52 protein-coding genes, 2 tRNA genes and 1 pseudogene (2 of these 55 cut by a window edge) are annotated in these 55,702 nt (G+C 70.3%); 21 read left to right on the top strand and 34 right to left on the bottom strand.

Going from position 1 to position 55,702, the window contains the following annotated elements:
* Both FJ658_RS06490 and FJ658_RS06485 read left to right on the top strand, forming a co-directional pair.
* Positions 1–29 carry the final stretch of a nucleotidyltransferase domain-containing protein gene (locus FJ658_RS06490; protein WP_141144553.1) on the top strand. It extends 589 nt beyond the left edge of the window, so 29 of the gene's 618 nt are visible here — the last part of the coding sequence; its start codon lies beyond the left edge, outside the window; its stop codon occupies positions 27–29.
* 1 nt (position 30) lies between these two features.
* A complete protein-coding gene (locus tag FJ658_RS06485) occupies positions 31–438 on the top strand; it encodes a hypothetical protein (RefSeq protein ID WP_141144552.1) in 408 nt (135 codons plus the stop codon).
* Positions 439–504: 66 nt separating this feature from the next.
* Here FJ658_RS06485 and FJ658_RS06480 read toward each other — a convergent pair whose 3' ends face one another.
* The 9 genes and pseudogenes from FJ658_RS06480 to FJ658_RS16065 form a co-directional block, all read right to left on the bottom strand.
* Complete coding sequence (locus FJ658_RS06480) at positions 505–2,112, bottom strand: NAD(P)/FAD-dependent oxidoreductase (RefSeq protein ID WP_141144551.1); 1,608 nt, start codon at positions 2,110–2,112, stop codon at positions 505–507.
* A gap of 125 nt (positions 2,113–2,237) precedes the next feature.
* The gene (gene brxL, locus FJ658_RS06475; protein WP_370454767.1) at positions 2,238–4,379 is read right to left on the bottom strand and encodes a BREX system Lon protease-like protein BrxL; all 2,142 of its coding nucleotides are present in this window, start codon (positions 4,377–4,379) and stop codon (positions 2,238–2,240) included.
* Positions 4,380–4,388: 9 nt separating this feature from the next.
* Positions 4,389–5,417, bottom strand: coding sequence for a BREX-1 system phosphatase PglZ type A (pglZ, locus tag FJ658_RS06470; RefSeq protein WP_219995724.1), 1,029 nt, complete (start codon positions 5,415–5,417; stop codon positions 4,389–4,391).
* 211 nt (positions 5,418–5,628) lie between these two features.
* Positions 5,629–6,018: pseudogene (locus tag FJ658_RS16810) on the bottom strand (UvrD-helicase domain-containing protein); the annotation flags it as partial.
* The gene (locus FJ658_RS06460; RefSeq protein ID WP_141144548.1) at positions 6,011–9,055 is read right to left on the bottom strand and encodes a PD-(D/E)XK nuclease family protein; all 3,045 of its coding nucleotides are present in this window, start codon (positions 9,053–9,055) and stop codon (positions 6,011–6,013) included. The pseudogene FJ658_RS16810 and the gene FJ658_RS06460, both read right to left, overlap by 8 nt.
* Entirely contained in the window at positions 9,052–9,873 is an 822-nt protein-coding gene (locus FJ658_RS06455; protein ID WP_141144547.1) for a hypothetical protein, read from the bottom strand. The genes FJ658_RS06460 and FJ658_RS06455 overlap by 4 nt, the downstream gene beginning before the upstream one ends.
* Positions 9,870–11,354: an ADP-ribosylglycohydrolase family protein gene (locus FJ658_RS06450; RefSeq protein WP_141144546.1), complete on the bottom strand. Its 1,485-nt coding sequence runs from the start codon at positions 11,352–11,354 to the stop codon at positions 9,870–9,872. The genes FJ658_RS06455 and FJ658_RS06450 overlap by 4 nt, the downstream gene beginning before the upstream one ends.
* The gene (locus FJ658_RS06445; protein ID WP_141144545.1) at positions 11,351–11,734 is read right to left on the bottom strand and encodes a hypothetical protein; all 384 of its coding nucleotides are present in this window, start codon (positions 11,732–11,734) and stop codon (positions 11,351–11,353) included. Before FJ658_RS06445 ends, FJ658_RS06450 begins: the two co-directional genes overlap by 4 nt.
* Before the next feature lie 2 nt (positions 11,735–11,736).
* Positions 11,737–12,648: an ARPP-1 family domain-containing protein gene (locus FJ658_RS16065; RefSeq protein ID WP_181408346.1), complete on the bottom strand. Its 912-nt coding sequence runs from the start codon at positions 12,646–12,648 to the stop codon at positions 11,737–11,739.
* Positions 12,649–12,814: 166 nt separating this feature from the next.
* Here FJ658_RS16065 and FJ658_RS06440 point away from each other — a divergent pair, with 166 nt between their 5' ends.
* Entirely contained in the window at positions 12,815–13,393 is a 579-nt protein-coding gene (locus FJ658_RS06440; protein ID WP_255447600.1) for an NUDIX domain-containing protein, read from the top strand.
* Positions 13,394–13,439: 46 nt separating this feature from the next.
* On the opposite strand, the gene FJ658_RS06435 is transcribed toward FJ658_RS06440, so the two are convergent.
* Complete coding sequence (locus tag FJ658_RS06435) at positions 13,440–14,798, bottom strand: SIR2 family protein (RefSeq protein ID WP_141144543.1); 1,359 nt, start codon at positions 14,796–14,798, stop codon at positions 13,440–13,442.
* Between the two features lie 305 nt (positions 14,799–15,103).
* Between FJ658_RS06435 and FJ658_RS06430 the strand changes: the two genes are divergently transcribed.
* Entirely contained in the window at positions 15,104–15,766 is a 663-nt protein-coding gene (locus FJ658_RS06430) for a hypothetical protein (protein ID WP_141144542.1), read from the top strand.
* Here the strand turns inward: FJ658_RS06430 and FJ658_RS06425 are convergent.
* The 6 genes from FJ658_RS06425 to FJ658_RS06400 all read right to left on the bottom strand — a co-directional run bounded on the left by FJ658_RS06425 (position 15,757) and on the right by FJ658_RS06400 (position 22,962).
* Positions 15,757–16,596 carry an SDR family NAD(P)-dependent oxidoreductase gene (locus FJ658_RS06425; RefSeq protein WP_141144541.1) on the bottom strand — a complete coding sequence of 280 codons (840 nt, stop codon included), beginning with the start codon at positions 16,594–16,596 and terminating at the stop codon, positions 15,757–15,759. The two genes, FJ658_RS06430 and FJ658_RS06425, sit on opposite strands and share 10 nt — an antisense overlap.
* A gap of 43 nt (positions 16,597–16,639) precedes the next feature.
* Positions 16,640–17,101 (bottom strand): VOC family protein, encoded by a 462-nt coding sequence (locus tag FJ658_RS06420; RefSeq protein WP_141144540.1) that lies wholly within the window; start codon positions 17,099–17,101, stop codon positions 16,640–16,642.
* Positions 17,102–17,357: 256 nt separating this feature from the next.
* On the bottom strand, positions 17,358–19,655 hold the full coding sequence (locus FJ658_RS06415) for a glycoside hydrolase family 3 N-terminal domain-containing protein (RefSeq protein WP_141144866.1): 2,298 nt from the start codon (positions 19,653–19,655) through the stop codon (positions 17,358–17,360).
* A 106-nt stretch (positions 19,656–19,761) separates the two neighbouring features.
* On the bottom strand, positions 19,762–20,628 hold the full coding sequence (locus FJ658_RS06410; protein WP_141144539.1) for a carbohydrate ABC transporter permease: 867 nt from the start codon (positions 20,626–20,628) through the stop codon (positions 19,762–19,764).
* The gene (locus FJ658_RS06405) at positions 20,625–21,611 is read right to left on the bottom strand and encodes a carbohydrate ABC transporter permease (RefSeq protein ID WP_141144865.1); all 987 of its coding nucleotides are present in this window, start codon (positions 21,609–21,611) and stop codon (positions 20,625–20,627) included. Before FJ658_RS06405 ends, FJ658_RS06410 begins: the two co-directional genes overlap by 4 nt.
* 76 nt (positions 21,612–21,687) lie before the next feature.
* Positions 21,688–22,962, bottom strand: coding sequence for an ABC transporter substrate-binding protein (locus FJ658_RS06400; RefSeq protein ID WP_141144538.1), 1,275 nt, complete (start codon positions 22,960–22,962; stop codon positions 21,688–21,690).
* A gap of 237 nt (positions 22,963–23,199) precedes the next feature.
* Between FJ658_RS06400 and FJ658_RS06395 the strand changes: the two genes are divergently transcribed.
* Positions 23,200–24,213, top strand: coding sequence for a LacI family DNA-binding transcriptional regulator (locus FJ658_RS06395; protein WP_141144537.1), 1,014 nt, complete (start codon positions 23,200–23,202; stop codon positions 24,211–24,213).
* Between the two features lie 28 nt (positions 24,214–24,241).
* The gene (locus tag FJ658_RS06390; protein WP_141144536.1) at positions 24,242–25,789 is read left to right on the top strand and encodes a glycoside hydrolase family 43 protein; all 1,548 of its coding nucleotides are present in this window, start codon (positions 24,242–24,244) and stop codon (positions 25,787–25,789) included.
* Between the two features lie 15 nt (positions 25,790–25,804).
* Here FJ658_RS06390 and FJ658_RS06385 read toward each other — a convergent pair.
* From FJ658_RS06385 to FJ658_RS06365, 5 genes are all read right to left on the bottom strand, one after another.
* Positions 25,805–25,876: transfer RNA gene (locus FJ658_RS06385), tRNA-Arg, on the bottom strand.
* Positions 25,877–25,937: 61 nt separating this feature from the next.
* Positions 25,938–26,363 (bottom strand): VOC family protein, encoded by a 426-nt coding sequence (locus FJ658_RS06380; RefSeq protein ID WP_141144535.1) that lies wholly within the window; start codon positions 26,361–26,363, stop codon positions 25,938–25,940.
* A gap of 78 nt (positions 26,364–26,441) precedes the next feature.
* Entirely contained in the window at positions 26,442–27,854 is a 1,413-nt protein-coding gene (locus FJ658_RS06375) for a CHAP domain-containing protein (RefSeq protein WP_141144534.1), read from the bottom strand.
* Positions 27,855–28,114: 260 nt separating this feature from the next.
* Positions 28,115–28,612 carry an HNH endonuclease gene (locus FJ658_RS06370; protein WP_141144533.1) on the bottom strand — a complete coding sequence of 166 codons (498 nt, stop codon included), beginning with the start codon at positions 28,610–28,612 and terminating at the stop codon, positions 28,115–28,117.
* Positions 28,613–28,983: 371 nt separating this feature from the next.
* Positions 28,984–29,676 (bottom strand): metal-dependent transcriptional regulator, encoded by a 693-nt coding sequence (locus FJ658_RS06365; RefSeq protein ID WP_141144532.1) that lies wholly within the window; start codon positions 29,674–29,676, stop codon positions 28,984–28,986.
* Between the two features lie 184 nt (positions 29,677–29,860).
* Between FJ658_RS06365 and serC the strand changes: the two genes are divergently transcribed.
* Together serC and FJ658_RS06355 are read left to right on the top strand one after the other, a co-directional pair.
* On the top strand, positions 29,861–30,988 hold the full coding sequence (gene serC, locus FJ658_RS06360; RefSeq protein ID WP_141144531.1) for a phosphoserine transaminase: 1,128 nt from the start codon (positions 29,861–29,863) through the stop codon (positions 30,986–30,988).
* A 67-nt stretch (positions 30,989–31,055) separates the two neighbouring features.
* Positions 31,056–31,349, top strand: a complete 294-nt coding sequence (locus FJ658_RS06355) for a DUF2530 domain-containing protein (protein ID WP_141144530.1) — start codon at positions 31,056–31,058, stop codon at positions 31,347–31,349.
* Between the two features lie 5 nt (positions 31,350–31,354).
* Here FJ658_RS06355 and FJ658_RS06350 read toward each other — a convergent pair whose 3' ends face one another.
* The 4 genes from FJ658_RS06350 to FJ658_RS06335 form a co-directional block, all read right to left on the bottom strand.
* Positions 31,355–31,693 carry a hypothetical protein gene (locus FJ658_RS06350; protein WP_141144529.1) on the bottom strand — a complete coding sequence of 113 codons (339 nt, stop codon included), beginning with the start codon at positions 31,691–31,693 and terminating at the stop codon, positions 31,355–31,357.
* Positions 31,690–32,148 carry a YebG family protein gene (locus tag FJ658_RS06345; RefSeq protein WP_141144528.1) on the bottom strand — a complete coding sequence of 153 codons (459 nt, stop codon included), beginning with the start codon at positions 32,146–32,148 and terminating at the stop codon, positions 31,690–31,692. The genes FJ658_RS06350 and FJ658_RS06345 overlap by 4 nt, the downstream gene beginning before the upstream one ends.
* A 93-nt stretch (positions 32,149–32,241) precedes the next feature.
* Positions 32,242–32,838: a DUF3027 domain-containing protein gene (locus FJ658_RS06340; protein WP_255447599.1), complete on the bottom strand. Its 597-nt coding sequence runs from the start codon at positions 32,836–32,838 to the stop codon at positions 32,242–32,244.
* Positions 32,831–33,214 carry a cold-shock protein gene (locus tag FJ658_RS06335; RefSeq protein WP_141144526.1) on the bottom strand — a complete coding sequence of 128 codons (384 nt, stop codon included), beginning with the start codon at positions 33,212–33,214 and terminating at the stop codon, positions 32,831–32,833. The genes FJ658_RS06340 and FJ658_RS06335 overlap by 8 nt, the downstream gene beginning before the upstream one ends.
* 58 nt (positions 33,215–33,272) lie before the next feature.
* Here FJ658_RS06335 and FJ658_RS06330 point away from each other — a divergent pair, with 58 nt between their 5' ends.
* The 3 genes from FJ658_RS06330 (at position 33,273) to FJ658_RS06320 (ending at position 37,262) form a co-directional block, all read left to right on the top strand.
* Positions 33,273–33,536, top strand: coding sequence for a hypothetical protein (locus tag FJ658_RS06330; protein ID WP_141144525.1), 264 nt, complete (start codon positions 33,273–33,275; stop codon positions 33,534–33,536).
* Positions 33,523–35,424 carry a helicase-associated domain-containing protein gene (locus FJ658_RS06325; protein ID WP_141144524.1) on the top strand — a complete coding sequence of 634 codons (1,902 nt, stop codon included), beginning with the start codon at positions 33,523–33,525 and terminating at the stop codon, positions 35,422–35,424. Before FJ658_RS06330 ends, FJ658_RS06325 begins: the two co-directional genes overlap by 14 nt.
* A gap of 152 nt (positions 35,425–35,576) precedes the next feature.
* Positions 35,577–37,262 carry a DNA repair helicase XPB gene (locus FJ658_RS06320; protein WP_141144523.1) on the top strand — a complete coding sequence of 562 codons (1,686 nt, stop codon included), beginning with the start codon at positions 35,577–35,579 and terminating at the stop codon, positions 37,260–37,262.
* A gap of 40 nt (positions 37,263–37,302) precedes the next feature.
* Here FJ658_RS06320 and dinB read toward each other — a convergent pair whose 3' ends face one another.
* On the bottom strand, positions 37,303–38,511 hold the full coding sequence (gene dinB / locus FJ658_RS06315) for a DNA polymerase IV (RefSeq protein ID WP_141144522.1): 1,209 nt from the start codon (positions 38,509–38,511) through the stop codon (positions 37,303–37,305).
* A gap of 155 nt (positions 38,512–38,666) precedes the next feature.
* On the opposite strand from dinB, the gene FJ658_RS06310 reads away from it, so the two are divergent.
* The 3 genes from FJ658_RS06310 to FJ658_RS06300 all read left to right on the top strand — a co-directional run bounded on the left by FJ658_RS06310 (position 38,667) and on the right by FJ658_RS06300 (position 41,559).
* Positions 38,667–39,359: a response regulator transcription factor gene (locus tag FJ658_RS06310; protein WP_141144521.1), complete on the top strand. Its 693-nt coding sequence runs from the start codon at positions 38,667–38,669 to the stop codon at positions 39,357–39,359.
* Between the two features lie 175 nt (positions 39,360–39,534).
* Positions 39,535–41,259, top strand: coding sequence for a cell wall metabolism sensor histidine kinase WalK (locus FJ658_RS06305; protein ID WP_141144864.1), 1,725 nt, complete (start codon positions 39,535–39,537; stop codon positions 41,257–41,259).
* 9 nt (positions 41,260–41,268) lie between these two features.
* Entirely contained in the window at positions 41,269–41,559 is a 291-nt protein-coding gene (locus FJ658_RS06300) for a WXG100 family type VII secretion target (protein WP_141144520.1), read from the top strand.
* Between the two features lie 107 nt (positions 41,560–41,666).
* Here FJ658_RS06300 and groL read toward each other — a convergent pair whose 3' ends face one another.
* From groL to FJ658_RS06275, 5 genes are all read right to left on the bottom strand, one after another.
* The gene (gene groL, locus FJ658_RS06295; protein ID WP_141144519.1) at positions 41,667–43,286 is read right to left on the bottom strand and encodes a chaperonin GroEL; all 1,620 of its coding nucleotides are present in this window, start codon (positions 43,284–43,286) and stop codon (positions 41,667–41,669) included.
* Between the two features lie 230 nt (positions 43,287–43,516).
* On the bottom strand, positions 43,517–43,720 hold the full coding sequence (locus FJ658_RS06290; RefSeq protein WP_141144518.1) for a cold-shock protein: 204 nt from the start codon (positions 43,718–43,720) through the stop codon (positions 43,517–43,519).
* 223 nt (positions 43,721–43,943) lie between these two features.
* Positions 43,944–44,558 (bottom strand): LytR C-terminal domain-containing protein, encoded by a 615-nt coding sequence (locus FJ658_RS06285; RefSeq protein WP_141144517.1) that lies wholly within the window; start codon positions 44,556–44,558, stop codon positions 43,944–43,946.
* A 14-nt stretch (positions 44,559–44,572) separates the two neighbouring features.
* Positions 44,573–44,911, bottom strand: coding sequence for a DUF3263 domain-containing protein (locus FJ658_RS06280; RefSeq protein ID WP_141144516.1), 339 nt, complete (start codon positions 44,909–44,911; stop codon positions 44,573–44,575).
* Between the two features lie 74 nt (positions 44,912–44,985).
* Positions 44,986–45,975 (bottom strand): DUF2332 family protein, encoded by a 990-nt coding sequence (locus tag FJ658_RS06275; RefSeq protein ID WP_141144515.1) that lies wholly within the window; start codon positions 45,973–45,975, stop codon positions 44,986–44,988.
* A 143-nt stretch (positions 45,976–46,118) separates the two neighbouring features.
* Here FJ658_RS06275 and msrB point away from each other — a divergent pair, with 143 nt between their 5' ends.
* From msrB to FJ658_RS06250, 5 genes are all read left to right on the top strand, one after another.
* Complete coding sequence (msrB, locus tag FJ658_RS06270) at positions 46,119–46,580, top strand: peptide-methionine (R)-S-oxide reductase MsrB (RefSeq protein WP_141144514.1); 462 nt, start codon at positions 46,119–46,121, stop codon at positions 46,578–46,580.
* Positions 46,577–47,119 carry a nitroreductase gene (locus tag FJ658_RS06265; protein ID WP_141144513.1) on the top strand — a complete coding sequence of 181 codons (543 nt, stop codon included), beginning with the start codon at positions 46,577–46,579 and terminating at the stop codon, positions 47,117–47,119. The genes msrB and FJ658_RS06265 overlap by 4 nt, the downstream gene beginning before the upstream one ends.
* Positions 47,120–47,272: 153 nt before the next feature.
* A complete protein-coding gene (locus FJ658_RS06260; RefSeq protein ID WP_141144512.1) occupies positions 47,273–47,614 on the top strand; it encodes a metal-sensitive transcriptional regulator in 342 nt (113 codons plus the stop codon).
* Positions 47,615–47,702: 88 nt separating this feature from the next.
* A complete protein-coding gene (locus FJ658_RS06255) occupies positions 47,703–47,960 on the top strand; it encodes a heavy-metal-associated domain-containing protein (RefSeq protein WP_141144511.1) in 258 nt (85 codons plus the stop codon).
* Entirely contained in the window at positions 47,957–50,302 is a 2,346-nt protein-coding gene (locus tag FJ658_RS06250) for a cation-translocating P-type ATPase (RefSeq protein ID WP_141144510.1), read from the top strand. Before FJ658_RS06255 ends, FJ658_RS06250 begins: the two co-directional genes overlap by 4 nt.
* A 32-nt stretch (positions 50,303–50,334) precedes the next feature.
* Here FJ658_RS06250 and FJ658_RS06245 read toward each other — a convergent pair.
* Positions 50,335–50,411: transfer RNA gene (locus FJ658_RS06245), tRNA-Thr, on the bottom strand.
* A gap of 108 nt (positions 50,412–50,519) precedes the next feature.
* A complete protein-coding gene (locus tag FJ658_RS06240; RefSeq protein WP_141144509.1) occupies positions 50,520–51,566 on the bottom strand; it encodes a thioredoxin domain-containing protein in 1,047 nt (348 codons plus the stop codon).
* Between the two features lie 292 nt (positions 51,567–51,858).
* Between FJ658_RS06240 and FJ658_RS06235 the strand changes: the two genes are divergently transcribed.
* Both FJ658_RS06235 and FJ658_RS06230 read left to right on the top strand, forming a co-directional pair.
* Entirely contained in the window at positions 51,859–52,968 is a 1,110-nt protein-coding gene (locus FJ658_RS06235; protein ID WP_141144508.1) for an ABC transporter ATP-binding protein, read from the top strand.
* Between the two features lie 93 nt (positions 52,969–53,061).
* Entirely contained in the window at positions 53,062–54,360 is a 1,299-nt protein-coding gene (locus FJ658_RS06230; RefSeq protein WP_141144507.1) for a DUF4032 domain-containing protein, read from the top strand.
* A 22-nt stretch (positions 54,361–54,382) separates the two neighbouring features.
* Here the strand turns inward: FJ658_RS06230 and FJ658_RS06225 are convergent, their stop codons facing one another.
* On the bottom strand, positions 54,383–55,702 hold the final stretch of the coding sequence (locus FJ658_RS06225) for a bifunctional RecB family nuclease/DEAD/DEAH box helicase (protein ID WP_141144506.1). It continues 2,271 nt past the right edge of the window; the window shows 1,320 of its 3,591 coding nt (coding positions 2,272–3,591); its start codon lies off the right edge, out of view — the gene reads right to left on this strand; its stop codon occupies positions 54,383–54,385.

The following is a 55,702-nucleotide window of genomic DNA, read 5'->3' as shown; positions in this document are numbered from 1 at the left end:
CGCTACTCGCGTCTGGCGAGATGGCCTGACATGGCTTCGAAGTCCTCGAGGCGCCCCCTGAGCCGGGCAGACGCACTCGCCCGTCTCGCCGAAGCCGAGGCCTATCTGCAGGGCGCCGAACTTCTGGTCGGCGGATCGACCGGCGCCGAAGCCAAGGCGGCTGCCGGCATCGCCGTGCTGGCGGGTGTCGCCGCCGCTGATGCGATCTGCGGGTTGGTGCTCGGCGAGCACAGCTCCGGCGACGATCACGGGCAGGCGGTGAAGATGGCAGCTGAGGCGACGAGGCCGGCGACCAAGGCGGGCAATAGCCTCCGTCGTTTGCTCTCAGAGAAGACGCCAGTCCAGTACGGCGTCCAGCGACTCTCGAGCGCCGACGCTCTCGAGATGGTGAAGTGGGCGACCGATGTGGTCGAGGAGGCACGGCGCCGCGCCATGTGATCGCGGTGACGCCGCCTCACGGAGCGATCGAGGCGATGCAGCGAGTCCGCACGTCGGCCGCTCGGTTCAGCGCCCCACCTCCTCCAGCACCGCCATCGCCGCGTTGTGCCCGCCGAGCCCGCTGACCGCTCCTCCGCGCCGCGCACCCGAGCCGCAGAGCAGGATCCGCTCGTGCGCCGTCGCGACGCCCCAGCGCCGGGCCGGCGTGTCGAGCAACTCGTCGTCCTCGGCGAAGGGCCACGACAGCGGCCCATGGAAGATGTTGCCGCCGGGCATGCCGAGCGCATCCTCGATGTCGCGGGTGGTCTTCGTCTCGATGCAGGGGTGGCCGTGCGCATCCACCATCAGCAGCGGCTCGATCGGCTCGCCGAGCACCGAGTTCAGGGATGCGAGCACCGCATCCTGCAGCTGCGTGCGCACCGCGTCGTGGGCGGCGGGGTCGTCGAGGTCCCGCACGATCCGGTCGGGCACGTGCAGCCCGAACACCGTGAGGGTATGCGCGCCGCTCTCCGCGAGCGGACGCCCGAGAATCGACGGATCCGCGAGCGTGTGGCAGTAGATCTCGGCCGGCAACGGGTTCGGGATGCGCCCCTCGGCAGCCGCCGCGCGCGCCGCCTCGAGCCGGCTGGCGGTCTCGTTGATGTGGAAGGTTCCGCCGAACGCGGCCTCGGGCGCGACGCCGGCATCCTTCAGGCGCGGCAGCCGCTTCAGCAGCAGGTTGACCTTGACCTGCGCGCCCTCGGGCCGGTCGGCGCCGACCGCCGGCGGGGCGTCCGCCGCACCGAGCAGCCGGTCGAGCACGTGCGGGGCGACCCCGCTCAGGATGCGCGCCGCCGTCACGACATGCTCGGTGTCTCCACGTCGGTAGCGCACCTCGCCGTCGGGGCTGACGCTCACGACCTCGGACCCGGTGCGGATGTCGGCGCCGACCTCGCGCGCGACCCGCTCGAGCTCGCCGGTGACCGCGCCCATGCCGCCGATGGGCACATCCCAGTCGCCGGTTCCGCCGCCGATCACGTGGTAGACGAAGCAGCGGTTCTGGTCGAGGCTCGCGTCGTGCAGGCCGGCGAAGGTGCCGATGAGCGCGTCGGTCGCCACGACGCCGCGCACCAGGTCACTCGAGAATCGCTGCTCGATGAGCTCGCCGATGGGACGCTCGAACACCGCATCCCACAGCGCATCGTCGCCGAGCGCGGCGCGGGCCTCGCTGCGCGTCGGCAGCGGCCCGGTCACGCTCGGCCAGAGCGCCTCGGCGACGCGGGCGAGGTCGTCGCCGAGTGCGGCGTAGGCGTCGCCGTCGGACGCCGCGTCGATGTCGGCGAAGGATGCGCGGGTCACCTCGGCGTCGCGCCGGTCGACGAGCAGTCCCCGCCCCTCGGCGTCGCCCGGAACCGGCGTGTAGGACGAGTACCGCCGCCGCGCCAGCCGGATGCCGAGCCCCAGATCGTCGATGATCGTGCGCGGCAGCAGGCTCACCAGATACGAGTAGCGCGAGAGGCGCGCATCCACCCCGTCGAACGCCCGCGCGCTGACCGCGGCCCCGCCGACGTGCTCGAGCCGCTCGAGCAGCACGACGCCGAGCCCCGCCTTCGCGAGGTACGCGGCGGCGGTCAGGGCGTTGTGCCCGCCGCCGAGGATGACGACGTCGGGCTGGTCTTCGGCCGGGGCGCTCATGCCCTCATCCTTCCGGTAGGTCACGCAGCAAGCCAGCCCAGGCGCAGGGCACTAGGACGCTCTCTGCGCAACGCTTCGACGAGCTCACAGCGCTTGCGCTCGGCTCTGAGCTGCCTCGGCCAAAGTCAGTCTGACAAGTCCCGCATGTAAGTGATCCCGAACGCGCGAACCTGGCGGAACTCCTGGCGGCTCAGGCTGAAGTCGAACCAGCCGCTGTCTGACTTTTGGAAGATGTCGAGCCCGCGACCGAGGTTGATCCGCCATCCGGTATCTGTTCGGATCCATCGATCGTGGCCGCCAGGGTCCTTAGCAATATCGAGCTTGACCCCCTGCTTGGCAGCGCCTTGCACGATATCGCTGAGCATCCGGAGTTGCTTCGCCTCGTACTCCGGATCCTCGTCGAGCACAGTGAAGAGGTTCACACGGACTTCATCTGCAGGGTCCTTCTCCGCCGCGATGAGCGCGAGCAGTTCCACGAGGTTGCGTCCCTGGTGCGCCTGGCGAATATATGGATCGTGCAGGTCGATGTCCGTCGCACCGCGCAGGTACGGCATGAGCAACGTCGAGAACGCAATGCCGCGCTGATTCTCCACATAGTCGCGGTGGCCTTCGAACAGTGGCGGCGGTGACGCATCGACGTCGGGTCCCGTTGACGCGCCGGCCGACGAGGAAGCACTTGCCTCGTCGGCGCGCGGAACCTCGGTCGCAGAGGTCGAGCGCCCGCGCTGGTAGAGCGTCGGGTACTCGTCCTCCTCGAGTGTCGTGACCGCCGACCAGCCACCACTACCAGTTTCGTAGCCGAAGTTCGCTGCCGCCATGGTGGAGTCGATCCGAAGGATCTGGTCCTTCACCCGCTTGCGACCTTCGACAGCGAACCGCAGGATCTCCTCGATCTCCGCTGGAGTCGCCTGCTCGTGTGGGAATAGCAGCTTCATCAGACCGGAAAAGGTCTTGTGGATGCCGTCCCGATCACGAGTGGAGATGTCCGACCCCAAAGTGAAGTGCTGGTGGTAGCGGTCGGAGTAGTCGAGGTTGCGCATCGACTTGAGCACTTCCGCGATGTAGTCGACGACGAATCCGTACCCGGTCGAGAACATCTCATTGCGGATGGTGTCGACCTCCCACCCGGGAATGTAGAAGTGCAAGCGATCGAGATACGCCGGGTCGTGGTAGCTCTCGGGCAGCTCGTCGAACAGGTCGGAATGCTTGAGCATGTAGGGAACGGTGTGCGACGTGTTGCCGACGAAGACCATGGAGGCTTCGGCGCCGAGAGTCTCGACACCCCGGGAGAACGACTTGTTCGCCATGTAGTTCTTCATGATGTCGACGAGCGCTTTGTCGGTTCGCTTCTTCTTCCCCGCGAACTCGTCGAACGCCACAACGTCCCAATAGCCAACGAGGCCAAGACGCCCGTTCGCGTTGTTCACGAACAGCTTCGGCACGGTGACTTCGCCGCCCGAGATGAGCATGCCGTGCGGCGAGAACTCCGAGTAGATGTGCGACTTGCCGGTGCCCTTCGGCCCGAGTTCGACGAGATTGTAGTTGCGCTCCACGAACGGGATCAGGCGCACGAGCTGCAGCAGCTTGGCACGCCGGCCGAACTTGTCGGGGTCGAACCCGATCGATTGGATGAGCAGGTCGATCCACTCGTCGGTCGTGAATTTCGCACGCGCGTCGAGGTATCCCGCATAGTCGAAGTTCGACATCTGGATCGGCTTCAAAGAGCCGAGGATCCACGGCGAGACCCGAGCATCTTCCGTGTGGAAGTACTCCACGTCGCACAGGCACCAGACACCACCCACGAGCAACTTCTGGTGGGCGTTGACGGTGGCAGAGTCGACGACGATGTTGCTGATGCCGAGATTCGCGAAGGTCGCCTGATAGACGTCATCCTTCTCATTCAGGGTCACGCTGACCTTGTCGATGACGCGGTAGCGTCCGCGCTCCTTGATCTTCGACTTGACGAGCTCGGACTCGTTGCGGTGCACGTAGTGCTGGGCGAGGATTTCCCGCACTTTGTCGATGCCCGCCTGGATAGTGGCTTCGTCATCGGATGCTGCGTACTGGCCGAGCAGGTATTCCAGCACGTACGACGGCACGATGGCGTTGCCCTTGACCGCCTTCACGAGATCCTTGCGGACGACCGCACCAGCGAAGTGCTCGTTGATCTTTCGATCCAGGTCGCTCGGCTCGCCGGCTGCGGGTGTACCACCGTCGAAGTCGTCTTCCAGGGATTCAAGTTGGGTGAGGTCGATGCTGTCGCTCAAGAGTGCTCCTTAGAAGTCGAAGTCCGTGGTGAAAGAGCGCTTGAGCGTGTACGGCACGCTCTTGTACTTCTTCCACTCGCCGGTCTCGCCGATGGGCTCCGAGAGTCTGAACTCCACGCTCTGGTTGTTGGCCACATCGGCGTCCTTGCTCAGCAGCAGGCGCACGCTCTGGAACCGGTCGCGCCCCTCTTTGCTCTCCGCGTCGAAGAGCAGTTCAGGCTCGTTGGAGATCGGCTGGTCGCCGAAGTAGAGGCCGGCGCGGAGCTTGCGTGCGACGCGCTGATCGGTGACTTCGGACTGTTGGTAGAGCTTGACCACGATCTGGCCGGTGGTGATCTTGTCGGACTCGGGATGGATGTCGACATTCACGAGATCGACGGTGTCGGAACGCCCCTTGTTGATCGAGATGACCGGCACCGCGATCTCCTGCAGCGACGCTCCGCCGTGGACGAACTGGAATCCCGCACCTGGCTTCACGATCCGGCAGATCGAGTTCGGAATCTGCACCTCAAGATCGCTCGACAGTCCGAGCTGCTCGGGTGTGAAGTGTCTGAACGCATCGTCCTTCTTCAGCGCACGACCGAGGACGTACCGGCGGTTCTCGACCACAATTTGGTCGCCTTGCGGCTTCACCGTGATGTTAAACTGCGCTGCGAGTTTCGACTCCTGGTACAGGAAGCCGTGGTCGGCCGTGACGAGGATGTTGGTCGCGTTTGCGCTGGTCAGCTTCTTCACGATGTCGATGATCTCGTCGATCGCGTCTGCGGCAGCCTTGAACGTCCGGTGCTCTGACACGGCTTTGTCACCGGTCGCGTCGATCGTGTCGTGGTAGACGTACAGCACCTGGTTCGATGCGTAGAGGTCACGGCGCTCAGCGGGCTTCATCTTGACGAAGTCCGTGGCCTGGATCGCGGTGCCGTCGACCGCCGCCAGGATCTTGGAGCGGTTCGCGGTTCCGTTCGAGGGCTGGCCGTCGACGAGCACGGGGTCGCCACCCGCGGAGTGGGCGAGTGTCTTGTGCGGAAGCAACGCCGCCATGCCGAGCTGAGTGTAGCCGTGCGTGAAGTACGCGCGCCTCGATCAAGTCCCAGTCGGAACCGAACGCGCGAGCGAGGGAGCGGAGCTGGTCGGACTTGATACCGACGCCGAGCGCGAAGAGCACCGCTGCAGACATCTCGGCATCGTCGAGCAGCGCTCGGTAGTCCGAACGCCACCGTGCCTCGGCGGAGACCGACGAGGCGACCTCGTCGAGCACCTGCACCAGCGGCGGAAGCCCGGACTGGATCGGGTAGGTCGTCAGCACGCGCAGGGCGAAGGCATGCAGGGTGCCGAAGGCCGCCGAGTCCAGATCGTCGAGCGCAGCGTCGACGAGCGCGACGTGATCGCCCACCGCGCTGCGACGCGAACGCTCGAGCGATGTCCGAAGGCGGTCGCGCAGTTCCGCGCCCGCCTTCTCAGTGAAAGTCACCGCAGCGATCGACGACAACGGGATGCGATCGTGCAGCACGAGTCTCGAGATCCGGTCGACGAGCGCCTTGGTCTTGCCTGCCCCCGCCCCCGCCTCCACGAACAGGGTCCGGTCGGTCGCGGTCGCGATCAGGTCGCGGGCAGCTTGATCGACCGGGAGTCGCTCATCCATCAGCTCGCTCCGTCTCGGACTCGGGGGCCGGATCCAGCAGTGCACGCAATGACGCGTAGGCCGGGTCAGCGCGCTTTCGTTCGTACCGAGCCCTCACTTCGCCGTGACCGAGCCCATCGGGATTGCAGTACTCGCACTGAACCCACATGTGATCGGCCTCCTCCGGAGCCTTGGGCGGGAAGATTCCGGAGGCGATTCCGTCACTCAGCGCGCCGATAGCCGCGGAGTACCGCGCACGAAGATCGTCGTCGAGCTCGATCCGGATGCGCTTGTCGTCATCGCGGACGAACCAGTACATGGCTTCCACGTCATCGGTGGGGTAGACCTCGGCGGCTGCGCGAGCATAGATCGGCAACTGCAGTTTCGTGCCCGCCGCGATCGCATCCTTGTTGATCGGGTCGAAGCTGCGAGATCTTCCGGTCTTGATGTCGATCACTAGCAGCCGCCCTCCGCGGGTCTGTTCGATCAGATCAATGCTTCCCCGCATCTCCACCGATCGATCGATCGCGGTAGGCACCTGCACCTGATCGAAATGCAATTCCGTGCCGATCACGCGAGCGTCGTTCTGCGCGCGGTAGAGGTCATCTCGATCGAGCATGCGATCGAGATCTGCGAGAAGCTCCTGACGAGCGCGCTCCCAGAGCAGCGGATGCCCGGTCAGCCCCGTCGCCTCCAACTGATCGCCGATCTCGACGGCGATCTCCCGAAGTCGTTGTCTCTGCCGCGGGGTCCACGCTTCGCCGTAATCCGGCAGCGCCTCCGCGTTCTCACTCACCAGACGGTCCAGCGCGCCGTGAATCAGATTTCCGACGTCGACGGGACGAATCGTGACGATCTCTTCCGGGTCTTCGACCCGCCGGACGCCCAGCAGTCGCTCGACGAAGTAACCGTGCGGGCAGATGGCATATCGCTCGAGCGTGGTCGGTGCGACGGACTCGGTCCCGATCGCCTGGAAGTCCGGCAGGCCTTCGACGTCGGCGACCAACCCGTCGAATCGGGTGAAGCGCTCGGACGATCGCTCCCGATGGAGCTCGACTGCAGCGCTCACAACCTCGTCGTCAGGCGGCGTGCCGGCCGCAGCCGATCGAAGCCGCCATTCGTGAGCACTCGCGGGCAGAGCTGCGGTGCTGCTCGACGACCAGTACGAAGCCGACGACACGATGCTCGTCGACGAGGCTTGTTCCCAGTCCGTTGCCACAAGATCGGGGTCGCCGCTCAGCTGGCGCAGCGTCGGCATCATCCATCGACTCGGCAGGCGCGGCGTGCTTCGTCTCAGGTCGCCGCGGGCGAACGACAAGGTGACCTGCGCTCCCGAGGACGTGACCGCGGCGAGGTCACGTCGCATCCGGTCGATGCGCTCGCGAGGCCGAGGCAGGGATGGGGCGACGTCACGGATCCGGTCCGGGATCAACGGGTCGGCAGTGAGTCGTCCTGGATACAGGTCGTCCGAAAGGCCCAGCACGAAGATCCGGTCGAGATCGAGACCGACGGCATCCGAGATCGGACCGACCACGACCCCCTCGCCGAACCGCCCCGCCCGCGGCGTGATCGCATCGAGTTCGCTGGTGACCACCGAGATCAACTGCTCGATGCTCGCCTCGGGCACCACGTCCCCGAGCTCGCTGAGTCGTTCCAGCGCGAAGAAGAGCGACGTCGCGGCGGCTCGCTCCTCGGCTGCGAGTGATGCTGCGCTGGTGGGATTCCCGAAGAAGCTCGTGAACAGTTCGGTCGACCAGTCGCTGACGAGGCGCCAGTCTCGCAGCTCACGACCGTGCTGCAGGCGCGTGCGCAACATGGCGACGAACTCGCCGAGCTTCTCGGCGTCGTCAGCGACCCCTTCGTGCCACTCAGCACGCGCCGCTTCGTCGCGCTCGAGCGCGACGTCACGCTGCTTCAGACGCGATTCGCGCAGCGCGGCGAGACGATCCGACCAGTCGGAATCGGAGACGACGCCGGCTTCCCGTGCGAGGCGATCCCACCGCGCCACGGGGATGTCGAGGTGGCCGTGGCGAGTCGTCGCCCGGCTGAGGAACGCGAAGAGCGGAGCGCGATCGATGCCGCTCACCGCGAGTGCGAGCAGCCTCATGAAGGCGTCGGGGATGGCGCGCTCACGCACGGAGCGGATCCCGCGTCCGGCCACCTGGATGCCGGCGGCGGCAAGGTGCTCCTGCAGCAGACGGCCGTAGGGGGCCGCCGCCGAGTACACGACGCCGACGCGGTGCGCAGGATGAGCGCGAACCGCCTCGACGACCTCGCGGACGATGCACCGCACTTCATCGTCGGCATCGGAAGCGTGGAACACCGAGACATCGGCGATCATGTCTGCTTGCACAGCCGACTGGTCCGAGCTCGCAGAGGTGAGGTCGGGGTCGACGATTTCGTCGTCGGCGGCGCCGATGAGCAGCACGGTGCCGTCACGCATCATCAACTGGTCGACCAGGGCGCGCTCGGTTGCCGTGAGAAGGCGCGGGAGGAAGATCACGACGGGGCCGAGAGCGAACGCCGCGATCTGAGACGAGGCGGCGCGAATGAGGTCGACTTCGCGATACCAGCTCCCCGCGAGACGATCGAAGCTCTGTCGATGCAGGCGTACGACCTCTCCGATCAGGCCGGCGGTCTGCGAGAGCTCGGCCAGCTCCTCGTCGGTGAGTTCATCCAACTCCACGCTCGCCCGCATCAGCGCCTCCACCGTCGCTGGATGGTCGGCAACCTGCTCGAATCCGCCAGGTTCCGCATCCACCGTGGCGCGCATCGCCGCGGCGCGGATCGTTCGCGTTGCCGGCCGGAGTCTGCTCATGTCCGCCAGCGCGATTCTCTCGGCGAGCCGCCGAATCGTGGTCACCTCGACGGCCGCGACTCCCGGACGACCGCCGACGCCCGCGGCCAACGACCGGCGCAGACTGATCCCGACCAGATTGTTCGGCACGACGACCGTCACGGGGGCGAGCGGGTCGCCGTTCTTCAGCGTTCCGACGACCTCGCGGACTCGCTCGTATGCTCTCTTGCCGTACCCGACGATCTCGCGCTGAGCGTTCACAGGGCTTCCTGCCGTCGTTGCGCAGGACTCGTCCAGATGTCGAGCCGGCGTCGGGCTTCGGCGAAGACGGCCTCGGCATCTCCGAACGCGCGGAGCTTTCGCCCCTGAGCACTGAATCCCCCGTCGTACCCGAGCTGATCGGGGTCAGATTGCGAGGGGCGCGGGGCTTCGCTCGTGAGGTCGTCCCAGGTGACAAGGTCGCAGATGAATGTTCGACGCATCTCGCTCACGGCCACGACGAGGATGCCGTCTTGCCCGCACCGATATCCGGTCTCGATCACGTACTCGTGCAACGAGCGCACTCGAGTGGTCAGCTCGTTCCACGACGCTGCGGTGTCCTCTCGCGATGTGAGCGCGCCGCCTCCGCCTACTTGGAATTGCATCGCAAACCCATCGGTGACCAGCTGATACGAGTAGGCAGAGGAATTGACGCCGTGGCCAGCGTGGCCGAACCGAAGACGCGGCGCCCAGTCTCCGCGAGCGATCTCGTTCAGCATCGGTCGGAACAAGTACATGTCGCCCGGCACGTAGGGGCGGTGCACGCTCCCCCAGGAGTTGTCGCCCATCTCGATGAGCTCGGGGGCCGATGCTTCCGGGATGTACGGGAATCCGATGCCAGAGGCCTCGCAGAAGTCGATGAGCGACTCGGCCAGCTCGAGATCGTCGAGCGTCGGGAGCGTCTGAAGACCGCGACGAACGATCGGCATCGAGCGCTGCAGCAGCTCGATTTGCCAATCGAGTCGGGCCTCCTCGGGAGTCTGTTCGTCTTCGTCCTCGCCGTCGCTGGCGTAGTTCACCGGCAAGATGTGGTCGTTCATGAGACTCCTTCGACGCCGCCGGTTCGAGCATGCCATCCGCGGGCGGTCGCCGCCGTCTTGTCACTCGGCTTGCCGCCCGTGTCGAGCCCGCGCAGGTGCGCCGCGAACTCGCGGTTCACCCATGTGCGCGGCAACGCCGCCGAGACCTCGTCGAGCGCCTGCGCCGCCGGCACGCCGAGATGTCGCGCGGCATAGACGGCGGCGACCGTCGGCGTACGGCTCGCGCCCTCGAAACAGTGGATGACGACGCGCTTCCCCTCGGCACGCAGCGCCGCCACGGTGTTCGCCGCATCGTCGAGGGTGACCGCGAGGTTCGCGTTCGCACCGGGACGATCGACCAGCCAGAACTCGACGGTCTCGAGCGCCGTCTGCGCGCGACCGGTGCGACAGAGCGAGACGACGGCATCCACCTGAGCGGGCAGTCGATCGAGACCGGCTAGCGACGCGAGCCAGACACCCGAGTCGTGCGGATGCCGCACCAGCGTGTCGACCGAGCTCGGCGCGAAGCGCGGAGCGCTCGGCCAGCCGTCGGCGTCCGGTCGACCGCCGCGCGTCGCGAGCACCGCCATCTCGAGCAGGTCACGCGAGCTCGAGGCGGCGCCGTCACGCGACGGCCAGCCGTGCAACTGACGGCGCCACCGCGCCGGAAGCGCCGAGACCCCGTGAGCCGCGCCGACGAGGCCGCCGACGATCGCCGCCACCGTGTCGGTGTCGTGACCCGACCGCACCGCGCGCTCGATCGCATCCACCGGGCCGTCCGACCGCGAGATCGCCGACCAGGCCGAGATCATCGCGTCGACGACCCACCCGTTGTTCGCCACCTCGTGCGGCTCCACCTCCTCGGCCCGATCGAGAGCCTCGTGCCAGAGCTGCTGACGCTCCGTCGGCAGCCAGCGGATCTGCGTCCGAACATCGATCGTGCCGCTGCGGACCGCCTCGCGCAACGCGAGCGACCAGATAACACAGGCGTCGCCGGCGCGGTCGTCCCAGTGCGTGAGCTCACTCACGCGGCGTGCGGCGCCGGCGAGCGCCTCCTCGTCACCGTCGGCGAGATAGGCGAGCGCGAGGGGCGCGGTGCGCATCAGCGAGCCGTTGCCGGCCGATCTCCCCGTGCGGCGGTGAAGAGCTTCGGACGCCGCTCGCGCCCGCGCCTCGGTCGGCTCGTCGGCGGCGGCGCGCAGCACCGACGAGATCTGGATGCCGACATCCTTCGCGACGCGCATCCACTCGACCCAGCGGATCACGAGCCGGTCGAGCACCTCCTGCTCGTCGAATCGCGCACCCGCCGCCGCCAGCTCGGCGATCGCGAACGCCATCGCCGTGTCGTCGGTCCACTCCCCCGGCTCCCACTGACGACCTCCCATCACCAGCGGCGCGTCGGCGGGCAGGGGCGGCCCGAACCCGTAGCCGGCGCCGAGCGCATCGCCGCAGGCGAGCCCGATGAGGCTGCCGACCGCCCGGTCGGCCAGTCGCGCGCTCATCGCTCCTCCTCAGCGGTCGAGCCGGCCGCCTCGGCAGCATCGTCAGCCTCGACCGAATCGCGCGACGCGTCGGGGCTGCCGCTTGGCCCCGCGACCAGATCGATCTCGCCCGGCCACGTCGAGAGCACGAGCTCCGACGGGTCGTCGAACGTCAGCGGCAGCGTCGAGAGCATCGCCGCGAATCGCGAAGCGTCGACTTGCGTGGTCCAGGTGTCGTCGCGGTCGTCGATCTCCGTCCACGACCAGATCGACCGCTGCCAGCCGACTTCGCGTCCGCGCCACTGCAGCGTCTCCTCATTAGCGGCACCGGCGGCGTGCGCGAAGGCTCCGAGAAAGTAGCCCGCCGTGCCCGAGTACTGGATCTTGTATTCGATCGTCATGATCAGACCTCCTGAAGAAGGGGATGGGTGAGGTTCCAGGCCGCGACGTGCACGATCGACGGCTCTACCGCGCGGTCGAATCCGCCACCGGTGAGGCGAATGCCCGCGAGCGAGACACCGGCCGACGCACCGCGAAGAGCACGGGCGATGCCAGCTCCCTCACCGTCGAGTAGCACGGTGTGCTCGAGCTGTGCGGCGAACGCTCGGGCTCGCGCTCCGGTCGTCGCGACGGGCGGCGCGAGCAGCGCATCCAACTCGGCGGCATCGACGATGCTCTGCCAGCGCGCCGCGAGCCCGGTCGGGCTGCCGAAGATCTCGGCGCCGACGATCTGCCCGCCGATGCCGACGATGACGCCGCGCTGGCCGGTCAGGCGCGGGATCGGCGACCGGCGCATGCGATCGACTCGCTCGAGGTGAACCGCGAGTGTGCCGGTATCGCTGCCTCCGAGACGCTCGTCGAACTGCCGAATGCGACGCCACACCCGATCCTGCGACGCTGCATCACCCGGCGACCGCCGCGCCGACGCAGCGCGCACGCTCGGTGAGGTGCGTCGCCCATCCACGGCGTGAGCGGCGCTGCCGGCCCATCGCCCCTGCTCGACGCAGCGCGCCTCGACCGTTCCGCGCCCCTCGGGCGCCAGCAGCAGGCTGGCTGCGACCATGCGGTCCTGCAGGCCACCCGTCAGCAGGTCGCCCTCGAGCACCGCGTGCGGACTCGACGACCGGGTCGCGACACCCAGCTCCGAAACCGACGCCCCCGTGTCGAGTTCGTTGACCGTGAGCCCGTTCGGGCTCCACTCAACCCCCGACGTGCGGGGGCCTTCGACCCAGACGGGAAATACCGTGAGCGAACCGCGCCGGTGCCCCTGCCCGACGTGGAGTCGCGGCATCCGCTTCTTTGTCATGTCGACCATGTCGACCTCCTGTCCGGGCCTTGGAGGCCCCTTCTCTTTTTGCGCTCAGCTGCGCAAATACAGAGTGACATCCACCACCGACATTTAGCGCAGCAATGCGTAAACTCAACCAGTGACCTACCGCGACTCACACGGAAGAACCCTGCAGGACTACCCCCGGCCGTCCGTGGCGGTCGACACCGCAGTGCTGTCGGTTCTCCCCGACGGCCGCCTCGCCGTGCTCCTGGCGAACGACGGCGACGACGCACGGCTGCCCGGCACGTTCGTCCATCCCGGTGAGACCCTCGCGCGCGCCGCACTCCGGGCCCTGCGTGACAAGACCGGCGTCGACGGCCGCGAGCCCCGGCAGCTGCACGTCTTCGACGCTCCCGATCGCGACCCTCGAGGCTGGGTCCTGTCCGTCGCCCACCTGGATGCGGTTCCGTATCGAGCGCTGGACTTCGACGCCGGGCGCGCCGAGCTCCGCCCCGTCGACGAGGTGCGCGGACTGCTCTACGGCCACGACGAGATCGTGAGGATGGCCGTCGAGCGACTGCGCGACGACTACGCGGCCTCCCCCGACCCGGCCCAGCTGATGCCGGGCACCTTCACCCTGCGCTCACTCCAGAACCTGCACGAGAGCGTGCTCGGCATCGACCTGCCGCGCGACACGTTCCGCCGCACGATGGAGCCCCAGCTCAGCACGACGGGCGGCATCGAGCGCGGCGGCGTCGGCAAACCCGCCCGCACCTTCCGAACACGCTGACCCCGGCGCTGGTCCAGCACCGGGGTCAGCGCCGACTTCGCTCAGTTCACTCGCCGAACGGCGCGAGCGCTCGACGTAGCGCCGACGCCAGCTCCGACTCCCCCGTCACGCTCGCGCGCACACGGCGCACAAGATCGGCCATGTCGCGCTCGTCAGCGCTCAGGCTGGATGCGAAGGCTGGCGACAGCAGATAGCTGTACTCCTCGCTCGCCATCGCGAGCACCGCATCCAGGAAGATCTCGAGCCGTCGACCCGCCCGAGGGATCGCACCGCCAGCAGGGTCGCCGACATCTCCCGCGTCGGGATCCGCGAAGTCGACGAACGCCAGCTGATCACCCCAGACATCCGTCGCAAGGGGATCGGTGCGCAGCGTCAGCACCGTGCCGGGAACGGCGCCGCCGATCGCCCGGCGCACATCGTGAACGATCTCGTAGAAGTGATCATCGCGCAGACCGAATCCGACGAAGAGCAGGTGCCGGGTCATCAGGGTCGCCTTCACCAAGGCGCTGAGCGCCGCCCGCTCGGTGTTGAAGCCGAGGTAGTCATCGCGGGTCAGGACGATCGACGGCGGGTCGTCGACGGAGCCGTGCATCTTCAGCAGCCAGCGCGGGAACGCCCCATGATCGTCGCCGGGGATCACACGCCGTGGGCTCTGCTGATCTGCCGCCGCGATCTCGAAGAGCCTGTCGTAGTTCAGCGTCACCGCCTGCTCAGATCCCAATGCCGACAACATCGGCGGCAGCAGCCCGTAGCGGGGCATGTCCACGGCGCGCGCGATCGCTTCGGCGAAGGCGCCGGGCTTCTCCCGCTCGTATCGCAACCTCAGCCACGCGGCCTGATCGAGTGTGTCCCGCTCCGGGTCGAGCAGGTGGATGCGCTCGGTCGGCGACAGCTGGATGCCGTCGGAGAGCCGCTCGATGAGCTGGTTCCAGGTGGGCGCGCCGGCCCCGACGCTGATCCCCGCACCCATGAACGGCACCAGCTGGTTCGAACGAGCCAGCGCCGCGAGCCGGTCAACCTCGTGCCGATCGATCTGCGCCCAGGGCCAGCTGGCCGCGTCCGACTCACGGCGCAACCGCTGCATCAGTGCGTACGCGCCGGCGTCGCGGAGCACGAAAGCGATGTCCACCTCATGCAGGGCCGCGAGCTCGCGGCTCTCGTCGAGCAGCGCGCGCAGGATCTGCCCGGTGCTCAGCCGGCCGCCGCCGTTGCGCGTGCCGAAGGCCGGGAGCGCGATCAGGGGGCGCGGGCGCGACGTCGTCCTGACCTGAGCGACCGCTGCCCGTACGAACTCGCGGAATGCCGGGAGGAGGTCGCTCGGATCCGCGAAGCCCTGCGCCGGCACGGCCGTGGCGATCGCGACCGGTCCGCCGCCGAGAGTCGAGGGCATCGCGACGGCGAGCACATCTCGAGAGCGGAACCGCGCGGTCGAGGGATGCACTGCATCCTCGCCCCACTGCGGAATCGCATCGATCCACCCCGGGTGCATCGCGAATCGCCAATCGGTGGGCAGCATCCACGCATCGCACTCGAGGTGGGTGATGTCACCCCGGATGACGAAGACGTGCGGGGCGTCGAGGTCGGCCATGGAGCGATCCTCGCATCGCAGCGTGAGCCGCGGAGCCGCGGGCCCCCGATCTGGGTATCGCCGACGAGGGAACCTCACGCGACGATCGAAGCATCATGAACTCTGGCGGGTGGATAGCGACGGTGGCGATCGTCGCCGTCGTGATCGGCGTCGCCGTCGCCCAGCGCGAGGCGAACACGGCGTCGCAGCGGTCGGCCGAGACGGTCTCCTGCGATGAGGTGCTCGAGTCGGTCGTCGCTCTGGAGCGCGCCGGGCGCACGAGCGGCGCGATCGACGAGCAGATCCAGTGGCTGTCCGACAACTGCAAGACCGAGTTCGGGATCGCGACCGGCTACTTCTCGGGAAAGTCGGGAGTGTCGCAGTTCGGCGCGCAGAGTTGCGCTGACCTCGAAGGGCGGATTCCCGCCGAGTCGATCACTCTTCTGCGCGAGGACGCGGCGTGCACGGACACCCCAGTCCCGGCCTGGTCGCCGCCCGCGACACCCGTCACCACGGCGCAGCCGGGCGGAGGCATCCCCTGGAACGAGGCGAAGAACCACGTCGGCTCGACACAGCGAGTCTGTGGCCCGCTCGCCGGCGGCGGCAACTCCGACGACGACGTGTTCCTCAATCTCGGGCTCGACTATCCCGATCCCGACCGCTTCCAGATCGTCGTCTGGGACATCGGATCGCTGGAGTCGATCGGCGGCGGATCGATGATCTGCATCGAGGGACCGATCACGAGCTATCAAGGCGTGGCGCAGATCGAGATCTACGACCCCTCGCGCATCGAGATCTACTCCTGACTCGCGGCGACGAACCGCGGGTCACGCCGATAGTCGTCGAGGCGCAAGCCGAGCGCGGCAGCGACCTGGCCCGGCGCATCGTCGCCGATGAGCAACCGCAGACGCTCGTCGGCGGAATCGGCCACGTGCTCGAGGATCGCATCGGCGGCGTCCGCGGTCGGCGTGCCGCCACCGGTCGCCTCACCCTCGACGGGCCATGGCACCTCCACCGAACCGAACAGCCGCTCGCGCAGTCCGTCGTAGGCGGCGTTCGGCTCGGCGAAGCGCATGCTCGACGTCGCCCACGCGGTATCGAGCCCGCCGGGCTCGACGATCGTCACGCGGATGCCGAACTCGGCCACCTCACCGGCGAGCGCCTCGCTGAATCCCTCGAGCGCCCACTTCGCCGCGTTGTAGACGCCGAGCGTCGGCATCGTGCCGACAGCCCCGACAGTCGAGATCTGCACGACGTGCCCCGAGCGCTGCTCGCGCATCGCCTCGACCGCCGCCTGGGTCAGCCAGAGCGCGCCGAGCAGGTCGGTGTCGATCAGCTCGCGCACATCGCTCTCCGACGCCTCCTCGATCGCGCCGATCAGCCCGTATCCGGCGTTGTTGACGAGCACGTCGAGGCGTCCGGTCAGCGCGAGCGCCGCCGCGATCGCCTCGCGGCAGGCCGCGCGATCGCGCACGTCGAGCGTGAGCACCGTGAGACGTGGATGCTCGGGCAGATCATGTGCGGAGCGCGTCGTCGCGACGACCCGGTGCCCGGCGTCGAGCGCCGCCTCGGTGATGGCGCGCCCGAGCCCGCGGCCGGCTCCGGTGATGAACCAGGTGCTGGTCTGGTCGGTCATCCGTCCACGCTAGGCGAGCAGCGCGATCCCGTCACCCGGAGGCTCAGTTGCTCGCCGCGGCCGCCGCATCCAGGTCGGCGACGATGATCTTCTGCATCTTGAACATGGCCGCCTGCACCCGCCCGGCCAGCGCGCGGTCGGAGTCGGCCTGGTACCTCATGAGCGCCTCGGGGATGATCTGCCACGACAGTCCGAAGCGGTCCTTGAGCCAGCCGCACTGCGACTCCTGCCCGCCGTCGGCGGTCAGCGCATCCCAGTAGTAGTCGACCTCCTGCTGCGTCTCGACCGAGACGAAGAAGCTGAAGGATTCGTTCTTCGTGAAGTGCGGGCCGCCGTTGAGCGCCATGACGGTCTGTCCGGCGATGCGGAAGCTCGCGTAGAACAACGCGCCGTCGGGGGTGCGGTTCTCCTCGATCACGGATGCGTCGGGGAAGAGGCCCAGATAGAGCTGGATGGCCTGCTCGGCGTCGTCGTCGAACCAGATGAACGGGGTGACGGAGGTCATGTGGACAGTGTCCACCCGTTGTCGAGCCCGGGACAACCCCGCTCCGCTTCGTGAATCGCTCATCTTTCGCGAGGCGCTCTCGCATGGCTCGCAGATGCGGTGATCACGGTCCGCGCGCGGCGCACCGACCAGCTGAGCTCCGGCGTCATGCTCGTGAAGCTCGCCGCGATCCCGTTCGACCTCGGTGTACGGCCAGGCTCGCCGCAGCCGTCACCTCGCAGCCGCGCCGCCGGGTCGCATCGTCGTCAGCGGAGCCTCAGCCGACCGCAGGCATGCCCGCCCCGTCGCCGCCCGCGTCGTGACGTCCGTTCGGCACGTCAGCGCCGCGGTCGACCGCGATCTCGACGCGCCGGGCGTCGGAAGCCGTGACGGCATAGGTCGCCCCGCTCAGCCACACCGATGACGACACGCGACGCGTCGCCGAATCGCCGACCCACAGCTCGATCTCGCCGGCCTCGACGACCCGTCTCATCGAGCGGTCGGTGAAGGCCAGCCGCGACGGCACGACGGTGAACCGCACCTCCGCCGCCTCGCCGGCGTCGAGCGGCACCCGCGCGTAGGCGACGAGCTGCGCCACCGGGCGGGTCGCGCTCGCGACGGTGTCTCGCGCATAGAGCTGCACGATCTCGTCGGTCGCTCGGTGACCGATGTTGCGAAGGCGCACGACCGCGTCGAACGGCTCGCCCGCAGGGATCGGAGCCGGCGGGACCGCGAGAGCGTCGTAGGCGATGTCGGTGTAGCCCAGCCCGAAGCCGAACGGCCGCACCGGGGTGCTGTCGGCGCTCGTGATCTCCGAGACACCGCCCAGGATCGGCTGCAGGTAGGAGAACGGCTGCGCTCCGGCCGATCGGGGAAGAGATATGGGCAGCCGACCCGACGGCGCGATGTCCCCGGCCATCAGTCGGGCGATCGCCGTCGCGCCCTCCTCGCCGGGGAAGAACGACTGCAGAACGGCAGCCGGCGCGGTGGGCCCATCCAGAGCCCAGCCGACAGCGTAGGGACGACCCGACAGGATCACCAGGATCACCGGCGTGCCCGTCGCGACGACGGCTTCGACCAGCTCTCGCTGCACCCCCGGAAGCTCGAGCGATTCGACGTCGTTGCCCTCGCCGACCGTCCCGCGGCCGAAGAGGCCGGCCTGGTCGCCGACCGCGACGATCGCCACGTCGGCCGCCCGCGCGGCGTCGACCGCCGCCGAGATGCCCGAGCGGTCGTCGCCCTCGACCTCGGCGCCGATGGCATGATGCACGATCGCCGTGGGCCAGCGTCGCCGCACCGCCTCGAGAATCGACGGCACCTCGATGCCGTCCGGCGTCTCAGGATGATGCGCCAGCACATGGTTGATGAACGAATAGCAGCCCATGAGCGACGACGACGACGCGGAGTTCGCCCCGATCACGGCCACGCGACTCGGGGCGGGGTCGGCGAGCGGCAGGATCCCGTCGTTCGAGAGCAGAACCGCCGATCGCTCCGCGAGCCGCCGGGCCAGGTCACGATGCGCAGGCGTATCGAGATCGATCGCGGTCGGCGGCTCACTGGCATCGTCATCCAGCAGCCCCAGCTGCTCCTTCTGCATGAGCACCCGCACGACGGCGCGATCGACCAGCTCGATCGGCGTCGCGCCCGAGCGCACGCGTTCGGCGAGCGGCGCGAGGTACGCGTCGCCGGTGGGCAGCTCGACGTCGATGCCCGCGGCGAGAGCGAGCTGCGCCGCCTCGCCCGCATCGGCGGCGACAGCGTGCATGGTCTCGAGGAAGGCGACCGAGAAGTAGTCGGAGACGACGACGCCGTCGAAACCCCAGTCATCGCGCAGCAGACCGGTCAGAAGCTCCGGTGCCGACCCCACCGGGATGCCGTCGATCTCGGCGTAGGAGTTCATGACCGACCGCACTCCGCCGTCGCGCACCGCCATCTCGAACGGCGGCAGGAACACGTCGCTCAGCTCACGCCGGCCGAGGTGCACGGGCGCGTGATTGCGTCCCGACTGCGATGCGGAGTATCCGACGAAGTGCTTGAGCGTCGCGTGCACGCCCGCCGACTGCATCCCCTCGACATAGGCGGTGCCGATCGTGCCGACCACGTAGGGGTCTTCGGAGATGCACTCGTCGACGCGACCCCAACGCGGGTCGCGGATCACGTCGAGCACCGGGGCCAGTCCCTGATGGATGCCGAGCTGACGCATCGACGCCCCGATCAGGCGCCCCATCTCCCGCACCGTCTCGGGGTCGAAGGCGGCTCCCCACGCGAGCGGCGTCGGGAACGTCGCCGCCTTCCATGCCGCGAGCCCGGTCAGGCACTCCTCGTGCACGAGCGCCGCGATGCCGAGCCGCGTCTGCGTGCGCAGCCGCGTCTGCTCCGCCCAGAGCCACCGGGCGCGCTCGACCGGATCGACCGGGCGCGTGCCGTAGACACGGGTCAGATGCCCCAGCCCGTGTCGTGTGGCCTCGGAATAACTCTGGCTGCTCGCCATCTCGCCCGCCATCGGCGCCACGATCTCATCGCCCTGGTCGACCCAGTAGCCCACCAGCTGCGCCAGCTTCTCGTCGAGCGACATCTCGGCGAGCAGGGCGGCGACCCGGTCGGAGACCGCCGGACCGCGACCGGCTCGGTCGTCGTGCTCGCGGTCGTCGATCGCGGGATGTTCGAGTGTCACGAGTGGGTCAACCTTTCACGGCGCCGGTGAGACCGCCGACGATGCGTCGTTCGAAGACGCTGAAGAAGATCAGCGCCGGGATCATCGAGAGCGACGTGAATGCCAGCACGCGGGCGGTGTCGACGGAGTACTGCGACGAGAACGCCTGCGTGCCGAGAGGGAGTGTGAACGAGGCCGGATCGTTGAGGATGAACAGCGGCAGCATGTACGAGTTCCAGCTCGCGATGAACGCGAGGATGCCGACGGTGATCACGCCGGGAACCGCCAGAGGGATGACCATGCGCCAGAAGAACTGCAGCCGGCCCGCGCCGTCGATGGCGGCGGCCTCCTGCAGCTCGTTCGGGATCGCGGCGAGGAACGGCACGAGGATCACGATCGTCACCGGCAGGGCGAACGCGATCTGCGGAACGACCACGCCGGCGAGACCGTTCGTCAGGCCCAGGTCGCGCACGAGGATGTAGAGCGGGGTGATCGCGACGGTCATCGGGAACATGAGCCCTGCGGTGAACAGCGCGTAGATCGCGCCTCGGCCGCGGAACCGGTAGCGCGCCAGCGCGAACGCGGCCATGAGCCCCAGCGCCACGACGACCACGGTCGTCGCGATCGCGGCGATGGCCGAGTTGACGACCTGACCCCAGAACACGCCGCTGCCGAGCACATCGAGGTAGTTGCTCCAGTTCGCCGAGGCCGGGAGCCCTGCCGGGTCGGTTGTCAGCTCGGCGTTCGTGCGCAGCCCTCCGGTGATCAGGTAGACCACGGGGGCCAGGATCACGGCGATCAGCACCAGGGCGATGAAGTAGACGATCAGCGTCGAGCCGCGCGACTGGCCGGGTGCCGGTCGCCGACGTGCCCGCGGTGCGGCGAAGGCGGTCATCGTGCGCCTCCGGTGATGGCGCCCGCGGTGTCCCTGCGCAGCACGAAGCGCTGATAGAGCAGGGCGATCACGAGCGAGATCAGGAACATGATCACGGCGACGGCGCTGCCGTATCCGTAGCTGCCGGCGTTGCGCCCGTTGGCGACCATGTAGGTCGCCATCGTCGAGGTGCCGGCCGTCGACGAGACGTACTGGCCCCAGATGATCCACACCAGGTCGAAGAGCTGCAACGAGCCGATGATCGAGAGGAACGCCCAGATGCGGATCGTGGGCCCCATCAGCGGGAGCGTGATCCGGCGCTGGATCTGCCAGTAGCTCGCCCCGTCGATCGCGGCGGCCTCGGCCAGTTCGTCGGGGATGCCCTGCAGTCCGGCGAGGAACAGGATGACGGCGAACCCGACGTACTTCCAGGTGATGATCGCCATCAGTGTCCAGATCGCCAGGTTCGGATCGGAGATCCAGTCGGCGGAGAGCGCTCCGAGACCGAGGTTCTCGAGCAGGCCGTTGACGGCGCCGTTGGTCTGCAGCATGAGCCCCCAGCCGAGGCCGACGACGACCTCGGAGATGACGTAGGGCACGAAGATCAGCACGCGGATCACCGACTGGAATCGCAGCTTGCGATTCAGCAGCAGCGCCAGTCCGAGCGCGATGGGCCCCTGCAGAACGAGCGACATGACCACGATGACGGCGTTGTGCCCGAGCGCCTCGCGGAAGTCGGGGTCGCCGAGGATCGTGAGATAGTTGCGCACGCCTACGAACTCGGTCGGCACGCCGTAGCCCGACCAGCTGAAGAAGCCGTAGTACGCCGCCATCACGACCGGCAGGATCACGAAAGCGACGAACACGATCAGCGCCGGGCCGATCAGCAGAGCGAGTTCGCCGAACGGCACCCGCTCGCCCGAGGCGCGCCCCCGCCGCCGCGCGCGAGCGCGGTCGGCGGGGACGCGACGGCCGTCGGCGTCATCGGGGGCGGGTGCTGGGATGCCGCCCCGCGACTCGTCGGCCGGCACCGGTCTCACCGACGAGAGGTGCTGAGACACCGTGGCCACGGCGGCCGCCTCAGGACTTCGCAGCCGCGGCGTTCACCGCGTCGACGATGTCCTTCGCCGAGCCCTTGCCGGCGAAGAGATCGACCACGGCCACGTTGAGGGCGTTGCCGACATTCTGGCCATAGAGCGTGTCGAGCCACAGCACGACGTAGGGCGCGTCGTTGTAGGCGGCGAGCACATCCTGCAGCGCCGGGTCGGTCACGACCGACTGGGCCTCGGTCGAGGCGGGCAGGGTCTGGAAGGCCTGCGCGTACGCTTCCTGGTTCTTCTTGGTCACCATGAAGTTCAGGAAGTCCACGCACACGGCGGGAGCTTTCTGCGAGCAGCTGAAGCCGTCGACTCCGCCCATCATCGCCCCCGGCTCGCCGTCGCCGTCAACTGCCGGGAACGGGAACCACTTGAGGTCGGCCAGGGGCTTCTGGTCGGGAGTGAGCGAGGCGATCACACCGGGATCCCAGGCTCCCATGAGCTCCATCGCCGCCTGGTGATTCGCCAGCAGGCCGGCCGACGACCCGGCGCCCTGCTGCGCCGTCGTCGTGAGGAAGCCGTCTTTGAACGGCGTCGAGTCGACGAACGACTTCAGATTCTTCGCGGCGGTCAGCCAGCAGTCGTCGTCGAACGACCGCGACGACGCGGCCTTGTCGAGCACCGCCTTCGAGCAGGCGCGCAACGCGAAGTTGTAGTACCAGTGCGCCGCGGGCCAGGCGTCCTTCGCCCCGACGGCGATCGGGTCGATGCCGGCCGCTCGCAGCTTGTCGTTCGCCGACTCGAGGTCGTCGATCGTCTTCGGCGTCTCGGTCACTCCCGCTTTCGCGAACAGATCGGACGAGTAGTAGACGCCCGACGGGAGAACCGACACCGGCATCCCGTAGTTCTTGCCGTCGATCTCGAAGGCGCTGAGGGAGTTGCCCACCGCCGCCTTCGCCTCGGCGGAGATGCCGTCGGTGATGTCCTTGACCTGCCCCGCCTTGACCACGTCGGCGAGCTTGCCGCCGCCGCGTGCCAGGAAGATGTCGGGCGCGTCGCCCGAGTTGAGAGCGGTCTGGAGCTTGCCGTCCATCTCCTCGTTCTGGATGGCCTGGATCTTGATCGTGACATCGGGGTGCGCCTTCTCGAACGCGGCCGCCGTGTCCTCCCAGTAGGCCTTGCCGTCGCCGGTCGTCGAGTTGTGCCAGAAGGTCAGCGTGGTCTTGCCGTCGGCGTCGCCGCCGGCGGCGCAGCCGCTGAGGACCAGCGCTCCGCCGGCCAGGATCGCGGCGCTCGTGAGCAGCTTTCTGCCGTTCATGTCTTTCCACCCTTTACTCATCATCGAGTGCGGTTCCCGCGCGGTGCGCGGGACCCGAACGGCTTCGCGGAGTGCGGCTCGTCCTGGCGGAACCAGGTCGGGTCGCGACGCCATTCGCGGCGAACGACGGTGTTCGTGCCGACGGGAACGGGCGAGCAGTTCGCGGTCAGTGTCACAACCCGGGCTGGGCGTGTCAAACGTTTTCGAAAACCTTTTCTTGCGGCTATGGTGTGCGACGTGAGCCCTCGCCCCACGATCCGCGATGTCGCCGTCGCCGCCGGCGTGTCCGTCGCGAGCGTGTCGAAAGCGGTGAACGGCCGCTACGGCGTCTCACCGGAGATGACCGAGCGGGTCATGGCCGCCGTGCGCGACCTGGGCTACGAGTCGAGCCTGGTCGCCAGCAGCATGCGCTCGCGCCGCACCGGCGTCATCGGGGTGCTGGTCGCCGATTTCGAGCCGTTCTCGGCCGAGATTTTGAAGGGCGTCGGCCGAGCCGTCAGCGGCACCGCCTACGACCTGCTCGCCTACAGCGGGTCGCACCAAGACGGCACCGGCTGGGAGCGCCGATCGATCAGCCGCCTCAGCGGAACGCTGATCGACGGGGCGATCATGGTCACCCCCACCACCCTCGCGGTCGAGGCCGGCATCCCCGTCGTCGCGGTCGACCCGCACGCGGGGCGCGCTGATCTGCCGACCGTCGAATCCGACAGCTTCGCCGGAGCGCAGCAGGCGGTGCGGCACCTCATCGACCTCGGCCATCGACGCATCGGATTCGTCGCCGGCCGCCCCGACCTCCGATCGGCCACAGCGCGCGAGCGCGGCTACCGTGCCGCCCTGGTCTCAGCGGGAATCTCCGTCGACCCGGCCCTCATCGCCGCCGGACAATACGAGGTCGCCGCCGCCCGGCGCGCCGCCGAGCACCTGCTCGACCTGCCGCATCCGCCGACGGCCGTGTTCGCCGCGAACGATCTGTCAGCGCTCGCCGTCGTGGCCGCCGCTCAGGGGCGCGGCGTGCGGGTGCCCGACGACCTCTCGATCATCGGCTTCGACGACATCCCCGAGGCGACCCGCGCGACTCCGCAGCTCACGACGGTGCGTCAGCCGATCCAGCAGCTCGGCGAAACGGCGACGCGGATGCTGCTCGCACTCATGAACGACGAGCAGCTGGACCAGACGCAGGTTCTGCTGCCGACCCGCCTGATCGCGCGCGACACGACCGCGGCGCCCGAGCGTGCTCGATCCGCGACCTGAGCCACCACCTGCCACCGAGAGGCCCGCGATGACGCGCACGCTCCGCAATCCCATCCTGCCCGGCAGTCACCCCGACCCGAGCATCTGCCGGCGAGGCGACACGTTCTACCTCGTCACCTCGACGTTCGAGCACCTTCCCGGCCTGCCGATCCATGCGTCGACCGACCTGCAGAACTGGTCCGCTCTCGGACACGCCATCCATCGGCCCGAGCAGCTCGACCTCGCCGGGCTCGATGGATCATCGGGTCTCTACGCGCCCACCATCCGCGTCGTCGGCGATCAGCTGGTCGTCGTCTGCACCGTCGTCGGTCCCGACGACGGGTCCTGGCCCGGGCGCACCGGCCACTTCCTCGTCACCGCCACGGATGCGAGCGGCCCCTGGTCCGACCCGATCTGGATCGACGACGTCGGCGGATTCGACCCCTCGCTCACGGTCGACGGCGACGACGTCTGGCTCTGCGGGACCCGTGTGGTCGCCGATGCCGACTGGCCAGGGCAGACCGAGGTCTGGCTCAGTCGCATCGACATCTCGACCGGCGCTCTTCTCGGCGAGCTGCTCGTCATCTGGCGCGGTGCCGACGCCCGCGCCGTCTGGGCCGAGGGTCCGCACATCGTCCCGCGCCCCGGCGGCGGATGGGTGCTGGTCTGCGCCGAGGGCGGCACCGACCTCGAGCATGCCGTCTGCGTCGCCTACGCCGACGCGATGGCGGGTCCCTGGCTCGGCGACCCCGGCAACCCGCGACTCAGCCATCGCGATCTCGGGCCGGATGCGGCCATCACCGCGGTCGGGCACGCCGACCTGGTCGACGACGCCCTCGGCCGAACCTGGGCGACGGTGCTCGCGCTCCATCCGGTCGACGGGCGGCGGGGCCTGCTCGGACGCCGCACGTCGCTGGTAGCGGTCGAGTGGCACGACCGACGACCCGTGTTCGCTCCGGGCACCGGACGCGTCGCAACCGAGTTGGTCATCCCCCACGACGTCACGTCTCGGTCGGCCACGGCGAGCCCGGCCACGACCGACGGGCTCGACGCCGCACCGCGCGGCCGCGGGGCCGCCGATGCGGACTGGGTCGGCGTCGGGCGCTTCCCCGCGGCGTTCGCCGAGTGGAGCGCAGGGTCGCGCGTGCAGCTCACGGCGGGCGACGATCCGAGCACACGAGGGACGATCTCGGCCCTGCTCACGCGACTGCCGGCGGAGCGAGCCGCGGTCCAGGCCACGGTCGAGCTGGCCGGACGGCGCGCCGACCTGCGCGGCGGCCTGCTGCTTCGTGTCTCCGAATCGAATCACCTCGAGTTGTCGGTCGACGTCGACGGCACCGTCATCGTGCGCATCGTGACCGACGGCGTCGTCCGTGAGCTCACGCGGTCGGCCACGGTCGCCGGGGCACCGGTCTCGCTCGGCGTGCGTGTCGTCGATCTCGTGGTCACCTGCGTCGCCGATGATCGCGAGATCTCTCGAGTCGACGTGGCGCGGATCGCCCCGGGGCCTCCGCGAGGGTTCATCGGCGCGTTCGTCGGCCCCGTCGTTGTCGGCGAGGGCTCAGCCGTTTTCAGCGACCTGTCGGTGACGGTCTGAACCGCCGTCGATCGGTGCCCCTGGAGGGACTCGAACCCCCAACCCTCTCCTTAGGACGGAGCTGCTCTTCCATTGAGCTACAGAGGCCGGTGGCTCGAGTCTATCGAGCCACCGGCCTCTGAATTCCGGGCGGGCGGATGGGTGACCGTCAGCCCAGATCGGCTTCCTTGTTCACGTTCACGAGCCACGCGATGCCGAACTTGTCGACGAGCATGCCGAACTCGCCGCCCCACGGCGCCGGGGCGAGCTCCTGCTGGATCGTCGCGCCCTCGCTGAGCTTCGCCCAGTAGCCGCGCAGCTCGTCGACCTCGTCGCCGCTCAGCGAGACGCTGAAGTTCGTGCCGGGCGCGAAGTCCATGTAGGCGGGGGTGTCGGAGCCCATCAGGGTGAAGCCCGACGGCGTCTCGAGCTGGGCGTGCATGACCTTGCCCATCTCCGCCTCCTCGATGCCCGGCATCTGGAAGTCGCCGAAGGTGTTGATGTTCAGCTCGCCGCCGAGCACCGACTGGTAGAACTCCATCGCCTCGCGCGCGTTGTCGCGGAAGTTCAGGTACGGGTTCAGGATGGCCACGATGCTCCCTCGATTCCGGCACCGCTCGGCGCCACTGAGGTCAGCATCCCACCGACCGCCGACGGGGAGAAGACCAGCAGATCAGGCGGGCGGCGCGTAGAGGAAGAGCGGCACCTCGCTGGGCTGCACCACGCGCTGCCCGTAGACGTGCTTGCCGCCCATGTTGTACTCCTCGAGCAGCACCGAGCCGTCGCCGAGGATGCCGCTGACATAGGCGACGTGGTTGTAGTTGAACCACGCCACGGCGCCGACCTCGGGGGTGTTGCCGGTGGCCCAGCCGTGGTTGATCCAGGCGGCCTTCCAGTTGCTCGCGTTGCCGCCGTTCGGCGTCAGCGTCGACCAGTCCCACTTGTACGGGGCGCTCGTCGTGCCGGCGTCGCGGTTCAGGCGCCAGGCGACGAAGTCGACGCACTCGCGGTAGTAGTAGCGCAGCGGCGACAGACCGCCGCCCTCGCTGCGCGTCAGGTCGGTCGCCCACGGGTAGTCGTCGCCGAGAGCCTTCGCACCCGAGTTCAGGTAGGCCTGCAGGTTCTTCTGACGCAGCGCGTTCGCGTAGAGGCCGCGGAGGTCGGCCGCGCTCGTCACGCCGTAGGCGTCGCGCGCGGTCGTTCCGACGGCGACGTCGTCGGCCACGTCGAGCTTCTGGGTGCTGCCCTCGAGCGCGCGCTGCGTGGCGGCCGTCGGGGCGCCGCTGTCGTCGAAGGCGTACGCCGGCAGGGCCAGCGACGCGAACAGACCGCCGACGAGAACCATCGTGCCGGTCGCGGTGATTCGCTGGCGGATGCTGCGCTTCGACGCCGAGGCGGGCTTCGCGGATGCGGCGGCCGGCTTCGAGAACGCGGCACCGGCGGCCGGGCGAGCGGCACGCGCGGGGCGGCGCACGCGGGCGGCGGCGGGAACGGCCGACGCGGCGGGGACGAGCTCGGGATGCGCGACCGACGCCGGCGCCGGGATGCCGGGCAGCTCGGCCTGGGGCGCGGGAGCGACCTCGGCGGTGACCGACTCGGCGGCCGGCGCGATGCGCTCGATCGCGGTCGAGGAGACCACGAGAGCGGCGGCGGGTGCGACGACCGGCTCGACCGTGGCGGCGGGGACGACGCGGGCGGGCTCAGCGGGAGCGGCCGAAGCCGACTCGACCGGAGCGGGGGAAGCGGGAGCGGCGACGGCGGGAGCCGCGGCGGCCGGAGCGGCACCGAGGATGCTCGCGAGCACCGCATCCGCCGACTCGGCCGGCGTGGTCGCAGCAGAAGGAGCGACGGAAGCAGCGGGCGCCTCGACGGCGGGAACCTCGAGCCCGCGAGCCAGAGCACGCTCGGCGGCCTCGCGCTGGGCGCGCAGCTCGCGACGCGACGGGAAGGGTCGCTCAGCGGGCGCGGAAGCACTCGAGTTCTCGAGCGTCTTCGGCGTGGTCTGGTTCTTCTCGCGATCAGCGCCCGACTCAGTCAGGTCACCGAAGAGAAACCCCAACGAATCGGGGATCTCGGGTTCCGTCACAGCACAGCCTCCGGGTAAGCGACCTTTCGAGGGTAAACGACTCACCAACGATTGTCACGCTGAGATAACGAGAAGGTCAGTCCCCAGAGCGGGGGCGGCGGTTTTCGCGCGGATCCGCACGCTGAACAGCCGAAAAGCTCCGGAATCGCGATGGATGCTCAGCAAAAGCAATTGGAGAAGACCCCACCGAAACGGGCACGCGCGAGCCGCCCCGGCGGGCAGCCCAGGCCCAGCCCAGCCGGCCCAGCCCGGCCAGCCCCTCACGCCGCGTCGGCGAGGAACGGGCTCCACTCGTCCTGCGGACGCTCGACCCCGCGCACCATCCACGCGGTTCCGTGCGGCGCCTTGGGAATGTGCCGCAGCGTCCAGCCCATCTCCTGCGGCGTCTTGTCGCCCTTCACGTTGTTGCAGCGCAGGCAGCACGCGACCAGGTTCTCCCAGCTGTCCGCTCCCCCGCGCGAGCGCGGCATCACGTGGTCGATCGTCGAGGCCGCGGCGCCGCAGTAGCCGCAGCGCTGCGAGTCGCGCCGCAGCACGCCCCGCCGCGACACGGGAACCTGACGCCCGTGCGGCAGCCGCACATAGCGCGTGAGCAGGATCACCGCCGGCCGATCCCACTCCCCCGAGGTCGCGAGCACCGGGTGCCCGTCGTCGCGGGCCAGGATCGCGGCTTTGCCGCTCATCACGAGCACGAGCGCTCGTTTGAACGACACGACCGCGAGCGGCTCGTATCCGGCGTTGAGTACCAGGGTGCGCATGGCGTCCTCTCGAGTCGACCCGCATGGGTTGCAGGTGATCCAGCCCCGCGCGCGGTGCGGAGGAGAGGTGTCCGAAGACGAGAAAAGGCGCCGTCGCGAACGACAGCGCCTTACCTCATCCGAGCGTGACAGGGCACACTCGGGCGGACGGTGTGCCGTATGCGGAACACGGCGCGGGCATCCACGGTTTGGATGCTGCCCCGAGCGCGCATGCGGCCCTCCTCTTCCTTCCTCACAGAACGCGAGGACACCAGAGTACGTCCGACACGCCCGGAATGCCGGGATTGCGCGTCGCGGCGCGACACACGTCACGCACTCGTCACCGGATGTTCGTCAGCGCGTCAGGGCGCGACAGAGCGAGAGCTCGCGCCCTACGCCGCCACGTAGACGTGGATCGCGACCTCGTTGGGCAGCTCGAGCCCGTCGCCGTGGCCGTCGACCTGGATGCTGACGTACGAGCCCTCCGAGGCGATCGTCGCCGTGGCGCCCGGGACGACGCCCGCGCCGAGCAGCTGCGCGAGCAGCTCCGGCTCGAACTGCACGGGCTCGCCCAGGCGGCGGATGGTGCCGGTGACGGCCGCGCTCTCGTCGCGCACGCGCTCGACGATGTTGACGACACCCTCGAGGAACGGCTTCGACTTGGCGCCGCCGATCTCCTCGAGTGCGGGGATCGGGTTGCCGTAGGGCGACTCGGTCGGGTGGTCGAGGATCTCGAGCAGGCGACGCTCGACCTGCTCGCTCATCACGTGCTCCCAGCGGCAGGCCTCGTCGTGCACGTAGGCCCAGTCGAGACCGATCACGTCGGCGAGCAGGCGCTCGGCCAGACGGTGCTTGCGCATGACGTGCAGCGCGCGGCTGCGGCCGTCGTGGGTGAGCTCGAGGTGACGGTCGCCCTCGACGCGCACGAGGCCGTCGCGCTCCATGCGGCCGATGGTCTGCGACACGGTCGGGCCGGAGTGGCCGAGACGCTCTGAGATGCGGGCGCGCAGCGGCACGATCCCCTCTTCTTCGAGGTCGAGGATGGTGCGGAGGTACATCTCCGTGGTGTCGACGAGATCGGTCATCGCTGTCCCCTTGAAACCGTGTGCCGTGCACGCCCGACCGGGTGGTCGATACGGGCGCTGAAATCGGTTCTCACCCTAGCCTGCGCGGGCGACAGAAACCGGGACCCTCCCCAGGCCCGCGCGCGCCGCATCCACGGCCCGTCACACGGTCAGTGCTGCCACCGAGCCGCCGTAGGATCGAGGCATGCCGAGCATCGAGATCCCCGCCGACCTGCTCCCCGCCGATGGCCGCTTCGGATGCGGTCCGGCGAAGGTGCGCCCCGAGCAGCTGGACCACCTCGTCGCCAACGCCTCCGTGCTCGGCACCTCGCACCGCCAGGCGCCCGTGAAGGAGATGGTCGGCCGCGTGCGCGCCGGCATCGCCGAGCTGTTCCAGATCCCCGACGGCTACGAGGTGCTGCTCGGCAACGGCGGCTCGACCGCGCTCTGGGATGCCGCCGCCTTCGGCCTGATCGAGCGCCGCAGCGCGCACCTGAACTTCGGCGAATTCGGTGGCAAGTTCGTCGCCGCCGCGAGCGCCCCCTGGCTCGAGACCCCCTGGTCGGCGAAGGCCGCCGGCGGCTCGCGCAGCGTCTTCGAGTCGGACATCGACGCCGACGTCTTCGCCTACCCGCACAACGAGACCTCGACCGGCGTCATGGCGCCCGTCACCCGCGTGACCGGCAGCGTCGAGGGCGCGCTCACGGTCGTGGATGCGACGAGCGCGGCCGGCGGCGTCGCCGTCGACCTGAGCGAGACCGACGTCTACTACTTCGCCCCGCAGAAGAACTTCGCCAGCGACGGCGGCATCTGGTTCGCCGTGGTGTCGCCGGCGGCGATCGAGCGCATCGAGCGCGTGGCCGCCTCCGACCGCTACATCCCCGAGTTCCTCAGCCTGAAGAACGCGGTCGACAACTCGCGCCTCAACCAGACGCTCAACACCCCGGCGCTGGCGACGCTGCTGCTCATGGAGTCGCAGCTCGACTGGATGAACGCCGGCGGCGGCCTGAGCTTCGCGGATGCGCGCACGAAGGAGTCGTCGTCGCACCTCTACGCCTGGGCGACCGCCTCGGATGCGGCCACCCCGTTCGTCGTCGACCCGGAGCACCGCTCGCAGGTCGTCGCGACGATCGACTTCGACGACGCCATCGACGCGGCGAAGATCGCCAAGGTGCTGCGCGAGAACGGCGTCGTCGACACCGAGCCCTACCGCAAGCTGGGCCGCAACCAGCTGCGCATCGCGACCTTCGCGGCGATCGAGCCCGACGACGTGCGGGCCCTCACCGCGACGATCGACTGGGTGCTCGCGAACGCGCCGGTCGCGCGCGACTGAGCGCGGCATCCACGGTTCGGTTTCAGGTCGGTTCGGTTCTGACGGTTCGGCTCGCGGGGGCTTCGGGATGCGCTGGTACGTGAAGAGCTCGGAGCGCAAGCCCGACCCGGCTCCCGTGAAGACGGATGATCGCGCGGCGATCCTCGTCGGGCTCGTGCTCTGGATCCTCGCGCTGTGCGGGATGCTGATCGGCCTGCGACCGCTCGTCGCGGGCGGGCACGAGGGCTGGCTGTGGACCGCCGTCGTCGCGATCACGCTCGGATTGGTCGGCCTCGTCTACGCGCAGATCCGCCGCGGGCGGGTGCGCCGGCGCGAGGAGGCCGCGGCCGCTACCGCTGAAGACGACAGTTCCGAGCCCTGACGGGACTACTTCGTCCGATTGGGATGGTGCGTGTGCACCTGCTCGAGGTAGACGGTCTTGCCGACGACGAAGAACCAGATACGAGAGCCACCGCCCTGCGTCGGCTTGTGCTGCCAACGCTCGTAGTCTTCACCGCGGAAGCTGACCATGCTCAGCTCGCCCTTGAGCGGATAGTTGGTCGGCGTCCTCTCCAGAGGAGTCCTGGTCAGGAAATCCCACGAGTCGGCGAGCGCGTTCAGAGTCGTCGCCTTGAGATCCCGCCAGCCGCTGGTCGCGTCGCGCGAGGCGAACTCGATGTCGAACTCCGACTTCTTGGCCGGGCGTGGAACCTTGCCTTTCGTCACGAGCCGGGGCGCTCCACCGGTTCAGTGAGGTCGAGCCACTCGACGGGCTGCGATCCCAGTCCGGCCGCGATCGCCGTGGCCGTCTCGAACCACGACGTCATCTCGGCGAGAGCGAGATAGGGCTGGTGCGTCGAGAACGACGCGCGCGCCGCAGAGAGCAGCTCCCGAGCGCAGGTCTCCCGATCTGCGGGTGACAAAGCCAGCATCCACGGATAGGAGTCCGACATCCTCTCGGCGAGAGTTCCGCGATCGTCGGTGGCGACGGCGATGAGCGTCGCTGCGATCTCGAGCAGCTTGTCGCGCGCGTCCGACTCGCGCTTCGACATCAGCACAAGATCCTCGCCATCTCGGCGGGTGACCTCCACCGGGCGCTCCTCTGCCGCATCGAACACCCGCGCGGAGTGTCTACTCAGGTCAGAGGACGCAAAGCGAGGCGGAAGCACCATGGCGGACATGCCACCAACCATACTTCAGAAATAATTCAGAAGTCGCCCGGAGATTCGACCGAATTCCGCTGGTCGACCGCGGCATCAGGCTGCCACAACAGATCAGCGCGCTGCGCCGTCAGACTCGGCGTCGTCCGACTCCGCGTGCTCGACGGCCGACTCGGGGTCGAGTCCGTCGTAGACGTCGTCGCCGAAGTCCTCGCCGTGCTCGTCGGCGTCGCCGAAGCCGTCGTCGTCCGAATCCTCGTCGTCCTCGGCGTCGTCGCCCTCGTCGTCCGCGTCGTCGTCCTCCGACTCGCCGCCGAAGTCGTCGTCGTCCGCGTCATCCGCGTCCTCGTCCGGCTCCCCGGCGGCGGCGCGTTCGGCGGCCTCGGCCGCCTGCGCGGCCTTGTACTCCTCGAGTCGCACCGACCACGGCACCCAGTCGGGCGCGAGCAGGGCTCCGTCACCGGGCAGTAGCTCGGCCTCGAGCACGGTCGGCTCGTCGCCCTCGAGCTGCACGACGCTGACGGTCCAGTGCCAGCCCGGGTAGCCGAGCATCGTCGCGGCGAAGGTCAGAGTCGTGACGCCGTCGTCGTCGGTCTCCTCCGACACGAGCGCGCCGACCTGCGAGGCGGGCGCGAACTCGTGCAGCGCTTCGCGGGCGATCTCGGCTCGACTGCTCATCTCGACCCCCGCATCCACCGCCGACTCAGGCATCGAGGTCGTCGGCGACGCGGCGCAGCACCGCGGCGAGCTTGCCGCCGTGGCTCTTGTCGGGGTAGCGGCCGCGGCGCAGGCCCTCGCCGATGCCATCGAGCAGCTTGACCAGGTCTTCGATGACCACGGCCATGTCCTCCGCCGAGCGGCGGTTAATCTTCGACAGCGGGATGGGCGTATCGAGCACGCGCACCGAGAGCGCCTGCGCTCCCTTGCGTCCGTCGGCGATGCCGAACTCGAGGCGGGTGCCGGCGCGCACGGTGGTGACGTCGCTGGGCAGCGCCGACGCGTGCAGGAACACTTCCTGCCCGTCGTCGGTGGAGATGAAGCCGAAGCCCTTCTCCTCGTCGTAGAACTTGACCTTGCCGGTCGGCATGGCGGGCCTCTCGATCTGGGGGGACGGGACCGACCCGTGACGGGCCTATCCTGATGGGATGCCGAACGACACCCCGGTGCGCCCCAATCGTATCGAACGCATCCTCGGCGTCATGGCCGCGACGGTCATCGGAATCGCGATCGTCGACATCATCGTGCTGCTCATCGCGGGCGTCGCGAAGGTCGACCTCGGCGACGGCGTCTGGCCGATCGTGCGCATCCTGCCGCTGACGGCCCTGCCGATCGGATTCCTGCTGCTGGTGGGCTTCATCATCGCGACCGGCCTGCGCCGTCGTCGCGAGTCGCTGGATGCCCGCGGCTAGCAGCTCGGCACTGGCGCTCGCGGCGAGGCTGCGGGCGCTCGACGACGACGCCCTGCTGCGCCTGCTGCGCGAGCGGGAGGTGCGCTCCACGGGCGTGCGCGACTGGTTCGACCTGGCCGAGGCCCTGCTCGAGCGGCCGAGCGTGCAGCGCGCGCTCGAGGGCCTCGACCGGCACGCGCTCGCGGTGCTCGCGGGGGCTGCCGAACTCGCCGCCGCCGGGCGCGCGCCGACGGTCGAGCAGCTGGCCGAGCGGATCGGCAGCGCCTCCACCGAGGTGCGGCGCCGCGCGGCGGTGCTCGCCGAGCTGGGCCTCGCGGCCGTCGAGTCCGACCGCGTCGCCCCGTGGGACACCGTGTCGGAGCAGCTCGCCGCCTGGCCCTCGTTCGACCTGCCCGGCGCCGAGGAGCTGATCTGGACCCCCGCACCCGGCGCGCTGGTGCCCGTCAGCGACGCCGACCGGGATGCCGTGGATCGCCTCGCCGGCGAGCGCGCCTTCGCCGCCACCGGCCGCGTGACCGAGCTCGTCGCCGAGCTGCAGCGCGAGCCCGCCCGGCGCCTGGCCAAGGGCGGCATCGCCCTGCCCGAGACCCGCCGCCTGGCCGCCGCGATCGGCGTGGAGCAGGACGAGCTGGCCCCGCTCGTCGACCTGGCGATCCGCGCCGAGCTGATCGGCGACGACGGCGCCGTGCTCGCGATCACGGCGGCGGGCGCCGAGTGGCTCGGCACCGACGACGCCGAGCGCTGGACGACCCTCGCCGCGGCCTGGATCGCCCGCCTCGCCCCCGACCTGCGCCGCCTGCTCGAGGAGCGCGCCGCCGCCGAGTGGGACGACGGCCTGCTGCAGTATCTGACCTGGTTCTACCCGGGCTCGGCCGAGCGGATGATGCGCCGCGTCACCTCGGCCCGCGAGCAGGCGCGCCTGCTCGGCATCACGGTCGACGCGACGCCCTCGGGGCCCGGGCGCGCGCTGCTCGCCGACGGCCCCGCCGCAGCACGCGAGCGCCTCGCCGCGCTCTTCCCCGCGCACGTCGAGCAGGTCTACCTGCAGCACGACCTCTCGATCATCGCGCCCGGCCCGCTGCGCGCCGACCTCGACAGCCGCCTGCGGTCGATGGCCGACGTCGAGGCCCGGGGCCTCGCATCCACCTATCGCATCACCGGCGGATCGCTGAACCGGGCGCTCGCGCGCGGCGAGACGGCCGAGACGATCCGCGACTTCCTCGCCGGCATCTCGCTGACCGGCGTGCCCCAGCCGCTCGACTACCTCGTGCGCGACACGGCCGAGCGCTTCGGCGCGCTGCGCGTCGGGTCGATCGCCGAGGTCGCCCGGGCCGCCGATGCGGGCGCCCGCAGCTATGTGCGCAGCGACGACGCCGCGCTGCTGCGCCAGCTCACGGTCGACTCGGCACTCGCGACGGTCGGGCTCATCCCCAGCGGCGAGCTCCGCGCCGTCAGCCGCGTCGAGGCGAGCGTGCTCTTCTGGTCGATCGTGGATGCGCGCTATCCCGCCGTGCTCGAAGACGCCGACGGCACGATCCGCCCCGCCTCCCGGCGCTCCACTCTCGCGCCGGCGGTGGCCGAGCCGGCCCGCGACTCGGCCGTCGAGCTCGTGCGCCGGCTGCGCGACTCGGGCGCCGTGACCTCGGGAGCCTCGGGGTCGGATGACGAGACCGGCGGGGCGGCGTGGATCGCCCGCCAGCTCGAGCTCGCGGCCAAAGCCCGTACGCCCGTCGTCGTGACGGTGCGCATGCCCGACGGCTCCGACGTCGAGCTGCGCCTCGAGCCCGCCTCGGTCGCCGGCGGACGCCTGCGCGCCCGCGACGCCCGCGCCGACCTCGAGCGCACGCTGCCGCTCTCGTCGATCACGGCGGTCGTGCCGCTCGACTGAGCGCGGCCGGCCGTCGCGCCTGAGCCGCCGAGTTGCCCGGTTCGGCCGGGTTCCGCGCTCCGAACCCGGCCGAAGTGGGCAACTCGCGGCCGCGTCAGGGCGTCCCCACACTCCCAGCGCGACCACCCCGGGCGCGACTAATCTGGGAGGTCATGTCCGGACCCCTGATCGTGCAGAGCGACCGCACCGTGCTGCTCGAGGTCGCGCATCCCGAAGCCGAGGATGCGCGTCACGAGCTGGCCGTCTTCGCGGAGCTCGAGCGCGCCCCCGAGCACGTGCACACCTACCGGATCACCCGGCTCGGACTGTGGAACGCCCGCGCCGCCGGGCACACCGCCGAGCAGATGCTCGACACCCTGAACCGCTTCGCGAAGTTCCCCGTGCCGCAGACGGTGTCGATCGACATCGACGAGACCGTCGCCCGCTACGGCCGGCTCGTGATCTCGCGCGACCCCGACGTCGAGCAGCAGAACCCCGACGGCACGACCACGACCATCCCGGGCGAGCTGGTCCTCAGCAGCACCGATCCGGCGATGATGAGCGAGATCACCCGCAACGCCAAGGTCGGCCCGCTGCTCGGCGTGCGCCGCACCCCGAGCGAGTGGACGCTGCAGCCCTGGGCGCGGGGACAGATCAAGCAGGAGCTGCTGAAGCTCGGCTGGCCGGCCGAGGACAACGCCGGCTACACGCCCGGCACCCCGCACGAGATCGACCTGCACGAGGACGGCTGGCACCTGCGCGACTATCAGCGCAAAGCCGTCGACAACTTCTTCGACGGAGGGTCGGGCGTCGTCGTGCTGCCCTGCGGCGCGGGCAAGACGCTGGTCGGCGCGGGCGCGATGGCCGCGGCCGACACGACCACGCTCATCCTCGTCACCAACACCGTCAGCGCACGGCAGTGGCGGGCTGAGCTGCTCAAGCGCACGAGCCTGACCGAGGACGAGATCGGCGAGTACTCGGGGCAGGTCAAGGAGATCAAGCCGGTCACGATCGCGACCTACCAGATCCTCACCGCGCGCCGGAAGGGCGAGTACGCCCACCTGGCGCTGCTCGACGCCCTCGACTGGGGCCTCATCGTCTACGACGAGGTGCACCTGCTGCCCGCCCCGGTGTTCAAGCTGACCGCCGACCTGCAGGCTCGTCGCCGCCTCGGCCTCACTGCGACGCTCGTGCGCGAAGACGGCCGCGAGTCCGACGTGTTCTCGCTCATCGGCCCCAAGCGCTTCGACGCTCCGTGGAAGGAGATCGAGGCGCAGGGCTACATCTCCCCCGCCAGCTGCTACGAGGTGCGCATCGACCTGCCCCAGGATGAGCGGCTCGAGTACGCGGCGAGCGCCGACGACGAGCGCTACCGCCTCGCCGCGACCGCGCCGGCGAAGCTGCAGGTCGTGAAGGATCTCGTCGCCAAGCACGCGGGCGAGCGCATCCTGGTCATCGGGCAGTACCTCGACCAGATCGACGAGCTCGCCGAGGCCCTGGATGCGCCGCAGCTCACGGGATCCACGCCGGTCGACGAGCGCGAGCGACTGTTCCAGGCGTTCCGCGACGGCGAGCTGACCGTGCTGGTCGTGTCGAAGGTCGCGAACTTCTCGGTCGACCTGCCCGAGGCGACCGTCGCCATCCAGGTCTCGGGCTCGTTCGGATCGCGGCAGGAGGAGGCCCAGCGCCTCGGCCGTCTGCTGCGCCCGAAGGAGAGCGGTCTGCCGGCGAACTTCTACACGCTCGTCGCCCGCGACACGGTCGACCAGGACTACGCGCAGAACCGCCAGCGCTTCCTCGCCGAGCAGGGCTACAGCTACACGATCCTCGACGCGGGCGACCTGGCGACGGCGGCGTAGGCGCGGCGTTCACGACGCGCGAGCACCGCGCCCCCGCACCTCACTCGTGCTCCGGCAGCACGGGCGACGACCACCCCGGATCGCGCCCGAGCTGCGCCGCCCGCGACACCGACGCGGCGCCGAAGCGCTCGCGCACCGCATCCAGCACCGTGTCGAGCCGGGCTCCCTCCTCCCACTCGATCGGCAGCTCGGGATGCTGCGCACCAGCCCGGTCGAGCTGCGCGAGCGAGACGCCGATCAGGGTGAGCCCGCGCGCCGCGATCTCGGGTGACACGTCGGCGAGCAGCCCGCGGGCGACCTGGAGCAGCACACTGGTGCGATCGGTGGCCACGCCGAGGCTGCGCGACCGGGTCGCCTTCGCGTAGTCGCCGAAGCGCAGACGCAGCACGACCGTGCGGCACACCCGGTCGCCGTCGCGCAGGCGGCGAGCGAGGCGGTCGACGATCTGGCTCAGCATGACGTCGAGCTCCTCGGGCGAGCGCGGGCGGGCACGGTCGGCCGCGCCGAGCGCCCGCTGCGAGCCGATCGACGAGGGGCGGCGCGTCGCATCCACGGGGCGCGGGTCGCGCAGCCGCGCGAGCGCGTGCAGGTGAGCCCCGGCGGCGCGGCCGAGCAGCCGCTCGGCCCGCGACTCCTCCAGTTCCGCCAGCTGCCCGACCGTGCGGATGCCGAGACGGTGCAGCTTCTCGGCCGTCACCGCGCCGACACCCCACAGCCGCTCGACCGGCAGGGGCAGCAGGAACTCCTGCTCGCGCTCGGGTTCGACGACGAGCAGCCCGTCGGGCTTGCTGACCGCGCTCGCGACCTTCGCCAGGAACTTCGTGCGCGCGACGCCCACCGAGATCGCGAGCCCGGCTTCGGTCCACACCCGCTCGCGCAGCCGCACCGCGATCTGCTCGGGCTCGCCGGCGAGCCGACGCAGCCCGCCGACCTCGAGGAACGCCTCGTCGATCGAGATGCCCTCGACGAGCGGCGTCGTGTCGCGGAAGATCGCGAAGACCTGCTTGCTCGCGGCCGAGTAGGCGTCCATCCGCGGCGGCACGACGATCGCCTGCGGGCACAGCTCGCGCGCCTGCCGGCCGCCCATCGCGGTGCGCACGCCGAACGCCTTCGCCTCGTAGCTCGCTGCGAGCACGACCCCGCCGCCCACGATCACTGGCCGCCCGCGCAGGCCGGGCGCATCCCGCTGCTCGACCGAGGCGTAGAACGCGTCGAGGTCGGCATGCAGCACCGTCGCCTCGCCGCGCATCCGCTCTCCTGCCGCCCGCCACCGGCCCGTCGGCGGCGTTCCGCAGACCGCCGCCGACAGTGGTGGATGCGCGGATCGTCGCACGCACGGACGACATGGATACCGCCTTACCTGGCTCCCAGGAATGCTCCAGGCAACGGTCAGATACTGGCACCATGACCGACGGACCCAAGATCCTCATCGTCGATGACGAGCCCAACATCCGCGACCTGCTCACCACCTCCCTCCGCTTCGCCGGCTTCGCCGTGCGCGCGGTCGGCAACGGCGCCCAGGCCATCTCGGCGGTGCTGGAGGAGGAGCCCGACCTCATCGTCCTCGACGTGATGCTCCCCGACATGAACGGCTTCGGCGTCACCAAGCGCCTCCGCGCATCGGGCTACACCGCGCCGATCCTGTTCCTCACCGCGAAGGACGACACCGAGGACAAGATCACCGGTCTCACCGTCGGCGGCGACGACTACGTCACCAAGCCCTTCTCGCTCGACGAGATCGTCGCCCGCATCAAGGCCATCCTGCGCCGCACCATGCACGACGACGACGACGCCATCATCCGCACCGGCGAGCTGTCGATGGACCAGGACACCCACGAGGTCACCGTCGGCGACGTCGCGGTCGAGCTGTCGCCCACCGAGTTCAAGCTGCTGCGCTACCTGATGCTCAACCCCAATCGCGTGCTGTCGAAGGCGCAGATCCTCGACCACGTGTGGGAGTACGACTTCAACGGCGACGCCGGCATCGTCGAGAGCTACATCTCCTACCTGCGCCGCAAGCTCGACCAGCACTCGGCCGAGCCGATGATCCAGACCAAGCGCGGCTTCGGCTACATGCTGAAGGCCTCCAAGGTCTGATCCCGTCGTCATCCGCCCAGGCGTCGCGCCCCCGCGGCCGGAGTCCCCGCCGACTCCCGGTTTCGGGGGCGTAGCCTGTGCCGTTGAGTGCGTGCCCGCCGCGGGCGTGCACGCAGTGTCCGCCGTCGCGTCGCCTGCCGCGCATCCACTGAGAGAGGTCTGATCCGTGGCCTCGATGCACGCCTCGTTCGACCACTGGTGGGCCGGCATCTCGTTGCGCACCAAGATCACCGGCGTGACGGTGCTGCTGCTGACGTTCGGCCTCGCCGTCGCCGGCGTCGGCACCGCGAACGTGCTGCGCGGCTACCTCTTCGAGCAGGCCGACACCCAGCTCGACAACGTCTACAACGACATCCGCGGCAAGCAGCTCGGGCCCTCGGGAAGCCAGCCGTACCTCTCCGACGCCGCGCCGTACTACATCCGCATCGTCGACTCGAAGGGCACGACGCAGTGGATCAACGTCGCGACCTCGGAGACCGACACCGGGCCCGACCTCGAAGACCTCGACCTGGATGCGATCGCCGACCGCCACGACGGCGTCAACGTCTACAGCATGGATCACCAGAGCCAGTGGCGCGTGAAGGCCTACAGCGGCCAGTTCCGCACCGGCTCCGACTCGGCGCCGGGCACCCTGATCATCGGCGTCAGCGTCGCATCGACGGATGCCACGGTGGGCCGCTACGCCGTCATCTTCGCCGGGTTCGCGATCGCGGTCATCGCGCTCGGCTGGGCCCTGACGCAGCTGCTCGTCACGAGCACCTTCGCCCCGCTGCGCGACGTGGAGCGCACCGCCGCCCGCTTCGCCGCCGGCGACTACAGCCAGCGCCTCGGCGGCGCCACCCCGAACACCGAGGTCGGCCGCCTCAACCGCTCGCTCAACACGATGCTCGCGCGCATCGACTCGGCCTTCGCCGACCGCGCCCGCACGATCGAGCAGATGCGGCGCTTCGTCGGCGACGCCAGCCATGAGCTGCGTACCCCGCTCGTCTCGCTGCGCGGCTACGCCGAGCTCTACCGCATGGGCGCCCTGCAGAAGCCGGAGGACGTGGCCCAGGCGATGGACCGCATCGAGCGCGAGGCGATCCGCATGGGCGCGCTCGTCGGCGATCTGCTCGAGCTGGCCCGACTCGACGAGGCGCGCCAGCCGACGCTCGCCCCGGTCGACCTGCTCCCCCTCGCTCAGGATGCGGCGCTCGACGCGAGCGCGTCGAACCCGAACCGCAAGATCACCGTCGTCGTGCCCGACCACACGAACGACCGGATGCTGACGCTGCCGACCAGCATCCCGGCCATGCCGACCGCGGTCGCCGCCGGCGCCCTCGAGGGCGGCCAGCCCGCGACCGTGACGAGCCCGATCGCGCTCGCCGGCACCGCGCTGGCGCGCCTGCGTCGACGCCGCGGGCAGGCCCGCACGCAGGCGACCGGCGAGATCGCGCCCGTGCTGCCGCCGCCGGTGCCGCTGCCCGAGGTCGGCCCGATCGTGCTCGCCGAGGGCGACAAGATCCGCCAGGTCATCACGAACCTCATGGGCAACGCCATGCGCTTCACCGCCGACGACGGCCCGATCGAGCTCGTCGTCGACGTGGATGCGGTGGGCGGCTACGGCTCGATCTCGATCGTCGACCACGGCGAGGGCATCCCGCCGCAGCTGCGCGAGAAGATCTTCCAGCGCTTCTGGCGCGCCGACTCGTCGCGCACCCGCGACACCGGCGGCAGCGGCCTGGGCCTGGCGATCGTGGCGGGCATCGTCGCGAACCACCACGGCCACGTCGAGGTGCTCGAGACCCCCGGCGGCGGCGCGACCTTCCGCGTGAGCCTGCCTCTCCTCCCCCGCGACGCCGACGACGAGAAGTCCACGGATGCACCCTCCGAGCCCGAGGGCGGCCCCGCCGGCTCCTAGCTTCGGGGCATGGCTAAATACTCGGTAGACAGTGATGAAGTCCTCGCGGCCGCGGCGTCGGTCAGCCAGGCGATCGATCGCATCCGCACGGATGTCAGCACGCTGAACACGCGGATCCAGAATCTGCAGGGCAGCTGGCAGGGGTCGGCGTCGACGCAGTTCCAGGGCGCGGCGCAGAAGTGGAGCCTGTCGCAGACCTCGGTGCAGGAGTCGCTCGCCGCGCTCAAGTCGGCGCTCGACGTGGCGGCGCAGAGCTACGACGAGGCGGAGTCGTCGGCGACGCGGATGTTCGCGGGCTGACCCGCTGCGGCCCTGACGGGCCCGACACGACGAAGCGGGCGGCTCCCCGAAGGGAACCGCCCGCTCGCGTGGTTCGAGCCGAGGCCCGGACTAGCCGATCTCGGGGATCAGAAGTCCATGCCGCCGGTCGGGTCGCCGGCCGGGGCCGGGTTCTTCTCCGGCTTGTCGGCGACGACGGCCTCGGTGGTGAGGAACAGACCGGCGATCGAGGCCGCGTTGAGCAGCGCCGAGCGGGTCACCTTCACCGGGTCGTTGATGCCCGAGGCGAGCATGTCGACGTACTCGCCGGTCGCGGCGTTGAGGCCCTGGCCGACCGGGAGGTTGCGCACCTTGTCGACCACGACGCCGGGCTCGAGGCCAGCGTTGAGGGCGATCTGCTTGAGCGGCGCGTCGATGGCGACCTTGACGATCTTGGCGCCGGTCTCCTCGTCGCCCACGACCTCCAGCTTCTCGAAGGCGAGCTTGCCGGCCTGGATGAGGGCGACGCCACCACCGGCGACGATGCCCTCCTCGACGGCGGCCTTCGCGTTGCGAACGGCGTCCTCGATGCGGTGCTTGCGCTCCTTGAGCTCGACCTCGGTGGCCGCGCCCGCCTTGATGACGGCGACGCCGCCGGCGAGCTTCGCGAGGCGCTCCTGCAGCTTCTCGCGGTCGTAGTCGGAGTCGGTGTTCTCGATCTCCTGGCGGATCTGCTTCACGCGGCCCGCGATGGCGTCGGCGGTGCCGGCGCCCTCGACGATCGTGGTCTCGTCCTTGGTGACGATGACCTTGCGGGCCTGGCCGAGCAGGTCGAGGGTCGCGTTCTCGAGCTTGAGACCGACCTCCTCGCTGATGACCTGGCCGCCGGTGAGGATCGCGATGTCCTGCAGCTGCGCCTTGCGACGGTCGCCGAAGCCGGGGGCCTTGACGGCGACCGACTTGAAGATGCCGCGGATCTTGTTCACGACGAGCGTGGCCAGGGCCTCGCCGTCGACGTCCTCGGCGATGATGAGCAGCTGCTTGCCGCTCTGGATCACCTTGTCGACGACGGGGAGCAGGTCCTTGATGTTCGAGATCTTCGAGTTGACGATCAGGATGTACGGGTCTTCGAACACCGCCTCCTGACGCTCGGGGTCGGTGACGAAGTACTGCGACAGGTAGCCCTTGTCGAAGCGCATGCCCTCGGTGAGCTCGAGCGTGGTGCCGAAGGTGTTCGACTCCTCGACGGTGACGACGCCCTCCTTGCCGACCTTGTCGATCGCCTCGGCGATGAGCTCGCCGATCTCGCTGTCGGCGGCGCTGATCGAGGCGGTCGCGGCGATCTCGTCCTTGGTCTCGATCTCCTTCGCCGTGGCGACGAGCTCGGCCTCGACGGCCTTGACGGCCTTCTCGATGCCGCGCTTGAGGCTGATCGGGTCGGCGCCGGCCGCGACATTGCGCAGGCCCTCGCGCACGAGCGCCTGGGCGAGCACGACCGAGGTGGTGGTGCCGTCGCCGGCGACGTCGTCGGTCTTCTTGGCGACCTCCTTGACGAGCTCCGCGCCGATCTTCTCGTACGGGTCGTCGAGCTCGATCTCCTTGGCGATGGAGACGCCGTCGTTGGTGATCGTGGGGGCGCCCCACTTCTTCTCCAGCACGACGTTGCGGCCGCGCGGTCCGAGCGTGACCTTCACGGCGTCGGCCAGGGTGTTGAGGCCGCGCTCGAGGCCGCGGCGGGCCTCCTCGTCGAATGCGATGATCTTCGCCATGTAGTTCTCGTCCCTCCCGGACGTCGGCCTGCCGGGCGCGGCGGTCGCCGCGTGGCAGTGGTCATGGGTTAGCACTCCGATCAAGGGAGTGCCAGAGGTCATTCTGGCACTCGACCCGAGGGAGTGCAAGCCATGTGGGCGTGCTTCTGACCTGCTCCCGGAGACGACGAAGGCGGGCGACGCCGCCGCGCCACCCGCCTCTCTCGTCCGGCTCTCGCCGGCGCTGCCGACTAGGCCGGCCTGACCGATTCGGCCTGGGGCCCCTTCGCCCCGGTGCCGAGCTCGAAGGTGACCGCCTGGCCCTCCTCGAGCACCTTGTATCCACTCATGTCGATCGCGGAGTAGTGCACGAACACGTCCTGCCCTCCACCGTCCACCGTGATGAAGCCGTAGCCCTTCTCGGCGTTGAACCACTTGACGGTCCCGTTGGCCATTGCCTCTCCTTGCTGTGCGCGTGGAACGGCGGCTCATGCGCGGCGCGATGGCCGTCCACGCGGCGATGCTAACGCGAGGAAAGGGCCGGTTCTGCGGGGATTCCCCGGAATTCCGGCCTTGGCGACCGATCGGCACGCAGATTAAACACTCGCGTAACACGCCCGGGATCCCGGAGCTCGCGGAGACCCCGCAGAGGGAGGTGGATGGGGCCGGCCGGTCGGCTCAGCCGGCCGGGGTGTAGTCCTCGCCGAGCACGATCGTGATCGGCGCCCCCGGGAACGCCGACGACAGCGTGATCGATCCGGTGCCGATGATCTGCGCCATGCCCTTGGCGACGCCCTCGTACTTCTTGTCGGAGTAGTAGATGGTCGTCTTCTTGGTGTCGCGCTCGTCGGCGTTGGCCGTTCCCGAGACCGTCCAGCCGGCATCCTTCAGCTGCGTCGCGAGGGTGTCCTGCGTGCCGTCGTTCGGCGAGGCGTTCAGGATCGAGATGCGCAGCGAGTCGGCGATCGCCGGGTCGACCGACCCCGGCTCGGTGATCGCGGGCGTCTTGTCGGCGGCGCTCGCGCTGGGCGCGCTGCTGGCGGCCGAGTCGGCGCCGAACGGCAGATCGATCTGGAACCGCGAGTCGACGCGCGAGAGCGTGAACAGTCCGACCGCGACGAGCACGCCGCTGGCCAGCGCCGCCCACGCGAAGACCACCCATCCGCCGCCACGACGCGCGCGGCCGCGGTGCGCGCCGACGCGCGACAGGTCGTGGGGGATGTCGTCGAAGCGGTCGCGCGGAGCGGTGCGGTGCGCTGAACGCACCTTGGGACGCGTGTCGGTCGTGGCCATCGAGCGGGTGATCCTCAGCTGTCGTGTCGGTCGGCTCCGGCGCGCTCGGCGCCCGCCGCGGGGTCGATCCGGAAGGTGCGTGCGGCGCGGGCCCGCGTGCGGGATTCGCGCAGCCGCTGCAGCCGTCGCACGAGGAGCGGGTCCTCGGCGAGGGCGTCCGGCCGGTCGATCGCGGCATGGAGGAGCTGATGGTAACGGGCCGAGGTGAGTCCCAGCTCCGTGCGGATCGCGGACTCCTTCGCCCCGCTGCGCCCGATCCAGTCGCGCTCGAAGTCGAGCACCCGGCGCTCGGCGTCGGTCAGCGCATCCGGATCCGCCGCGGGCTGCGGGGTCGACGGCGAGGACGTGGACATGCGCGCCACGCTAGTGCGCCGCCGGCGCGGCGCCCGCGTGCCCCGCCGCGGTCGCGCATCCCGACCAGCGCAGCTCAGCGCAGCCAGGCGAGCCGGTCGCCGTGCGGCGTGACGTGGGCGAGGGGCTCGCCGTCGAGGGCGAGCAGGTGGCCGGTGGGATGCGCGCTGTCGCGGCCGGCAGCGCGCTCGGACACCTCGGGCAGGGCGTTCGTCCCTTCGAGCGTGATCGCATGCGCTCCGATCGCACGGACCGCGTCGAGGAAGCGGGCCCGCACGTCGCGATGCAGGTAGACGAGCGTGCCGAGCGACACGACGACGAGGCGCGCACCGACGGGCACCTCGGGTGCGATCGCCCGCATCCGCTCGGGCTCGGCGATCAGCTCGGCGACGTCACCCGCGACGACCGGCACGGGATCGACCGCGACCGCGGCGAGCGCCGCCGCGAGCCGCTCTCGCCGGTCGGGTCGGTCCACGGGCGTGAGCGCCTCGAGCCAGCGGGCGTCGCCCGGGTCGAGGGGATCGAGCGGAGCCAGATCGACGCCGCGACGGTCCAGGATGCGCGGCAGTCGCGTCGGCAGGGGCCCCGGCCCCGGCACCCGGCAGCGCACCACCGGCTCCCCCGCGCCGAGCGTCGAGGTCGCGCCGTCGTCGCCGTCGAACGCGATCGTCCAGCGGTCGAGCGCGAGGCAGAGTCCCGCAGCGGCGCCCAGCTCGAGCAGCACGATCGGACCGTCGAGGCGCGCGAGCGCGGCGGCGAGCGGCGCCGAGCGTCCGACCTCGTTCGTCTGGGTGCGGCGTCCGTGCGCGGCGGCCGCGAGGCGTCCGGCGTGCTCGAGCAGCCATGCGCGCAGCTCGGAATAGCTCGTCGCCTCCGTCGAGGCGCCGAGCAGGTCGGCCACCGCGAACAGCAGAGAGGGATGCCGCTGGGCGGGCGGCAGCGCATCCACGATCTGCAGCACCTCGGCATCGTCGGCGAGGGCCGCGGCCCAGGCGCCGTGCAGCGCACTGTGCGGGGCGAGCTCGCCCGCGGCGCGGCGGTACCACTCGGCGGTCGACTCGGCCATGCGCCCATCCTGCCCCGCCGGCGCCCCGGCCGCGGCTCCCACCTGACCGCCGACTGACCGGCGCCTGCGCGGGGCGTCACACGGGAACACGAGTCGTGAGAAGGCGGTTGAATGTGTCGTACGTCCGACGAAAGGGAACGACCATGGCCTACGAGGTCGAGAAGACCGACGCCGAGTGGCAGGACGAGCTCAGCCCCGAGCGCTACAAGGTGCTGCGCGAGTCGGCGACCGAGCGGGCGTGGACCGGCGAGCTGCTCGACGAGCACCGTGCCGGCCTCTACACCTGCGGCGCCTGCGGCGCGGAGCTCTTCAAGAGCGGCACCAAGTTCGACTCCGGCTGCGGCTGGCCGAGCTTCTACGACTCGGTGAACCCCGACGCGGTCGAGCTGATCGAGGACAAGAGCCTCGGCATGGTGCGCACCGAGGTGCGCTGCGCCAACTGCGGTTCGCACCTGGGTCACGTGTTCGACGACGGCTTCGGCACGCCGACCGGTCTGCGCTACTGCATGAACTCGCTCGCGCTGGGCTTCAGCGCCGAGGGCGAGACCGCCGAGAGCGAGACCCCCGCTGCCGATGCGCCCGCCGCCGACAGCACGGCGAAGTGAGCGCCTTCGAGGCGCTGCTGAACCGCCGCTCCTACTCCTCCGTCGGCGACGACGCCCCGAAGCGCAAGGAGCTGCTGCGTCTGGTGGATGCGGCATCCACGCTGGCCGATCACAAGTCGCTGCGCCCGTGGCGGCTGATCGAGCTGCGCGGCGACGCCCGCGACCGCATCGGCGAGGGCCTGGCCAAGGCCGAGGGCAAGAAGGGTCACGACGTGGAGAAGTACGTGCGCAAGGCGCACCGCTCTCCGCTCGTGATCGCCGTGGTCAGCTCGCCGCGCAAGGGCAAGCTGCCGGAGTGGGAGCAGGAGGCGGTCGCCTCGGGCGTCGCCCACAACCTGTCGCTGCTGCTCGACGAGGCCGGCTGGGGCGTCTTCTGGCGCACCGGGTCGCACACCCGCCACAAGGCGGTCGCGAAGGCGCACGAGCTCGAGCCGGGCGAGAAGCTGCTCGGCTGGCTGCACGTGGGCTCGAAGCCGGTGCGTCGACGCCACGGCCGCCGCAAGCCGATCGATCCGAAGAGGTTCCTCACGCGGCTCTGATCGGCCGGGAGCGATACCCCCTCAGGGTATAGCTGTCAATCACCTGGGATGCGCGGCTCGCGACGTGCATGCACGTCGCGAGCCGCGCATACTTTTGTCCGTCAGATACCCCCACCCGGTATCCGAAGCACGATGACCAGGCAGGAGCCGACCATGAGCGAGACCGCCACCCCCGCCTCCACCGGGAACGCGCACGCGGGTCACGGGCACGGCGCGCCCGGCTATGTCGACGACAAGGATGCGCTGCTCAAGCGCCTGCGTCGCGCCGAGGGCCAGGTGCGCGGCATCGCCCGCATGGTCGAAGACGACGTCTACTGCATCGACATCCTGACCCAGGTCTCGGCCGCCACGAAGGCGCTCGAGACCGTCGCGCTCGCGCTGCTCGACGACCACCTCAGCCACTGCGTCGCCGAAGCCACCGCCGAGGGCGGGCCCGTCGCCGAGGAGAAGATCCGCGAGGCGAGCGCCGCGATCGCGCGCCTCGTGCGCTCCTGACGCGCGACGCGCTTCCGCGCATCCCGAACCCGCGCCGGCCCGACGGCCGCGCATCCCTGATCATCCCGTCACCGAGAGGAACCCGACCATGTCGGACTTCACCAGCACCGTGCTCGTCGAGGGCATGACCTGCGGCCACTGCGTCGCGAGCGTCAGCGAGGAGATCGGCGAGATCGCCGAGGTCTCGGGCGTCGAGGTCGAGCTCGTCGTGGGCGGCGCGTCGCGCGTCACGATCGCGAGCAGCGCGCCGATCACGGCCCCGCGCATCCAGGCCGCCGTCGAGGAGGCGGGCTACGCCATCGTCGAGGAGCCCGTCGCGAGCGCGGAGGGCGGCGCGTCGGCATGACCGCCGTCGAGCACCGCCTCGACATCACCGGCATGACCTGCGCCTCGTGCGCGAACCGCATCGAGCGCAAGCTCAACCGGCTGCCGGGTGTCGAGGCGACCGTGAACTACGCGCTGGCGACGGCCCACGTCGTGAGCGACGGCAGCGATGAGACCGTGGATGCGCGCCGCCTGCTGCAGACGGTGGAGAGCGCCGGCTACCGGGCGACGATCCCGGCACCCGAGTTCGACGCGACGACCGCGGCCGCCCACGACGGCGACGATGAGCACGGGGGCGCCGCTGGGCACGGGGGCGCCGCTGGGCACGCCGGTCACGGTTCCGATCGCGGAGCCGGTTCCGGCGACGCCCACCAGCACGACCACGGCGACGCCGGAGAGCTGCGCCGTCGCCTCATCGTCAGCGCCGTGCTCGGCGTGCCCGCGGCGCTGCTGTCGATGATCCCGGCGCTGCAGTTCGACAACTGGCAGTGGCTCGTGCTCGCCCTCGCCGCGCCCGTGGCCGTGTGGGGCGCCTGGCCGTTCCACCGCGCGGCCGCCGTGAACCTGCGCCATGGCGGCGTGACGATGGACACGCTGATCAGCCTCGGCATCCTCGCCGCCTTCGGCTGGTCGCTGTACGCGCTCTTCCTCGGCGGCGCCGGCATGACCGGCATGCACATGAGCATCACGTTCCTCGGCCGACCCGAGGCCGGATCCGACGAGATCTACCTCGAGGTCGCGGCCCTCGTGACCGTGCTGCTGCTGGCCGGCCGCTACATCGAGGCGCGCGCCGGCGTCTCGTCGCGCGCGGCGCTGCAGGCGCTGCTCGAGCTCGGCGCGAAAGACGCGGCACTGCTGCGCGACGGCGTCGAGACGCGCGTGCCGGCGTCGCGGCTCGTCGTCGGCGACCGCGTCGTCGTGCGTCCGGGCGAGAAGTTCCCCGCCGACGGCGTCGTCGCGCTCGGCACCTCGGCGGTCGACGCGAGCATGCTGACCGGCGAGTCGGTCCCCGTCGAGGTCGGCCCGGGCGAGCGCGTCGTGGGCGGCACGATCGACGTCGGCGGCCGGCTCGAGGTCGAGATCACCGGAGTCGGCGCCGACACCGAGCTGGCGCGCATCCGGTCGCTCATGATCGAAGCGCAGACCGGAAAGGCGCAGGTGCAGCGGCTCGCCGACCGGATCTCGGCGGTGTTCGTGCCGGCCGTGATCGCGCTCGCGATCATCGCGTTCGCCGCCTGGGCGCTGTCGGGCGCCTCACTCGAGATCGCCTTCACCGCGGCCGTGACCACGCTGATCATCGCCTGCCCCTGCGCTCTCGGGCTCGCGACGCCCACCGCGATCCTGGTCGGCACCGGCCGCGGCTCGCAGCTGGGCATCCTCATCCGCGGACCGCGCGTGCTCGAGCAGACCCGCACGGTCGACACGATCGTGCTCGACAAGACCGGCACGGTCACCAAGGGCCGGATGCGCGTCGCCGAGGTCGTGCCCGCCGACGGCGTCGACCGCTCCGAGGTCGTCGCCCTGGCGGCCGCCGTCGAGGAGGGCTCGGAGCACCCCGTGGGCCGCGCGATCGTGGCGGCCGCGGATGCGGACGGCGCCGCGCATCCCGCCCCGGAGCAGTTCACCGCGCACGCCGGACTCGGCGTCCAGGCTCTCGTCGACGGGCGGCTCACCGTGGCCGGGCGGCTCGCCTGGCTGGCCGCGGAGTGGTCGATCGACACGACGTCGCTCGAGGCCCGGGCGGCCGAGCTCGAGTCGGACGGCGCGACCGTGGTCGGCCTCGCCGCCGACGGACGCCTGCTCGGCCTCGTCGCGGTCGCCGACACCGTCAAGCCGACGAGCGCGGCAGCCGTCGCCGCTCTGAAGCGCGTCGGGCTCACGCCCGTGCTGCTGACCGGCGACAACGCGGGCGCCGCGAGCGCCGTCGCGGCCGAGGTCGGCATCGACGACGTGCGCGCGGGCGTGACCCCGGCGGGCAAGCTCGACGCCGTGCGCGAGCTGCAGGCGCAGGGCCGGGTCGTGGCGATGGCCGGCGACGGCGTCAACGACGCCGCGGCGCTGGCCGCCGCCGACCTGGGTCTCGCGATGGGCGGCGGCACGGATGCGGCGATCACCGCGAGCGACATCACGATCGTCAGCGGCGACCTGCTCGCCGTCGCCGACGCGGTGCGCCTCGCCCGCAGCACGCTCGGCACGATCCGCGGCAACCTGTTCTGGGCCTTCGCCTACAACGTGGCCGCGATCCCGCTGGCGATGCTGGCCGTGCTGAACCCGATCATCGCGGGCGCCGCCATGGCGTTCTCGTCGGTGTTCGTCGTGCTGAACAGCCTGCGGCTGCGGCGCTTCCGGCCGCTCCCGCGCTGACGCCGGTCGCTCTGCGACGCACCGGAGCCGGTTGGAGCCCCCTGTCGGGTTCGAACCGACGACCCCCGCTTTACAAGAGCGGTGCTCTGGCCAACTGAGCTAAGGAGGCGACGCGCCGATCCTACCGGCGCGCATCCACGGCATCCGCTCGCCGACAGCCCGTCGACGCAACCGGGCAATGGCGCGCCGGCGAGCGCTGCGCGCGTCAGTGCGAGCGTCAGCCCGCGGGCGAGGCGCTCGGCGACGGCGACGGACTCGCCGACTCGTCCTCGGTGAAGTCGCCGCCGTTGGCCTGCACGAAGGCGCGGGCGAGGTCGTCGGGGTCGGCGTAGTCGCTCGGCACGAACTGCGTGCCGTTGAGCAGCACGAGGGGCGTCGCCGAGACGGCCTTGACGTCGCTGTCGGGCAGCGGGCCGTTGATGGCGCGGTTGCTGGCCGCCTGCACCCACTTGCCGAAGCGGCGGCTCTCGACGCAGCGCGTCACATCCGACATCGACGTGACCTTCGCGGCCTTCGCGATCTCGAGGATGCGCGCGTCGGACATGCCGCCGCTCTCCTGCGTGGGCTGCTGCTTCAGCAGACGGTCGTGGAAGGCGAAGAAGCGGTCGGGCGAGTACTCGGCGACGCAGCCGGCCGCGTTCGCGGCCCGCAGCGCGTACTGGTCGCTGCCCGACTTCGAGCTGAGGGCGACGGGATGCACCTCCAGCGTCGCGGCGCCGTCGCTCACCCAGCTGCGCAGCTGACTCGAGTTGGCCTTCTCGAAGGCCGCCGCATCCGGCTGGAAGTAGTCGACGTAGAGGCGGATCGCGATCGTGCCCTCGGGCTGCGTCGCCTCGACGGGCGTGTCGCCGGGGCCGAGCGACCCGGTGCGCAGCGCCGTCAGATCGGCGCCGATGCGGATGCCGTCGCTGAGCATGTTGCGCGGGCCGCGCTGGGCCGGGCTCGCGAAGTTGATGATCACGAGCGTCACGACGACGATCACGGCGATGATGCCACCGACGATCCCACCGCGCAGCAGGAGGTTGCGGCGCCGATCCTGCTTGCGCTGCAGGGTGCGGATCTCGCTCGCGCGGTCGCGGGCGGCCTCGCGCGCCGTCGCGATCGCGGCGGTGTCGAGCGGGACCGGCGGCGTGGCGGGAGCGGTCGGCGCGAGCGCGTCGCCCTCGGCGGAGGCTCCGCCGGCGGGCGCTCCCTCGGCCGGGGCTCCCTCGGCGGGGGCGGCGTCGGGATCGCGGGCGTCGCCGGGCTCGTGCGGGTCGGTCATCGCTCCTCGTCCGTGCCGCGGATCCGCGGCGGAAGGTGGCTGTCGTGTGGTGCGGGGCGCGGTGCACTCGCGCGCCCGGAGATCGTAGGCATCCACCCTGGGAGCGTTCCCGGGGTCGACTGCCCGTCGAGCCTAGCGGCGCGACGGGGTAGACCGTCTCGTCCATGGCGGGTGCCGCATCCGTGCCCTAAGGTGAACCGCAGGTGACCACCGCTGATCGCCTGCAGTGGGCACCGCATTCCATTCACTACGGATCGTCCGGCACGTACCTGCCGGTGAAGGAGAAGAACCCATGGCATCTGTGACCTTCGACAAGGCCACCCGCCTCTACCCCGGCTCGAACCGCCCTGCGGTCGACGCGATCGATCTGGAGGTCGCCGACGGCGAGTTCCTGGTTCTCGTCGGCCCCTCGGGCTGCGGCAAGTCCACCACCCTGCGCATGCTCGCCGGCCTCGAAGAGGTCAACGACGGCCGCATCCTGATCGGCGACCGCGACGTCACCGACGTGCCGCCGAAGGACCGCGACATCGCGATGGTGTTCCAGAACTACGCGCTGTACCCGCACATGACCGTCGCCGAGAACATGGGCTTCGCGCTCAAGATCGCCGGCGTGAACAAGCAGGAGCGCGCCGACCGCGTGCTCGAGGCGGCGAAGCTGCTCGACCTCGAGCCCTACCTCGGCCGCAAGCCGAAGGCGCTCTCGGGTGGTCAGCGTCAGCGCGTCGCGATGGGCCGCGCGATCGTGCGTCAGCCGCAGGTGTTCCTCATGGACGAGCCGCTGTCGAACCTCGACGCCAAGCTGCGCGTGCAGACCCGCACCCAGATCGCCTCGCTGCAGCGCCGCCTCGGGGTCACCACGGTCTACGTCACGCACGACCAGACCGAGGCCCTGACGATGGGCGACCGCATCGCCGTGCTCAAGGACGGCGTGCTGCAGCAGGTCGGCTCGCCGCGCGACCTCTACGAGAAGCCGAACAACGTCTTCGTCGCCGGCTTCATCGGCAGCCCGGCCATGAACCTGTTCACGGCCGACCTGGTCGACGGCGGCATCCAGTTCGGCACCGGCGTCGCCGCGGTCGAGCGCGACGTGCTCGCCGCCGCCTCGGGCAAGCAGGTCACGGTCGGCATCCGCCCCGAGGACCTCACCCTCTCGACCTCGGGCAGCGGCCTGCAGGTCGAGGTGGATGTGGTCGAGGAGCTCGGCGCCGACGGCTACCTCTACGGTCACGCCGACATCGCCGGCAAGCGCGTCGACATCGTCACGCGCGTCGACGGCCGTGCGCACCCGAACGCGGGCGACAAGGTCGTGCTGACGCCGGTTCCGCAGCACCTGCACACCTTCGACGCCGAGACCGGCGAGCGCCTCAACACCGCTCCGATCGCCGCCTCGACGACCGCCTGATCGCCGTCATCGGCTGATCGACGAACCACGCGACTGCCGCGGTCCCGCTCGCCGGGGCCGCGGCAGTCCGCATTCCCTCCCGGAGCACCTCGCATGAACGCCAGCGCCCTCTCCATCACGTCGGCGGTGCCGGATCCCGCCCTGCTCGACCTGCCGTGGCACATCCCGCTCGCCGACTGGCCCTCGGAGACCATCGCCGCACTGCCGAAGGGCATCTCGCGCCACCTCGTGCGCTTCGTGCACCTCGGCGGGCACGTGATCGCCGTCAAGGAGACGACGACCGAGCTCGCGCGCCAGGAGTACGACATGCTGCGCACCCTGCAGCGCCTCGACGTGCCGTGTGTCGAGCCGGTCGCGGTCATCTCCAACCGCACGACCCCGTCGGGCGAGCCCCTCGCGCCGGTGCTGATCACCCGGCACCTGCGCTTCTCGCTGCCCTACCGCGCGCTGTTCTCGCAGTCGCTGCGTGCCGAGACCGGCACGCGCCTCGTCGACGCTCTGGCGGTGCTGCTCGTGCGGCTGCACATCGGCGGCTTCTTCTGGGGCGACGTGTCGCTGTCGAACACGCTGTTCCGCCGCGACGCGGGCGCCTTCGCCGCCTACCTGGTGGATGCCGAGACCGGCAAGCTCTATGACGGCGGGCTCTCGAACGGGCAGCGCGAGAACGATCTCGAGATCGCGCGGGTGAACATCGCGGGCGAGCTGCTCGACCTGGAGTCGGGCGGCCGCCTCGACGAGAACCTCGACCCGGTCGCCGTGGCCGACGGCATCGTCGCCGCGTACCGCACGCTGTGGGCCGAGCTGACCAGCGCCGAGTCGTTCCCCTCCTCGGAGCGCTGGCGCATCAGCGAGCGCGTCGAGCGCCTCAACGCCCTCGGCTTCGACATCGAGGAGCTGTCGATCCAGCAGGACGACACGGGCGACGGCACCCGGGTGCGCATCCAGCCCAAGGTCGTGGATGCGGGCCACCATTCCCGGCGACTGCTGCGGCTCACCGGACTCGACGCCGGCGAGAACCAGGCCCGGCGCCTGCTCAACGATCTCGACGCCTACCGCGCCATCGGCGATCGCGCGCAGCAGGACGAGGAGATGCTCGCGCACGAGTGGCTCGTGCGCGTGTTCGAGCCGGTCATCCGGGCGATCCCGCGCGAGCTGCGGGGCAAGCTGGAGCCGGCCGAGGTCTTCCACCAGCTGCTCGAGCACCGCTGGCATCTGTCGCAGCGCGATGCGCGGCCCGTGCCGGTCGCCGAGGCGCTGACCGACTACATCGACACCGTGCTGCGGCACCGGCGCGACGAGGTGACGGTGGTCGGCCCGCCGACGTCGGTGCTGACCGCGCAGCTCGAGCTCGGCGTCGAGGAGGCCGAGGAGGACTGGCGCAAGAACGTGTGAGGGCTGCGGAGTTTCGGCCAGCTCAGCTCTCGCCCCGCACGAGCCGCACGAAGCGGCTGAGCTCGGCGACGCCGTCGGGCTTCCACGGCAGGTGATCGAGCAGCCGGGGCGAGTAGATGAGCCGCGCCGCCCACTGCGCGCGCGAGATCGCGACGTTGAGCCGGTTGCGCGACAGCAGGAAGTCGAGCCCGCGCGGGGCGTCGTCGGGGCTGGATGCGGCGAGCGACACGATCGCGACGACGGCCTCCTGCCCCTGGAACCTGTCGACCGTGCCGACGCGCACGCGCTCGAGCCCGGCCGCGGCCAGGGTCTCGTGGATCAGCTCGACCTGCGCGTTGTAGGGCGCGACGACGATCAGGTCCGACTCGGTGAGCGGGTCGTCGGCGCGGCCGGCGTCCTCGTCGGTCCAGCGCAGCCCGAGGTGCGCCCGCACCTGCGCGAGCACCTCCTGCGCCTCCTCGAGGCTGGCGGTGGCGTTGCCGGTGTGCGCGAGCGGGATCGCCTCGAAGCCGGGCGGCGCTCCTTCGAGGTGCCGCCGAGCGGTGCTGGGATGCGAGCGCAGCTCCCCCGCGTAGGCCAGACGAGAGACCGGGCGGGTGACCGCCGCATCCATGCGCCGGCTCGCGGCGAGGAAGTAGCCGTACTCCGCCGGCAGCACCTCGTGCCCGGCGCTGATCGCCCCGAGCGCCGAGGCGTCGATCGGCGCCGGGTGCACGCCCTGGCTGACCTGCGGCAGCTGCTGCGGGTCGCCGAGCAGCAGGATGCGGTGCGCGGCCTGGGCGACGGCGATCGTGTTCGCGAGCGAGAACTGACCCGCCTCGTCGATCACGAGCAGGTCGAGCTCGCGGCGTCCGACCCGCTTGGTGTTGACGAAGTCCCAGCCGGTGCCGCCGATGACAGCGCCGCGCCCGGCATCGCGATGGCGCGCGAGGAACGCGGCCTGCGGGTTGCTGCCGCTCAGCTCGGTGAAGGCGTGGTCGTCGTAATACCCGGCGCCCTCGCTCGACGGGATGCCCTTGCCCACCTGGGCGGGCGCGCATCCGGCTCGCACGACCCCGTCGAGCACGTTCTCGACGACCCGGTGCGACTGCGCGACGACGCCGATCATCCAGCCCTGGGCGACGAGCTCGGCGATCACGTGGGCGGCGAGGTAGGTCTTGCCGGTGCCGGGCGGACCCTGCACGGCCAGGTACGAGTCGTCCATGCGGCGCAGCGACGCGACGACCGCGCGCACGCCGTCGTCGGCATCCCGCATGGGCTCGAGCGCCGCGCCGTCGCGCAGACGCGGGGCGCGGCGCAGCAGGATGTCGCTGGCCGGATCGAGCGGCCACCCGTCTCCGAG

It is taken from the genome of Schumannella sp. 10F1B-5-1 (assembly GCF_006517535.1).
Classification (GTDB): Bacteria; Actinomycetota; Actinomycetes; order Actinomycetales; family Microbacteriaceae; genus Schumannella.
The sequence above is the reverse complement of the archived record's forward strand: the minus strand, read 5'-3'. Positions and strand labels throughout refer to the sequence as shown.

Excerpts from the sequence above, each read along its gene's own strand:
- FJ658_RS06485 (WP_141144552.1), top strand. The coding sequence starts at position 31 with ATGGCTTCGAAGTCCTCGAGGCGCCCCCTGAGCCGGGCAGACGCACTC.
- FJ658_RS06480 (WP_141144551.1), bottom strand. The coding sequence starts at position 2,112 with ATGAGCGCCCCGGCCGAAGACCAGCCCGACGTCGTCATCCTCGGCGGC.
- pglZ (WP_219995724.1), bottom strand. The coding sequence starts at position 5,417 with ATGGCGGCGTTGCTTCCGCACAAGACACTCGCCCACTCCGCGGGTGGC.
- FJ658_RS06455 (WP_141144547.1), bottom strand. The coding sequence starts at position 9,873 with ATGAACGACCACATCTTGCCGGTGAACTACGCCAGCGACGGCGAGGAC.
- FJ658_RS06450 (WP_141144546.1), bottom strand. The coding sequence starts at position 11,354 with ATGAGCGCGCGACTGGCCGACCGGGCGGTCGGCAGCCTCATCGGGCTC.
- FJ658_RS06445 (WP_141144545.1), bottom strand. The coding sequence starts at position 11,734 with ATGACGATCGAATACAAGATCCAGTACTCGGGCACGGCGGGCTACTTT.
- FJ658_RS16065 (WP_181408346.1), bottom strand. The coding sequence starts at position 12,648 with ATGGTCGACATGACAAAGAAGCGGATGCCGCGACTCCACGTCGGGCAG.
- FJ658_RS06425 (WP_141144541.1), bottom strand. The coding sequence starts at position 16,596 with ATGACCGACCAGACCAGCACCTGGTTCATCACCGGAGCCGGCCGCGGG.
- FJ658_RS06420 (WP_141144540.1), bottom strand. The coding sequence starts at position 17,101 with ATGACCTCCGTCACCCCGTTCATCTGGTTCGACGACGACGCCGAGCAG.
- FJ658_RS06415 (WP_141144866.1), bottom strand. The coding sequence starts at position 19,655 with ATGTCGCTCGACGAGAAGCTGGCGCAGCTGGTGGGCTACTGGGTCGAC.
- FJ658_RS06410 (WP_141144539.1), bottom strand. The coding sequence starts at position 20,628 with ATGACCGCCTTCGCCGCACCGCGGGCACGTCGGCGACCGGCACCCGGC.
- FJ658_RS06400 (WP_141144538.1), bottom strand. The coding sequence starts at position 22,962 with ATGAACGGCAGAAAGCTGCTCACGAGCGCCGCGATCCTGGCCGGCGGA.
- FJ658_RS06390 (WP_141144536.1), top strand. The coding sequence starts at position 24,242 with ATGACGCGCACGCTCCGCAATCCCATCCTGCCCGGCAGTCACCCCGAC.
- FJ658_RS06370 (WP_141144533.1), bottom strand. The coding sequence starts at position 28,612 with ATGCGCACCCTGGTACTCAACGCCGGATACGAGCCGCTCGCGGTCGTG.
- FJ658_RS06365 (WP_141144532.1), bottom strand. The coding sequence starts at position 29,676 with ATGACCGATCTCGTCGACACCACGGAGATGTACCTCCGCACCATCCTC.
- serC (WP_141144531.1), top strand. The coding sequence starts at position 29,861 with ATGCCGAGCATCGAGATCCCCGCCGACCTGCTCCCCGCCGATGGCCGC.
- FJ658_RS06355 (WP_141144530.1), top strand. The coding sequence starts at position 31,056 with ATGCGCTGGTACGTGAAGAGCTCGGAGCGCAAGCCCGACCCGGCTCCC.
- FJ658_RS06345 (WP_141144528.1), bottom strand. The coding sequence starts at position 32,148 with ATGTCCGCCATGGTGCTTCCGCCTCGCTTTGCGTCCTCTGACCTGAGT.
- FJ658_RS06340 (WP_255447599.1), bottom strand. The coding sequence starts at position 32,838 with ATGCCTGAGTCGGCGGTGGATGCGGGGGTCGAGATGAGCAGTCGAGCC.
- FJ658_RS06335 (WP_141144526.1), bottom strand. The coding sequence starts at position 33,214 with ATGCCGACCGGCAAGGTCAAGTTCTACGACGAGGAGAAGGGCTTCGGC.
- FJ658_RS06330 (WP_141144525.1), top strand. The coding sequence starts at position 33,273 with ATGCCGAACGACACCCCGGTGCGCCCCAATCGTATCGAACGCATCCTC.
- FJ658_RS06325 (WP_141144524.1), top strand. The coding sequence starts at position 33,523 with ATGCCCGCGGCTAGCAGCTCGGCACTGGCGCTCGCGGCGAGGCTGCGG.
- FJ658_RS06320 (WP_141144523.1), top strand. The coding sequence starts at position 35,577 with ATGTCCGGACCCCTGATCGTGCAGAGCGACCGCACCGTGCTGCTCGAG.
- dinB (WP_141144522.1), bottom strand. The coding sequence starts at position 38,511 with ATGCGCGGCGAGGCGACGGTGCTGCATGCCGACCTCGACGCGTTCTAC.
- FJ658_RS06310 (WP_141144521.1), top strand. The coding sequence starts at position 38,667 with ATGACCGACGGACCCAAGATCCTCATCGTCGATGACGAGCCCAACATC.
- FJ658_RS06305 (WP_141144864.1), top strand. The coding sequence starts at position 39,535 with ATGCACGCCTCGTTCGACCACTGGTGGGCCGGCATCTCGTTGCGCACC.
- FJ658_RS06300 (WP_141144520.1), top strand. The coding sequence starts at position 41,269 with ATGGCTAAATACTCGGTAGACAGTGATGAAGTCCTCGCGGCCGCGGCG.
- groL (WP_141144519.1), bottom strand. The coding sequence starts at position 43,286 with ATGGCGAAGATCATCGCATTCGACGAGGAGGCCCGCCGCGGCCTCGAG.
- FJ658_RS06290 (WP_141144518.1), bottom strand. The coding sequence starts at position 43,720 with ATGGCCAACGGGACCGTCAAGTGGTTCAACGCCGAGAAGGGCTACGGC.
- FJ658_RS06285 (WP_141144517.1), bottom strand. The coding sequence starts at position 44,558 with ATGGCCACGACCGACACGCGTCCCAAGGTGCGTTCAGCGCACCGCACC.
- FJ658_RS06280 (WP_141144516.1), bottom strand. The coding sequence starts at position 44,911 with ATGTCCACGTCCTCGCCGTCGACCCCGCAGCCCGCGGCGGATCCGGAT.
- FJ658_RS06275 (WP_141144515.1), bottom strand. The coding sequence starts at position 45,975 with ATGGCCGAGTCGACCGCCGAGTGGTACCGCCGCGCCGCGGGCGAGCTC.
- msrB (WP_141144514.1), top strand. The coding sequence starts at position 46,119 with ATGGCCTACGAGGTCGAGAAGACCGACGCCGAGTGGCAGGACGAGCTC.
- FJ658_RS06260 (WP_141144512.1), top strand. The coding sequence starts at position 47,273 with ATGAGCGAGACCGCCACCCCCGCCTCCACCGGGAACGCGCACGCGGGT.
- FJ658_RS06255 (WP_141144511.1), top strand. The coding sequence starts at position 47,703 with ATGTCGGACTTCACCAGCACCGTGCTCGTCGAGGGCATGACCTGCGGC.
- FJ658_RS06250 (WP_141144510.1), top strand. The coding sequence starts at position 47,957 with ATGACCGCCGTCGAGCACCGCCTCGACATCACCGGCATGACCTGCGCC.
- FJ658_RS06240 (WP_141144509.1), bottom strand. The coding sequence starts at position 51,566 with ATGACCGACCCGCACGAGCCCGGCGACGCCCGCGATCCCGACGCCGCC.
- FJ658_RS06235 (WP_141144508.1), top strand. The coding sequence starts at position 51,859 with ATGGCATCTGTGACCTTCGACAAGGCCACCCGCCTCTACCCCGGCTCG.
- FJ658_RS06230 (WP_141144507.1), top strand. The coding sequence starts at position 53,062 with ATGAACGCCAGCGCCCTCTCCATCACGTCGGCGGTGCCGGATCCCGCC.